This is a genomic window from Thiomonas sp. UBA7699 (assembly GCF_002482605.1).
Lineage (GTDB): Bacteria > Pseudomonadota > Gammaproteobacteria > Burkholderiales > Burkholderiaceae_C > Thiomonas > Thiomonas arsenitoxydans.
The window spans coordinates 57672-112042 of the sequence record NZ_DLGH01000025.1 but is presented as its reverse complement, the minus strand read 5'-3'; the positions used below and the strand labels follow the sequence as shown (position 1 = coordinate 112042).

Annotated in this window: 53 protein-coding genes, 1 tRNA gene and 1 riboswitch (1 of these 55 only partly in view); of the genes, 23 read left to right on the top strand and 31 right to left on the bottom strand. The window is 65.1% G+C overall.

The window, feature by feature from the left end; translation table 11 throughout:
- The coding region (locus B3H47_RS11640; RefSeq protein WP_286987084.1) for an AAA family ATPase at positions 1-357 on the bottom strand (357 nt) is incomplete at its 3' end.
- 157 nt (positions 358-514) lie between these two features.
- On the opposite strand from B3H47_RS11640, the gene B3H47_RS11635 reads away from it, so the two are divergent.
- Both B3H47_RS11635 and B3H47_RS11630 read left to right on the top strand, forming a co-directional pair.
- Entirely contained in the window at positions 515-1186 is a 672-nt protein-coding gene (locus B3H47_RS11635) for an ArsR/SmtB family transcription factor (RefSeq protein ID WP_276709279.1), read from the top strand.
- A 17-nt stretch (positions 1187-1203) separates the two neighbouring features.
- Positions 1204-2559: an MFS transporter gene (locus B3H47_RS11630; protein ID WP_276709281.1), complete on the top strand. Its 1356-nt coding sequence runs from the start codon at positions 1204-1206 to the stop codon at positions 2557-2559.
- Here the strand turns inward: B3H47_RS11630 and B3H47_RS11625 are convergent.
- Positions 2531-2845, bottom strand: a complete 315-nt coding sequence (locus B3H47_RS11625) for a cupredoxin domain-containing protein (protein WP_276709282.1) — start codon at positions 2843-2845, stop codon at positions 2531-2533. The genes B3H47_RS11630 and B3H47_RS11625 overlap by 29 nt on opposite strands.
- A 66-nt stretch (positions 2846-2911) precedes the next feature.
- Here B3H47_RS11625 and chrA point away from each other — a divergent pair, with 66 nt between their 5' ends.
- Positions 2912-4123, top strand: coding sequence for a chromate efflux transporter (gene chrA / locus B3H47_RS11620; protein ID WP_276709284.1), 1212 nt, complete (start codon positions 2912-2914; stop codon positions 4121-4123).
- Between the two features lie 113 nt (positions 4124-4236).
- Positions 4237-4863, top strand: coding sequence for an FMN-binding negative transcriptional regulator (locus B3H47_RS11615; RefSeq protein WP_276709287.1), 627 nt, complete (start codon positions 4237-4239; stop codon positions 4861-4863).
- Positions 4864-4878: 15 nt separating this feature from the next.
- Here the strand turns inward: B3H47_RS11615 and ftsY are convergent, their stop codons facing one another.
- On the bottom strand, positions 4879-5985 hold the full coding sequence (gene ftsY, locus B3H47_RS11610; protein ID WP_276709289.1) for a signal recognition particle-docking protein FtsY: 1107 nt from the start codon (positions 5983-5985) through the stop codon (positions 4879-4881).
- 64 nt (positions 5986-6049) lie between these two features.
- Here ftsY and rsmD point away from each other — a divergent pair, with 64 nt between their 5' ends.
- The 3 genes from rsmD to B3H47_RS11595 are packed head-to-tail and all read left to right on the top strand — an operon-like array spanning position 6050 to position 7502.
- Entirely contained in the window at positions 6050-6697 is a 648-nt protein-coding gene (gene rsmD, locus B3H47_RS11605; protein ID WP_286987083.1) for a 16S rRNA (guanine(966)-N(2))-methyltransferase RsmD, read from the top strand.
- A 35-nt stretch (positions 6698-6732) separates the two neighbouring features.
- Positions 6733-7230 carry a pantetheine-phosphate adenylyltransferase gene (gene coaD, locus B3H47_RS11600; protein ID WP_013105032.1) on the top strand — a complete coding sequence of 166 codons (498 nt, stop codon included), beginning with the start codon at positions 6733-6735 and terminating at the stop codon, positions 7228-7230.
- An 8-nt stretch (positions 7231-7238) separates the two neighbouring features.
- The gene (locus tag B3H47_RS11595; protein WP_156053292.1) at positions 7239-7502 is read left to right on the top strand and encodes a YfhL family 4Fe-4S dicluster ferredoxin; all 264 of its coding nucleotides are present in this window, start codon (positions 7239-7241) and stop codon (positions 7500-7502) included.
- A 16-nt stretch (positions 7503-7518) separates the two neighbouring features.
- Here the strand turns inward: B3H47_RS11595 and B3H47_RS11590 are convergent, their stop codons facing one another.
- The 6 genes from B3H47_RS11590 to B3H47_RS11565 form a co-directional block, all read right to left on the bottom strand.
- Positions 7519-7977 (bottom strand): hypothetical protein, encoded by a 459-nt coding sequence (locus B3H47_RS11590; RefSeq protein ID WP_276708138.1) that lies wholly within the window; start codon positions 7975-7977, stop codon positions 7519-7521.
- A 4-nt stretch (positions 7978-7981) separates the two neighbouring features.
- On the bottom strand, positions 7982-8602 hold the full coding sequence (pth, locus tag B3H47_RS11585) for an aminoacyl-tRNA hydrolase (protein ID WP_276708139.1): 621 nt from the start codon (positions 8600-8602) through the stop codon (positions 7982-7984).
- A gap of 27 nt (positions 8603-8629) precedes the next feature.
- Positions 8630-9673, bottom strand: coding sequence for an NAD(P)H-dependent glycerol-3-phosphate dehydrogenase (locus tag B3H47_RS11580; RefSeq protein ID WP_276708141.1), 1044 nt, complete (start codon positions 9671-9673; stop codon positions 8630-8632).
- Between the two features lie 25 nt (positions 9674-9698).
- The gene (gene secB / locus B3H47_RS11575; RefSeq protein ID WP_013105027.1) at positions 9699-10193 is read right to left on the bottom strand and encodes a protein-export chaperone SecB; all 495 of its coding nucleotides are present in this window, start codon (positions 10191-10193) and stop codon (positions 9699-9701) included.
- A 130-nt stretch (positions 10194-10323) separates the two neighbouring features.
- Positions 10324-10587 (bottom strand): glutaredoxin 3, encoded by a 264-nt coding sequence (gene grxC / locus B3H47_RS11570; RefSeq protein WP_276708143.1) that lies wholly within the window; start codon positions 10585-10587, stop codon positions 10324-10326.
- A gap of 7 nt (positions 10588-10594) precedes the next feature.
- On the bottom strand, positions 10595-11005 hold the full coding sequence (locus B3H47_RS11565) for a rhodanese-like domain-containing protein (protein WP_013105025.1): 411 nt from the start codon (positions 11003-11005) through the stop codon (positions 10595-10597).
- A gap of 189 nt (positions 11006-11194) precedes the next feature.
- Between B3H47_RS11565 and gpmA the strand changes: the two genes are divergently transcribed.
- From gpmA to B3H47_RS11550, 3 genes are all read left to right on the top strand, one after another.
- Positions 11195-11902, top strand: a complete 708-nt coding sequence (gpmA, locus tag B3H47_RS11560) for a 2,3-diphosphoglycerate-dependent phosphoglycerate mutase (protein ID WP_156053296.1) — start codon at positions 11195-11197, stop codon at positions 11900-11902.
- Positions 11903-12058: 156 nt separating this feature from the next.
- Positions 12059-13561: a S41 family peptidase gene (locus tag B3H47_RS11555; protein WP_286987082.1), complete on the top strand. Its 1503-nt coding sequence runs from the start codon at positions 12059-12061 to the stop codon at positions 13559-13561.
- Between the two features lie 25 nt (positions 13562-13586).
- Positions 13587-14378 (top strand): HesA/MoeB/ThiF family protein, encoded by a 792-nt coding sequence (locus B3H47_RS11550; RefSeq protein ID WP_276708147.1) that lies wholly within the window; start codon positions 13587-13589, stop codon positions 14376-14378.
- A 12-nt stretch (positions 14379-14390) separates the two neighbouring features.
- Here the strand turns inward: B3H47_RS11550 and B3H47_RS11545 are convergent, their stop codons facing one another.
- A complete protein-coding gene (locus B3H47_RS11545) occupies positions 14391-15332 on the bottom strand; it encodes a LysR family transcriptional regulator (protein WP_276708148.1) in 942 nt (313 codons plus the stop codon).
- A gap of 129 nt (positions 15333-15461) precedes the next feature.
- On the opposite strand from B3H47_RS11545, the gene B3H47_RS11540 reads away from it, so the two are divergent.
- Positions 15462-16982, top strand: a complete 1521-nt coding sequence (locus B3H47_RS11540; RefSeq protein ID WP_276708149.1) for a CoA-acylating methylmalonate-semialdehyde dehydrogenase — start codon at positions 15462-15464, stop codon at positions 16980-16982.
- 7 nt (positions 16983-16989) lie between these two features.
- Positions 16990-18675, top strand: a complete 1686-nt coding sequence (locus B3H47_RS11535; protein ID WP_276708150.1) for a GMC family oxidoreductase — start codon at positions 16990-16992, stop codon at positions 18673-18675.
- On the opposite strand, the gene B3H47_RS11530 is transcribed toward B3H47_RS11535, so the two are convergent.
- Together B3H47_RS11530 and B3H47_RS11525 are read right to left on the bottom strand one after the other, a co-directional pair.
- Positions 18676-19578, bottom strand: coding sequence for a D-hexose-6-phosphate mutarotase (locus tag B3H47_RS11530; protein ID WP_013105018.1), 903 nt, complete (start codon positions 19576-19578; stop codon positions 18676-18678).
- A 61-nt stretch (positions 19579-19639) separates the two neighbouring features.
- The gene (locus B3H47_RS11525) at positions 19640-21106 is read right to left on the bottom strand and encodes an MFS transporter (protein WP_286987081.1); all 1467 of its coding nucleotides are present in this window, start codon (positions 21104-21106) and stop codon (positions 19640-19642) included.
- Positions 21107-21462: 356 nt separating this feature from the next.
- Here B3H47_RS11525 and B3H47_RS11520 point away from each other — a divergent pair.
- Both B3H47_RS11520 and B3H47_RS11515 read left to right on the top strand, forming a co-directional pair.
- Positions 21463-21539 (top strand) — tRNA-Ile (locus B3H47_RS11520).
- 40 nt (positions 21540-21579) lie between these two features.
- On the top strand, positions 21580-22224 hold the full coding sequence (locus B3H47_RS11515; protein ID WP_286987080.1) for a LysE family translocator: 645 nt from the start codon (positions 21580-21582) through the stop codon (positions 22222-22224).
- Between the two features lie 7 nt (positions 22225-22231).
- On the opposite strand, the gene B3H47_RS11510 is transcribed toward B3H47_RS11515, so the two are convergent.
- Together B3H47_RS11510 and B3H47_RS11505 are read right to left on the bottom strand one after the other, a co-directional pair.
- Positions 22232-23653: an HDOD domain-containing protein gene (locus tag B3H47_RS11510; RefSeq protein WP_286729582.1), complete on the bottom strand. Its 1422-nt coding sequence runs from the start codon at positions 23651-23653 to the stop codon at positions 22232-22234.
- A 208-nt stretch (positions 23654-23861) separates the two neighbouring features.
- Positions 23862-24335: a cyclic nucleotide-binding domain-containing protein gene (locus tag B3H47_RS11505; protein WP_276708157.1), complete on the bottom strand. Its 474-nt coding sequence runs from the start codon at positions 24333-24335 to the stop codon at positions 23862-23864.
- A 157-nt stretch (positions 24336-24492) separates the two neighbouring features.
- Between B3H47_RS11505 and putA the strand changes: the two genes are divergently transcribed.
- A complete protein-coding gene (putA, locus tag B3H47_RS11500; protein WP_286987079.1) occupies positions 24493-28551 on the top strand; it encodes a trifunctional transcriptional regulator/proline dehydrogenase/L-glutamate gamma-semialdehyde dehydrogenase in 4059 nt (1352 codons plus the stop codon).
- Positions 28552-28561: 10 nt separating this feature from the next.
- Positions 28562-29317 (top strand): GNAT family N-acetyltransferase, encoded by a 756-nt coding sequence (locus B3H47_RS11495; RefSeq protein ID WP_276708160.1) that lies wholly within the window; start codon positions 28562-28564, stop codon positions 29315-29317.
- Here B3H47_RS11495 and glyA read toward each other — a convergent pair.
- Both glyA and B3H47_RS11485 read right to left on the bottom strand, forming a co-directional pair.
- A complete protein-coding gene (glyA, locus tag B3H47_RS11490) occupies positions 29305-30552 on the bottom strand; it encodes a serine hydroxymethyltransferase (protein WP_276708162.1) in 1248 nt (415 codons plus the stop codon). The genes B3H47_RS11495 and glyA overlap by 13 nt on opposite strands.
- A gap of 89 nt (positions 30553-30641) precedes the next feature.
- Positions 30642-30747: riboswitch (ZMP/ZTP riboswitch) on the bottom strand.
- 21 nt (positions 30748-30768) lie between these two features.
- Positions 30769-31632, bottom strand: coding sequence for a lytic transglycosylase domain-containing protein (locus B3H47_RS11485; protein WP_276708163.1), 864 nt, complete (start codon positions 31630-31632; stop codon positions 30769-30771).
- Positions 31633-31937: 305 nt separating this feature from the next.
- Between B3H47_RS11485 and ubiD the strand changes: the two genes are divergently transcribed.
- Positions 31938-33491: a 4-hydroxy-3-polyprenylbenzoate decarboxylase gene (ubiD, locus tag B3H47_RS11480; protein WP_276708165.1), complete on the top strand. Its 1554-nt coding sequence runs from the start codon at positions 31938-31940 to the stop codon at positions 33489-33491.
- Between the two features lie 292 nt (positions 33492-33783).
- On the opposite strand, the gene B3H47_RS11475 is transcribed toward ubiD, so the two are convergent.
- Positions 33784-34302: a copper chaperone PCu(A)C gene (locus B3H47_RS11475; RefSeq protein WP_276708169.1), complete on the bottom strand. Its 519-nt coding sequence runs from the start codon at positions 34300-34302 to the stop codon at positions 33784-33786.
- A 139-nt stretch (positions 34303-34441) separates the two neighbouring features.
- Between B3H47_RS11475 and msrA the strand changes: the two genes are divergently transcribed.
- The 3 genes from msrA to B3H47_RS11460 all read left to right on the top strand — a co-directional run bounded on the left by msrA (position 34442) and on the right by B3H47_RS11460 (position 38542).
- Entirely contained in the window at positions 34442-35005 is a 564-nt protein-coding gene (msrA, locus tag B3H47_RS11470) for a peptide-methionine (S)-S-oxide reductase MsrA (RefSeq protein WP_276708171.1), read from the top strand.
- On the top strand, positions 35002-36084 hold the full coding sequence (locus B3H47_RS11465) for an HPP family protein (protein WP_013104963.1): 1083 nt from the start codon (positions 35002-35004) through the stop codon (positions 36082-36084). The genes msrA and B3H47_RS11465 overlap by 4 nt, the downstream gene beginning before the upstream one ends.
- Before the next feature lie 409 nt (positions 36085-36493).
- Positions 36494-38542 carry a TonB-dependent receptor gene (locus B3H47_RS11460; protein WP_286987078.1) on the top strand — a complete coding sequence of 683 codons (2049 nt, stop codon included), beginning with the start codon at positions 36494-36496 and terminating at the stop codon, positions 38540-38542.
- Between the two features lie 8 nt (positions 38543-38550).
- Here the strand turns inward: B3H47_RS11460 and B3H47_RS11455 are convergent, their stop codons facing one another.
- Positions 38551-39141, bottom strand: a complete 591-nt coding sequence (locus B3H47_RS11455) for a thioredoxin fold domain-containing protein (RefSeq protein ID WP_286987077.1) — start codon at positions 39139-39141, stop codon at positions 38551-38553.
- 41 nt (positions 39142-39182) lie between these two features.
- Here B3H47_RS11455 and B3H47_RS11450 point away from each other — a divergent pair, with 41 nt between their 5' ends.
- Positions 39183-39566, top strand: a complete 384-nt coding sequence (locus tag B3H47_RS11450) for a hypothetical protein (RefSeq protein WP_286987076.1) — start codon at positions 39183-39185, stop codon at positions 39564-39566.
- A gap of 16 nt (positions 39567-39582) precedes the next feature.
- Here the strand turns inward: B3H47_RS11450 and pdxH are convergent, their stop codons facing one another.
- On the bottom strand, positions 39583-40221 hold the full coding sequence (pdxH, locus tag B3H47_RS11445; RefSeq protein WP_286987075.1) for a pyridoxamine 5'-phosphate oxidase: 639 nt from the start codon (positions 40219-40221) through the stop codon (positions 39583-39585).
- Between the two features lie 159 nt (positions 40222-40380).
- Here pdxH and B3H47_RS11440 point away from each other — a divergent pair, with 159 nt between their 5' ends.
- Together B3H47_RS11440 and B3H47_RS11435 are read left to right on the top strand one after the other, a co-directional pair.
- Positions 40381-41376, top strand: a complete 996-nt coding sequence (locus B3H47_RS11440; RefSeq protein WP_276710347.1) for an SLAC1 anion channel family protein — start codon at positions 40381-40383, stop codon at positions 41374-41376.
- 107 nt (positions 41377-41483) lie between these two features.
- Entirely contained in the window at positions 41484-42149 is a 666-nt protein-coding gene (locus B3H47_RS11435) for a thioredoxin fold domain-containing protein (RefSeq protein ID WP_286987074.1), read from the top strand.
- A gap of 14 nt (positions 42150-42163) precedes the next feature.
- On the opposite strand, the gene B3H47_RS11430 is transcribed toward B3H47_RS11435, so the two are convergent.
- The 12 genes from B3H47_RS11430 to B3H47_RS11375 all read right to left on the bottom strand — a co-directional run.
- Positions 42164-42757, bottom strand: a complete 594-nt coding sequence (locus B3H47_RS11430) for a thioredoxin fold domain-containing protein (RefSeq protein WP_286987073.1) — start codon at positions 42755-42757, stop codon at positions 42164-42166.
- A gap of 91 nt (positions 42758-42848) precedes the next feature.
- Complete coding sequence (locus tag B3H47_RS11425) at positions 42849-43553, bottom strand: PspA/IM30 family protein (protein ID WP_286987072.1); 705 nt, start codon at positions 43551-43553, stop codon at positions 42849-42851.
- Between the two features lie 28 nt (positions 43554-43581).
- The gene (locus B3H47_RS11420) at positions 43582-44445 is read right to left on the bottom strand and encodes a heavy metal-binding domain-containing protein (RefSeq protein WP_013104955.1); all 864 of its coding nucleotides are present in this window, start codon (positions 44443-44445) and stop codon (positions 43582-43584) included.
- 9 nt (positions 44446-44454) lie between these two features.
- Complete coding sequence (locus tag B3H47_RS11415) at positions 44455-45465, bottom strand: hypothetical protein (protein WP_276710332.1); 1011 nt, start codon at positions 45463-45465, stop codon at positions 44455-44457.
- A gap of 9 nt (positions 45466-45474) precedes the next feature.
- Positions 45475-45894, bottom strand: coding sequence for a hypothetical protein (locus B3H47_RS11410; RefSeq protein WP_156054518.1), 420 nt, complete (start codon positions 45892-45894; stop codon positions 45475-45477).
- Between the two features lie 7 nt (positions 45895-45901).
- Positions 45902-46096, bottom strand: a complete 195-nt coding sequence (locus tag B3H47_RS11405) for a hypothetical protein (protein ID WP_286987071.1) — start codon at positions 46094-46096, stop codon at positions 45902-45904.
- Between the two features lie 491 nt (positions 46097-46587).
- Positions 46588-47214 carry a thioredoxin fold domain-containing protein gene (locus B3H47_RS11400; protein ID WP_276710323.1) on the bottom strand — a complete coding sequence of 209 codons (627 nt, stop codon included), beginning with the start codon at positions 47212-47214 and terminating at the stop codon, positions 46588-46590.
- 35 nt (positions 47215-47249) lie between these two features.
- Positions 47250-49124 carry a 30S ribosomal protein S12 methylthiotransferase accessory factor YcaO gene (ycaO, locus tag B3H47_RS11395; protein WP_286987070.1) on the bottom strand — a complete coding sequence of 625 codons (1875 nt, stop codon included), beginning with the start codon at positions 49122-49124 and terminating at the stop codon, positions 47250-47252.
- A gap of 67 nt (positions 49125-49191) precedes the next feature.
- Complete coding sequence (locus B3H47_RS11390) at positions 49192-49380, bottom strand: hypothetical protein (RefSeq protein WP_013122443.1); 189 nt, start codon at positions 49378-49380, stop codon at positions 49192-49194.
- A gap of 108 nt (positions 49381-49488) precedes the next feature.
- Positions 49489-50121 (bottom strand): gamma-glutamylcyclotransferase, encoded by a 633-nt coding sequence (locus B3H47_RS11385; protein WP_041608352.1) that lies wholly within the window; start codon positions 50119-50121, stop codon positions 49489-49491.
- An 81-nt stretch (positions 50122-50202) separates the two neighbouring features.
- Positions 50203-51690, bottom strand: coding sequence for a glutamate synthase subunit beta (locus B3H47_RS11380; protein WP_276710460.1), 1488 nt, complete (start codon positions 51688-51690; stop codon positions 50203-50205).
- A gap of 40 nt (positions 51691-51730) precedes the next feature.
- Positions 51731-54371, bottom strand: the 3' portion of a protein-coding gene (locus tag B3H47_RS11375) for a glutamate synthase-related protein (protein WP_276710457.1). Its footprint extends 2111 nt past the window's final position; the window shows 2641 of its 4752 coding nt (coding positions 2112-4752); the start codon falls outside the window, past its right edge; it ends in the stop codon at positions 51731-51733.

The following is a 54371-nucleotide window of genomic DNA, read 5'->3' as shown; positions in this document are numbered from 1 at the left end:
CGCCGACTGCACCTTGGCCGGTGCGCGGTTGATTTCGTCGGCCAGCACGATGTCGTGAAACAGCGGCCCGCGCACGAATCGCACCGTGCCCTCGGCGGGGTTGAACACCTCGGTGCCGGTCAGGTCGCCCGGCAGCAGATCGGGGGTGAACTGCACCCGCTGGAAGCTGGCGTGCACCCGGCTAGCGAGCGCCTTGACCGCAGTGGTCTTGGCCAGCCCGGGCAGCCCTTCGAGCAGCAGGTGGCCGCCGGTGAGCAGGCCGATAACCAGACGGTCGAGCAGCGCCGTCTGGCCGACGATGTCGGTGCTGAGTTGCTCGCGCAGGGCGGCGACTTCGGTCTGGTGCGGGTAGGTCATCGTGTTTGTGAAATTCAACGCATTGAGCGCATGCGCATGGGCTGATCATAAAAGTCTCGCCAAGCGCGACGTAGCGGAGGAACCCGAAGCCCGGCACGAGGGCCCTCATGGAAACTCTTGATAGACAAACATTCGCGTGTTCGTTAGATTTTTTTCCATGAACTCACGCGAACTCAAAAACCATCTGTACGAACAAGTCGCCCGCATCGGCGCGGCCGTGTCCAGCCCCAAGCGGCTGGAGCTGCTGGAAATATTGGCGCAGGGCGAAAAGCCGGTGGAGGCGCTGGCGCGCGAAGCCGCTATCGACATCAAGCTCGCCAGCGCGCATTTGCGCGTGCTCAAGGGCGCGCAGCTGGTGCAGGTGCGCCAAGACGGCAAGAGCCGCATCTATCGCGTCAGTGGCGCCGACGTGGCCGCGCTGTGGGTGGCGCTGCGCAGCGTGGCCGAAGCGCATGTGGCCGATCTGCAAGTGGTGATGCAGCGCTTGTTCTCCGGCCCCGAGCGGCTCACGCTGGAGAGCAGTCAGACCCTGCTGTACAAGGTGCGCAAGGGCGATGCGGTACTGATCGACGTGCGCCCGGAGGCCGAATACCGCACCGCGCATCTGCCCGAGGCACGCTCGCTGCCGCTGCCCGAACTGGAGGCGCGTTTGCGCGAACTGCCGCGCAGCAAGGAGATCGTGGCCTATTGCCGCGGGCCGTTCTGCGTGATGTCCGACACGGCGGTGAAGCTGCTGGTCGAACGCGGTTTTCGCGCTCGCAAGATCGCCGAGGGCGTGCCGGAATGGCAGGCTGCCGGGCTGCCGCTGGAGCAGGACACAGCGCCCTGACGGCGATGCGCCGCGCAATGTTCCCTCCGCCTGCAAGCCGCTCGGGGGCTGCCGATCTCAACGCGTCCGCCCCGGCCGAGCCCTATCTGCAAGGCATCCGCATCAACCTGCAGCAGTTCATCTGGCAGGCGGCGCAGGTGGGCTTTGTCGGCCTGGTCATCGGCATGGAACGCACTGTGCTGCCGGTGGTGGCGCAGCAAGACTTTGGCGTGCCCAAATCGTCCTTTCTCTACCTGATGAGCTTCGTCATCTCCTTCGGGCTAGTGAAGGGCATGCTCAATTTCGTCGCTGGGCGGCTGTCCGAGCGCATTGGGCGTAAGCCGGTGCTGGTGATGGGCTGGGTGGCGGCCATCCCCATCCCGCTGCTGATCTACTTTGCACCCAACTGGTGGTGGGTGGTGGTGGCGAATCTGTTTCTCGGCATCAACCAGGGTTTCGCCTGGAGCATGACGGTGACCAGCAAGGTGGACATCACCCGCGCCGAGCAACGGGGACTTGCCACCGGCATCAACGAGTTCGCGGGCTATGCCGCGGTGGGGCTGGCGGGCATCGTCACCGGCTATCTGGCGCAGCTCTACGGCCCGCGCCCCGCCCTGCTGGGATTCGCTCTGCTGGTGATTGCCGCAGGGCTTACAACCGCGCTGCTGTTCGTGCGCGAGACCCTGCCCTGGGCGCGCGCCGAGAGCCAGCGTCATGCCGACGGCAAGCATCAGGGCGTCAGGCCAAGGTTCGCCGAAGGGCTGCCCGCGCATCCGTCCTCATTGCAGGTGTTCGCCTTCGTGTCGTTTCGCCACGCCACGTTTTCGGCGCTATGTCAGGCCGGGGTGGCCAACAAGGTGGCCGACACCCTGCTGTGGGTGCTGTTTCCGCTGTATCTGCACGGCCACGGCCTGAGCGTGGTGGACATCGGTTGGGTCACGGGGGTCTATGGCCTGACATGGGGCGCCTCGCAGTTGTGGACCGGGCCGCTGTCGGACCGCATCGGCCGCAAGCCGACCATCGTTTGCGGGCTGTGGCTGCTGGCGGCGGGCGTGGCTGCCGTCACGCTGGTCGCGGGCACAGTCGCCTGGCTGGCTGCCGCCGTGGTGATGGGCGTGGGCATGGCGTTGCTCTATCCCAACCTCATCGCCGCGGTGGCCGACATCTCGCACCCGAACTGGCGCAGTTCCTCGCTGGGCGCCTACCGCTACTGGCGCGACACCGGCTACGCCCTGGGCGCGCTGGTGCTGGGCGCCATTGCGCAGGTTGCCGGGCTGATCGCCCCGGCGTTCTGGTTCACCGCGGCGCTGCTGGCCGCATCAGGGTTTTGGGTGCTGCTGCGCGCGCAGGAAACTCACCCGCGACTTACTTCACCGTCACCGTCCCGGTCATGAAGGTATGCACCGCGCAGTGGTAGGGAAAACTGCCGGGCTTGTCGAAGGTGTGGCTGAACGATTTGCCTGGCTGGAGCAGGCCCGAGTCCCAAAGTTTGGTATCGCTGGTCGTAGTGTGGGCAAAGCTGTCGTCATTGGTCCAGGTCACCGTGGTTCCGGGCGCGACCGTCACCGTGTCGGGATGAAAATTCATGCCCCTGATTTGAATCTGCACCGTGGCCGCCAACGCGCAACATGGCCAGACGAGCAAGGCGAGAATCGCGGTTCTGATGAACGGTCTGCGCATGGCAAGCTCCTGTAGAGCCGTTCAAATTAGACGCACCGCCGCAACGTCGCAACAAGGACATTCCCCATGCCCGATCATCAACGCCCTCGTACACCACCGCCGGAGGCGGCGGCGACGATCTTCCTCGCCTTTCTGCGGCTGGGGCTCACGGCGTTCGGCGGGCCGATTGCGCATCTGGAATATTTCCGCCGCGAGTTCGTCGAGCGACGCGGCTGGCTGTCGGCGCAGGCGTATGGCGATCTGGTGGCGCTGTGCCAGTTCCTGCCCGGTCCGGCGAGTTCGCAAACCGGCATCGGGCTGGGGCTGATGCGCGGCGGTTTGCGCGGCGCGCTGGCCGCCTGGCTGGGCTTCACCCTGCCTTCGGCACTGGCGATGACCGCCTTCGCTCTGCTGCTCACGCATGTCGGCGCGCTAGCCCACGGCACCTGGCTGCACGGGCTCAAACTGGTCGCCGTCGCCGTGGTGGCGCAGGCGCTGTGGGGCATGGGCCGCAGCCTGTGCCCGGATCGGGAGCGCGCCAGTCTGGCGGTGGCGGCTGCGGTGCTGGCCGCGCTGATGCCCGGCGTCAGCGGCCAACTCGCCGTCATTCTTCTCGGCGCGGTGGTCGGGCGCTGGCTGCTGCGCCCCCCGGTGGACGCAGTGCATGCGCCGCTGCATGTGCCGCTGCGTCATCGCAGCGCCGTGGTGCTGCTCGCGGCGTTCGGCGCGCTGCTGGTCGGCTTGCCGCTGCTCGCGGCCAGCTTGCATCAATCCGCGCTGGCGCTGTTTTCCAGCTTCTATCAATCCGGCGCGCTGGTGTTTGGCGGCGGCCATGTGGTGCTGCCGCTGCTGCAGGCCCAGGTCGTTCCGGCAGGCATGGACAACTCCACCTTCCTCGCAGGCTACGGCGCGGCGCAAGCCGTGCCGGGGCCGCTGTTCACCTTCGCCGCGTTTCTGGGCGCTGCTTCGGCGCAGGGGCCGGGTGGCTGGCTGGGCGCGGGCGTGGCGTTGCTGGGTATTTTCCTGCCCAGCTTTCTGCTCGTGGCCGGGGCCTTGCCGCTGTGGAACGGCCTGCGCCATCACCCCGCCATGCGCAGCGCCCTGATGGGCATCAACGCCGCCGTCGTCGGCTTGTTGCTGGCCGCGTTCTACGACCCGGTCTGGACGGCCGCCATCCACACCCCGCGCGACTTCGCCCTGGCGCTGGCCGCGCTGTTGCTGCTGCAAGTCTGGAAGGTTGCGCCGTGGGCGGTGGTGGTCGGCGGTGCAGCGCTCACTGCAATACTGGGCTGGGGGTGATTCCCCGCGCCGCATTGCACCGCCGCCGATGTGCACTTTTTTGAAGCCGGGCGCCGATTGCGCAAGTTTTGAGCGATAGTCGCGTTTCCCGCCCACTGCTGCCACTTGCCGCCATGTACGTCCCTTCCCACTTCGCCATCACTCAGCCGGGCGAATTGCACCGCATCCTTCGCGCACATCCTCTGGGCATTCTGGTCACGCAAACCGGCGGCGGGCTCGATGCCAACCACCTTCCCTTCGAGTTCGATCCGGCGCAGGGTTTGCTGGGCACGCTCATCGGTCACGTGGCCCGCGCCAATCCCGTGTGGCAGCAGTGCAGGAACGGCGCCGAGGTGATGGTCATCTTCCGCGGCGCCGAGGGCTATATCTCGCCGAGCTGGTACCCGAGCAAACATGAGACCCACCGCCAGGTTCCCACCTGGAACTATGAAGTCGTTCATGCCCACGGTCATCTGACCGTCCACGACGATGAAAAATTCGTTCGTGGCGTGGTCGCGCGCCTCACCCGCACACACGAAGCGCAGGAGCCGAAGCCCTGGAAAATGAGCGACTCCGCGCCCGACTATATCGACGCCATGGTGCAAGCCATCGTCGGCATCGAAATCACGGTGTCGCGGCTGGAGGGCAAAGCCAAACTCAGCCAAAACCGGGAATTGCGCGATCGCGAAGGCGCTATCGATGCCTTGCACCAGCGCGGGGATGGCGAATTGGCAGATGCGATGAAAAAGTCCAGTTCGTAACCCGCCGAACTCCGCTCACTCCCCCACCAGCGCCCGTGCGAACGCCTTCGCGTCGAAGGTCTGCAGATCGTCCAGGCTTTCTCCCACGCCGATGAAATACACCGGCACCGGCCGCTCGCGGGCGATGGCCGCGATCACTCCGCCCTTGGCGCTGCCGTCGAGCTTGGTGATGACCAGGCCGGTGAGGCCCAGCGCATCGTCGAAGGCGCGAACCTGCGCCAGGGCGTTCTGGCCGTTGTTGGCGTCGATCACCAGCAGGATTTCGTGCGGCGCGCCGTCCATGGCCTTGGCCGTCACGCGTTTGACTTTTTTCAGCTCCTCCATGAGGTGAAGCTGGGTGGGCAGGCGCCCGGCGGTATCGACGATCACCACGTCCATCTCGCGCGCCTTGCCTGCGCTCACGGCGTCGAAGGCAACGGCGGCCGGGTCGCCGCCGTCTTGCGAGATGACTTGCACCTGATTGCGCTGCCCCCAGGCGACGAGTTGCTCGCGCGCCGCCGCGCGGAAGGTGTCGCCCGCAGCCAGGAGCACTTTTTCATCGGCGCGTAGCAGGTGCTGGGTGAGCTTGCCGATGGTGGTGGTTTTGCCCGCGCCGTTCACGCCCACCATCATCAGCACGGTGGGGTTCTGGCGACCGATGTCGAGCGGCTTTTGCAGGGGACTGAGCAAATCGGCCAGCGCGTCGGCGAGCAGGCCGCGAACTTGGGCGGGGGTTTCGGCGCGGGCCGATTTCACGCGCCGACGCAGATCAGCCAGCAGCGCGGTGGTGGCGGGCATGCCGGCGTCGGCCATGATGAGGGCCGATTCGAGTTCTTCGTACAGCGCTTCGTCGATCTTGCTGCCGCCGAACAGGCCGCTGATGCCCGAGCCGGTCTTTCGCAGGCCAGAGCGCAGGCGGCTGAACCAGCCGGAAGTCGGCTGCTCTTCGGCGACGAGCACGACAGCCTGCGATGTCTCGGGCTCAGACCTCGTCGCAACGGCGGGGTCCACGGCCTGTGCGGCTTCAGCGGGCGCGTCCAGTTGCAGTGCGGCAAGCGCGGTGATCGCCTCAGGCGCAACCTCGGCCGTCGCCTCGGGCACGGCGGTTTCGGGAGCGGATTTGCGTTTGAAAAAGCGGAACATGGACAACCGATCGAAGAAAAGAGGACAAGATGATGCACGACAGACTCCTACAATTTACCTGCCCATGAATACCCAGTCTCCAGGCCATCGCGCCCCAAACCCTTCCGTCCGCCCCCGCCGCGCGCACAGCGGCGAAGTCCGCATCATTGGCGGGCTGTGGAAACGCAGCAAGCTCGCCGTGCCCGATCTGCCGGGACTGCGCCCCACGCCAGACCGGGTGCGCGAGACCGTGTTCAACTGGCTCGGCCAGACGCTGGCCGGTCTGCGCGTGCTCGATCTCTACGCCGGCAGCGGCGCCCTCGGGCTGGAAGCGGCCTCGCGCGGCGCGGCCTCGGTGTTGCTGATCGAACAGCATCCTCGCTGCGTGGTCGCGATTGCCGCCGCCGCGCAGCGTCTCGGCGCGACACAGGTGCAGGTGCGAGGCGCCGATGCGCTCTCCTGCGCGCACAGCCTGGCGCGTGCCGGCGAACGCTTCGACATCGTGTTCATCGACCCGCCCTATGTCAGTGCGCAACAACTCGCCGCGCTGCAGGCGGTGCAGCCGCTGGTCGCATCACAAGGTCTGGTTTATGTGGAGACCGATAGGGCCGAGCTCTTCGATACGCTGGAAACCGAGGGCTGGGCTGTCTGGCGACGGGGTCGGGCCGGTCAGGTGCACTTTGCTTTGCTGCGGCGCAACACTGTCGACGCGCTGGCGCCGCAAAACCCCTAAACTGCACGTCCTTTCCACGCTTACAACCCGTTGCCATGCTGCTCGCCATCTACCCCGGCACCTTCGACCCGCTCACGCGCGGCCATGAAGACCTGGTGCGTCGCGCCAGCAAGTTGTGCGACAGGTTGTTGGTCGCCATCGCCGCCGGTCACCACAAGAACGCCATGTTCACCCTGGAAGAGCGGCTGGACATCGCACGCGAGGTGCTCTCGCCCTATCCCAACGTCGAAGTCAGCGGCTTCACCGGACTGTTGCGCGATTTCGTCGTGGCGCGCGGCGCCCAGGTGGTGGTGCGCGGGCTGCGTGCGGTCAGCGACTTCGAGTACGAATTCCAGATGGCCGGCATGAACCGCCAACTCATGCCCGACGTCGAAACCCTGTTTCTCACCCCGGCCGATCAGTACCAGTTCATTTCCGGGACGTTCGTGCGGGAAATCGCCATGCTCGGAGGCGACGTGAGCAAATTCGTGGTTCCCTTGGTGATGGAGCGGCTGCAGGCCAAGGTGGCCCAGCGGCGCACCGCCCCGACCTGAAGATCATCATGGCCCTGTGGATCACCGACGACTGCATCAACTGCGATGTGTGCGAGCCCGAATGCCCGAACGAGGCGATTTTCATGGGCCCGGAAATTTATGAAATCAACCCCGACCGCTGCACCGAGTGCGTAGGGCATTTCGACACGCCGCAATGCGTGCAGATCTGCCCGGTGAACTGCATTCCGGTGCGCCCCGATCGGGTGGAAAGCAAAGATCAGTTGATGGAAAAGTATCGTCGGCTGACCGCGGCGAAAGCGCCCGTTTCCTGAAAGAGCCGTTGCTGCGTCAGGGCGCGGCGTCGGAGCTCGGCGGAATGACTACGCGGCGTTCCCGAGTTTGTTGAAGGCGGTGTTTGTAGCGCGCTGCGTGCGCTTTCTCAGCCGCCCTTTTCGCTTTTTTTGCCTCGCGCTGCTGCAAGGCCAGTAGGCGTTTTTGCTCGCGATAGACCGCTGCCGCTCTCTGCTGCTCTTGCGCCGCCTGCGCCGCGCGTTCCTGGTCGCGGGCATCGAGCAGCGCATTCAGCCGCTGCTGTTGCACTTGGGCTTGTTCGCGTTGTTCGGGGGTGCGGGCGTCCTGAGTAGGCACGGTCTGGCCCGATGCGCAAGGCTGGTGCGAGTAGGTGTTGCCGCAACGCCAGACGGGTGCGGTGGGGCTTTCGGCTGAAGGTTCGGCGGTTTGGGCCCCGACGGATACGGCGCCCACCGCCATCAACATGCCCACGCCGAACCGCACCAGATTGCACATGGCTTCAGCCCTTCCCCGGCTGGGCCGCGGCGGCCGGCTTGCCGCCGTCGCTGCGGTTGCTGCGATGAAGCTGCATCATCGCCGCTTCGAACTCGCCTTTGAGCAGTTGCGGCAGAACCGCCCGCGATTGCTCCATGGCCTGCTCGATCAGCTTCAGATCGGATTGCGGCGGCTTGCCCAGCACGAAGCCGATCACCGCGCCGCGGTCGCCCGGATGGCCGATGCCCAGGCGCAGACGCCAGAAGTTGGGCGTGCCCAGATGAGCGATGAGATCGCGCAGGCCGTTGTGCCCGGCGTGACCGCCGCCCAGTTTGAGCTTGGCCTGACCCGGCGGCAGATCGAGTTCGTCATGCGCCACCAGAATGTTCTCCGGCGCGATTTTGTAGAAGCGGGCGAACGCGCCGACGGACTGGCCGGATCGGTTCATATAGGTGCTGGGCTCGAGCAGCCAAAGCTCATGCCCCTGCAGACGCACCCGGGCGACATCGCCGAAAAAACCGCGCTCGGGCTTGAGGCTGGCGCCCGCGGCGGTGGCGATCTGATCGACCAGCCAGAAGCCGGCGTTGTGGCGATCGAGGGCGTGTTCAGGCCCGGGATTGCCCAGGCCGACGAGAAGCTGAATCATGCGAAATCCACAGGGATGAAGAGAGACTCATTCTCCGCGCGGCTGACGCTGGAGCAGACCACTGAGCGCGGCCTGCGGCGTGAGTTTGCCGTCGAGCAAACGGCTCACCGCTTCGGTGATCGGCATGGACACGCGGTGCGCGCGGGCGAGTTGCAAGGCCGTCTGCGCGGTATGCACGCCCTCGGCCACATGACCCAGCGTGGCCACAATATGGTCGAGCCGCTGCCCCTGCGCCAGCGCCAGGCCGACGCGGCGGTTGCGCGACAGATCGCCGGTGGCGGTGAGCACCAGATCGCCCAGACCGCTCAGGCCCATGAAAGTATCGACCTGCCCGCCCAGCGCCACGCCCAGCCGCGAAAGCTCGGCCAGCCCACGGGTGATGAGCGCCGCGCGCGCGTTGTTGCCCAGGCCCATGCCGTCACTCACCCCGGTAGCGATGGCCAGCACATTCTTCACCGCGCCGCCCACCTCCACGCCCACGACATCGGGCGTGGCGTAGATGCGCATCGCTCCGTGATGCAGGGCCGCCACGGCCGACTGACGCAGAGCGGCGTCGGTGCTAGCCAGAGTGAGCGCCACGGGCAGACCGCGAGCGACCTCCAGCGCAAAACTCGGGCCGGAGAGCGCACCGGTCGCCGGAGGCCCATCCATGCCAGCGAACACGGCGTCGATCACCGCATGCGGCAGCAGCCCGCTGCCCTGCTCGAAGCCCTTGCACAGCCAGACCAGTTGCTGCACGCGCGCGCCCTGCGGCTTGTCGGCGTTGAAAATCCGCACCGCCTGCGCGGCAGCCCGCAGGCCGGAGACCGGCACCGCCAGCAACAGCAGACCATGGGGGCCGGCCGCGTGGCGCAGCGCCGCGTCGAGGTCGGCCGTAACGGTCAAAGTCGGCGGCAAGGGCACATCCGGCAGATAGGCGGCATTGACCCGCTCCGCCTGCAAGCGCTGCATCTGCGCCGTGTCGCGGCCCCAGAGCAAGACGGCCTGATGCGCCGCGATCTGACAGGCGATGCCCGTGCCCCAGGCACCGGCGCCGAGCACAGTCAGCGAGCGAGGCGGTTGTGACGACATCAGCCGTTAAAACGATCAGAACAAATCAGTTCAGGCGGTCGGGGGTGATGATGGAAGGTGCGTCATTGGCGGCCTGCTGTTGCGCCTGTTGCTGCTCGTACATGGCCTGGAAGTTGATTTCGGCCAGATGCACCGGCGGAAAGCCCGCGCGGGTGATGGCGTCGGCCAGATTGGCGCGCAGATACGGATAGACGGTCTGCGGACAGGCAATGCCCAGCAGCATGTCGGCATGTTCCTGCGGAATGTTGCGTAGTTCGAAAATACCGGCCTGCTTGCCTTCCACCAGAAACAGCACGCGGTCTTGCATGCGGGCTGTAATGGTCGCCGCCACGGTAATTTCGAACAGCCCCTCGACCACGGGCTGCGCTTCCACGCTCATTTGCACGTCCACATTGGGCTGCTGCTGCTCCAGCAGGATTTGCGGCGAATTGGGCTGCTCCAGCGACAGGTCTTTCAGATAGCAACGCTGAAGCATGAAAACCGGATCGGCAGACTGCGTGTTCTCGGGGGTGGCGCTCATCAAAAATTCTCCATGGAAAAAAGCCCGCAGAATGCGGGCGTCGATTGCTTGTGGCTGATTCTAGGCCTGCCTCATGACAGCCCCGCCAGACCCATTGGCAAGCCGGGCTGCTGGATGAGCCGAGCGGGCTTCAGGCGGCGTCGCGCAGCAGGGGCATCAGGCCGCCCCGGGCGTCGAGGGCGTAGAGATCGTCGCAGCCGCCCACATGGATGTCGCCTATGAAAACCTGCGGCACGGTGCGGCGTCCGGTGGACGCCATCATGTGCTGGCGCTGACCCGGATCGAGATCGATGCGGATTTCTTCAATGTCCACCACGCCGCGTTTTTGCAACAGCGCCTTGGCGCGAATGCAATAGGGACAGACGGCAGAGGTGTACATGCGAACCTTGTTCATACGAAAGTCATCCTTTTTCAACCGGCAGCCCGGCTTCGCGCCAAGAGCGCATCCCGCCCGACACCGCCGCAGCGTTCACAAAACCCTGCTTGCGAAGTTGGGCCGCGGCGCGCTTGGCCCGCATGCCCGATGCGCACATGATCAGCACCGGCGTGTTTTTGTCTTTGGGGAGATCACTCAAGCGCTTGTCGAGCTGGCCCAGCGGAATGCTCTTGCTGCCCACGGCATGGCCGGCCTGAAATTCATTGGGCTCGCAGACGTCAATGATCACGCCCTTTTCGCGGTTGACCTTGAGCACGGCCTGAGCCGCACTGACGCCATCCGACCCGGACGCGCCGCCGTAGGAACTCCACAGCAGCATGCCGCCGGAAGTCAGGGCAATGAGCACGAGCGCCCAGTTTTCGATGAGGAACTGCACTTCAGTTTTCTCCTTGAGAAGGTGAAATTCTAAAAAATCAAATCTGCTTGCGCTGATGTATGGTTTTGTTCCATCTGCCGCATGGCGTGCGTAGGGCACCGATTGCTGCAGTGCAGCGACATTCTGCAGCTGGACTACTATTGTCCTGTGCTCCGCATTGTTTCACTCCTTCGCACTTCGAGACCTCCCATGTACAAACTCGTCATGCTGCGCCACGGTGAATCCACCTGGAATCAGCAAAACCGCTTTACCGGCTGGACCGATGTCGATCTGACCGAGCAAGGCATCCGCGAAGCCCGCGCCGCCGGGCGCCTGCTCAAGGAACTGGGTTACAGCTTCGACCTGACCTATACCTCGGTGCTCAAGCGCGCCGTGCGCACCCTGTGGCTCACGCTCGACGAGCTCGACGCCATGTGGCTGCCCGTGGTGCACACTTGGCGGCTCAACGAGCGCCACTACGGCGCGCTGCAAGGTTTGAACAAGGCGGAAACCGCCGCCAAGTACGGCGACGAACAGGTGCACATCTGGCGCCGCAGCTACGACACCCCGCCCCCGCCGCTCGACGAAACCCATCGTCTGGAACTGGCCGCCGATCCGCGCTATGCCCGCCTCAAACCCGAAGAGCTGCCGCTGACCGAGTGCCTGAAAGACACCATCGCGCGGGTTCTGCCGTTCTGGCACGAGTCGCTGGCTCCGGCCATCAAGGCGGGCAAGCGCACGCTGGTGGTGTCGCACGGCAACTCCATGCGCGCCATCATGAAGTACCTGGAAAACATCTCGGACGAAGACATCACCGGGCTGAACATCCCCAACGGCATTCCGCTGGTGTACGAGCTCGACGCCGATCTCAAGCCGCTGCAGCGCTATTACCTCAACGCTGCGGGCGGCAAGGTCTGAGGCAAGGTCTGAGATAGGCCCGCGTGCCTTGTGTCTAATCAGTATCTGTTGACGTTATTCCGCAGACGCCCTGCGGGATGTGCAGTGCTCGCGTCACAAAAATAGCGCTACCCCTATACTGCCCGCTCCTTTAGCAGACACTCCGTTTGATCCACCATGGCCAGTAAATTTCGAGTCGCAGCCTGGGTTGTCGTTGGTGCCATCACCGGCATCATGGCGACCCTGCAAGTCCAGGCGCTGGCGCGCAACACCGTTTCGCCGCTACCGCTGGAAGAACTGCAGCAGTTCGCCGCGGTGTACGGACTGATCAAGGCCGACTTCTTTGAGCCGGTCGATGGCAAGAAACTGATCGAAAACGCCATCAACGGCATGGTGAACAACCTCGATCCGCACTCGGAATATCTGGACAAGAAGAACTTCAAGGACTTCAAGGAAAGCACCAGCGGCAAATTCGTCGGCGTGGGCATCGAAATCGCCGCCGAAGATGGATTGGTGAAAGTGGTTTCGCCCATCGAGGGCTCGCCTGCTGCCCGGGCTGGCATTCATGCGGGCGACCTGATTACCCGCATCGACAATACCGCCGTCAAGGGTCTGAGCCTGAGCGACGCGGTCAAGCTCATGCGCGGCAAGCCGGGCACCAAGGTCACCCTCACCGTGCTGCGCAAGTCGGAAAACCGCACCCTCACCTTCACCGTGACCCGCGAGCTGATACAGGTGCAGAGCGTCAAGGGCAAGATGATCGCCCCGGGCTATGGCTGGATTCGTATCACCCAGTTCCAGGCGGACACGCTGAGCAGCTTCGTCAAAAAAATCGACGCGCTGTACAAGGAAGACCCGAACATGAAGGGCCTGATCCTCGATCTGCGCAACGATCCGGGCGGTCTGCTCGAAAGCGCCGTGGGCGTGGCTTCGGTGTTCCTGCCGAACGACGCCGTGATCGTCAGCACCAAGGGGCAGATGCCTGAGGCCAACTCCACCTACCGCAACACCCCGAGTGACTACATGAGCCGCCCGGGCGACAACCCGCTCGACACCCTGCCCGCGGGCGTGAAAACGGTGAAGCTGGTAGTGCTCATCAACGGCGGATCGGCATCGGCCTCCGAAATCGTGACCGGCGCCTTGCAAGACTACAAGCGTGCGGTGGTCATGGGCACGCTGTCCTTCGGCAAAGGCTCGGTGCAGACCGTGCTGCCGCTCGGGCCCGATACAGCGCTCAAGCTCACCACGGCGCGCTACTACACCCCCAACGGCCAGTCGATCCAGGGCAAGGGCATCACCCCGAATTACGAGGTTGACCCGTTGGAGAGCGGCGACCCCTACGCCGCGCTGCGCATGCGCGAGATCGACTACAAGAACCAGATCGGCACCGGCAACGAGTCGGCCGACTCCAAGCGGGTCGAAGAAGATGTGCGCAAGCAGGAAGAAGCCCGGCGCCTGCTCGAAGCCGAACTCCAGAAAGACCCGAACAAGTTGCCGAAATTGCCCGAGTACGGCAGCAAGGAAGACTGGCAGGTGACGCAGGCGATGAATTATCTGGAAGGCAAGCCGGTCATCACGGCCAAGCAGCCGGCCAGCACGGCCAAGGCGAAAACCCCAGCCACGTCGGCTGCAGCCAGCGGCCCGAAGGCGGACGCCAGCGGCGCCACCAAGAGCAAGTAAGAACGAGCCATCGTCCGAGAGGGCGATGGCACCCGGCATGTCTCTCGACGATCGCCAACTGCTGCGTTATTCACGGCACATCCTGCTTGACGAAATCGGCATCGAAGGCCAGGAGCGCATCTGCGCGGGCCGCGCCCTCATTCTCGGCGCCGGCGGTCTGGGTTCGCCCGCAGCGCTCTACCTGGCCAGTGCGGGGGTCGGCCGCATCACCCTGGTGGACGACGATACGGTCGACCTGACCAACCTGCAACGGCAGATCGCCCATACCGAGGCGCGAATCGGACAGCGCAAGGTCGATTCCGCGCGCGAGGCGATGCGACAGATCAACCCGCCTATCGAGGTCGATGTAATCGCCCGCCGCGCCGACGCAGCCCTGCTCGACGACCTCGTCTCGGCCGCAGACGTTGCCCTGGATTGCAGCGACAACTTCGCCACCCGTCAGGCGCTGAACCGCGCCTGCGTCGCGCGCAGCGTGCCTCTGGTCAGCGGTGCGGCTATCCGCTTTGCGGGCCAGGTCAGCGTGTTCGACACCCGCCGCGATGCGCAGGGTGGGCGCGGGCCCTGTTATGCCTGCCTGTTTCCGCCAGATGCGCCGGTGGAAGAAGTGCAGTGCGCCACCATGGGCGTGCTCGCCCCTTTGGTCGGTCTGGTCGGCAGTCTGCAGGCCGTTGAAGCGCTGAAAATCCTCAGTCAAACCGGCAAAACCTTGCGCGGCAAGCTGTTGTTGATCGATGCACTGGACACTGATTTCCAGACCATCAACCTGCCGCGCAACCCGCACTGTCCGGTCTGCGGCGACCTGCACCCCCACGGCTGAGAACCCCGACAGTCAAAACCCCGTTGCCAACGCCTGCCGCAAGTGCTCGACCAGCAGTTGAATGGCGCGGGGCGTATTGGGACTCCAGGGGCGGATCGCGTAGATCGCCTGCCCGAAAAACCCCACGGCCCGCCATTGAGGCAATACCGCACGCAGCGTGGATGAGCGCCCGCCCAAGTCGAGGCTGAAGTCGGGCGCCAGGGCGATGCCCAGGCCGGCGCGTGCCGCCTCGCGCAGCACTTCGCTGGTGTTGGCGCGCAGCGGCCCCTGTACGGTGACGCGCACACGCTGGGGCTCCGCGTCCTTGGCGTCTGGCTGCTCGAACATCCACACCGCCGCTCCGGGCCGCAAATAGGTCAGACAGGCGTGCTGCGCGAGTTCTGCAGGATGTTGCGGCTGGCCATGCCGACGCAGATACGCGGCACTGGCCACCAGCAGCGAGCGCGTGTCGCACAGTTTCCAGGCCACATGGTTTTCGGGCGGCGCGGCTACATGGCGCACGGCCAGATCGAAGCCTTCCTGCGGCAGATTGCTCAGCCGGTCTGACAACTCCAGCTCCACCTGAATATCGGAATACTTGCGCAGAAAGCTCAACAAGTGCGGCGCCACATGCTGGCGTCCCAAGGCAACGGGTGCGGTCACGCGCACCAGACCTCGCGGCGTTTCCGCCAGATCGTGCACCGCCCCCACGCTGCGCACGATGTGGGCGAATGCGGGCGCCGTCTCGTCCACCAGTCGCTGCCCGGCCTCAGTCAGCCGCAGGGTGCGCGTGGTTCGGCGCACCAGCGGCACGCCGATACGGCGCTCCAGTGCGGCAAGCTGCTGACTCACCGCCGCCTTGGAGACCCCGAGTCGCTGTGCGGCAGCCGTCAGGCTGCCCTGAGCGGCAATGGCGCCCAGCCAGTGCACTTGCTGCCAGAGCAAGTCGTCACGCGGGGGCGAAATGGTGGACATGGCGATCTCCTCCGGTCTATTTGTTCGTTTTTCTAAACAATGTTGTCAGTTTAGATCGCTATGCAAACGCGCAGGCGGCTCATAGACTTGTCGCCATTCCACATTCTTCCGTTCACAGGAGACTCGCTCATGGGCGCACCTCACCCGTTCACTGGCGCCGCCGATGCGGCGCATTTCATCGCTGGCCGCATCGTCTCGGTCGAAGGCGCGCGCAAGCAGGCCATATTCAACCCGGCCACGGGTGCGGTATCGCGCCAGGTTGAGCTGGCCGATGCGGCGCAGGTGGATGCCGCCGTCGCCGCCGCACACGCCGCGTTTCCGAAATGGGCCGATATGCCGCCTGTGCGCCGCGCCCGGGTGATGTTCAAGTTTCTCGATCTGCTCAACCAGCACCGCGACACCCTGGCCGCCATGATCACTGCCGAGCACGGCAAGGTGTTCACCGACGCGCAGGGAGAGGTCACGCGCGGTATCGAAATCGTGGAGTTCGCCTGCGGCATTCCGCAACTGCTCAAGGGCGACTACACCGAGCAGGTGTCCACCGGCATCGACAACTGGACGATGCGCCAGCCGCTGGGCGTGGTGGCCGGCGTCACCCCGTTCAACTTCCCCTGCATGGTGCCGATGTGGATGTTCCCGGTGGCCATCGCGGCGGGCAATTCCTTCGTGCTCAAGCCCAGCCCGCTCGATCCGTCTCCCAGCCTGCTCATGGCCGAATTGCTCAAACTAGCCGGCCTGCCCGACGGCGTGTTCAACGTCGTGCAGGGCGACAAGGTGGCGGTCGACGCCCTGCTGGCGAACCCGGACGTCAAGGCCATCAGCTTTGTCGGCTCGACCCCGGTGGCGCATCACATTGCGCAAGAGGCCGCACGCCAGGGCAAGCGCGTGCAGGCGCTGGGCGGTGCCAAGAACCACATGGTGGTGATGCCCGACGCCGACCTCGATCAAGTCGTGGACGCGCTCATCGGCAGCGCCTTCGGCTCGGCGGGCGAACGCTGCATGGCCATCTCGGTAGGCGTGCTGGTGGGCGATGTGGCCGAAAAAATTCTGCCCCGGCTGGTCGAGCGCACGCAGGCGCTGAAGGTGAAGAACGGCATGGAGCTCGATGCCGAAATGGGCCCCATCGTCACCGAGGCGGCGCGCGAGCGCATCACCGGCCTGATCGACTCCGGCGTGCAGCAAGGCGCGAAGCTGCTGGTGGACGGTCGCGGTCTTGCAGTGCCCGGACATGAAAAAGGTTTCTGGATCGGCGGCACGATGTTCGATCAGGTCACCCCCGACATGCGCATCTATCAGGAAGAAATCTTCGGCCCGGTGCTCTCCTGCGTGCGCGTGCCCGACTTCGCCTCGGCGCTCGAGCTCGTGAACGCGCATGCCTACGGCAACGGCGTGGCCTGCTTCACCCGCGACGGCCATGTGGCGCGCGAATTCGGCCGCCGGGTGCAGGCCGGCATGGTGGGTATTAACGTGCCCATTCCCGTACCGATGGCCTGGCATGGCTTCGGCGGCTGGAAAGCCAGCCTGTTTGGCGACATGCATGCCTATGGCGAAGAAGGCGTGCGCTTCTACACCAAGCAGAAGAGCATCATGCAGCGCTGGCCGGAAAGCACGCCCAAGGGCGCCGAGTTCGTCATGCCCACGTCCAAGTAAGCGCAGCGTGGCCGACACCCCCTTCGACTACATCATCATCGGCGCGGGCACCGCGGGCAGCCTGCTGGCCAACCGCCTGAGCGCCGATGCCGACAAGCGCGTGCTGCTGATCGAGGCCGGGCGCAAGGACGACTACCCCTGGATTCACATTCCGGTGGGCTATCTGTACTGCATCGGCAACCCGCGCACCGACTGGCTCTACCACACCGAAGCCGATCCCGGGCTCAACGGCCGCACCCTGCGCTACCCGCGCGGCAAAGTGCTGGGCGGGTGCAGCAGCATCAACGGCATGATCTATATGCGCGGCCAGGCCCGCGACTACGACGCCTGGGCCGCCCTGACCGGCGACGAGGCCTGGCGCTGGGAAGCCTGCCTGCCCGACTTCATCGCCCACGAAAACCACTGGCGCCGCGATGCCGGCGCCGACCGCGCGAACGACCCGTCCTTCGCCGCGCTGCACGGCCACGGCGGCGAATGGCGGGTGGAAAAGCAACGTCTGCGCTGGGACATCCTCGATGCCTTTGCGCAGGCGGCGCAACAGGCCGGCATTCCCGCCACCGACGACTTCAACCGCGGCAGCAACGAAGGCGTGAGCTATTTCGAGGTCAACCAGAAGGGCGGCTGGCGCTGGAACACGGCCAAGGCCTTTTTGCGCCCGACCTGCTATGGCCGCCCGAACTTCGAACTCTGGAATGGCGCCCACGTCACTCGCCTGCTGTTCGACACCGCGCCTGACGGCAGCCAACGCTGCACTGGCGTCGAGGTGTGGACGGGCCAGGAAAAAATCACGGCGCACGCCACCCGCGAGGTGCTGGTCAGCGCGGGCGCCATCGGTTCGCCGCAAATCCTGCAGCTCTCGGGCGTGGGGCCTGCGGCGCTGCTGCAGCAACACGGCATCACCCCGCTGATCGATCTGCCGGGCGTGGGCGCCAATCTGCAGGATCATCTGCAGATCCGCGCCGTGTTCAAGGTTAAGGGCACGCGCACGCTCAACACGCGGGCGGCGTCAAACTGGGGCAAGGCGATGATCGGCCTGGAATACGCCCTCAGGCGTACCGGACCGATGAGCATGGCGCCCAGCCAGCTCGGCGTGTTCACCCGCAGCAGCGCGCAATACGACCACCCCAACATTCAGTACCACGTGCAGCCGCTCAGCCTGGACGCTTTCGGCGAACCGCTGCACAGCTTCGACGCCTTCACCGCCAGCGTCTGCAATCTCAACCCCGGCAGCCGTGGAACGGTGCAGATCAAAAGCCCGCGCTTTACCGATGCACCAGCCATTGCGCCCCACTATCTCAGCACCGACGAGGATCGTCAGGTGGCGGCTGACAGTCTGCGCCTGACCCGCCGCATCGTGGCGCAACCGGCGCTGGCGCGCTACGCGCCGGAAGAGTTCAAGCCGGGTCCGCAGTTTCAGACCGATGCCGAACTCGCCCGCCTGGCTGGAGACATCGCCACCACCATTTTCCACCCGGCAGGAACGACGGCCATGGGCCGGGCCGACGACGCAGGTGCGGTGGTGGATACGCGGCTGCGCCTTCGCGATGGCCGCGGCGGCGTGGTGGCCGGGCTGCGCGTGGTCGACGCCGGGGTGATGCCCCGGATTCCCAGCGGCAACATCAACAGCCCGACGCTGATGATCGCCGAGAAAGCCGCACGCTGGATCCGCGCCGATGCGCAAACCCCGAGCTGATCACAGCGCTTCGGCGCTGTAGCGCACGCTCAGGGTGTGGGTTTCGCCGGGCTGCAAGGTAAGCGCGTTGTCTGCCGCGTTGGCCGACTCCACGCACAGCATGTTGCGCCAGCCCTGCGCGGTGAAGTCGCCCATGGCGGCGGCTTTCTGCTCCCACGGCGTCCAGACCACGGTGGACGCCGATCCCTGCTTGGCAATGCGAATGCGCCGCTGCAGCAGCGGATCGACGATGACGCACTCCGCTGATGTGTCCACATACACCCGGTCGGTTTCGGCGGCGAAGCGCACCGCGCCCTGTTGCTGCTTGCGGGCGAAGGCCTCGGTCTTGTCGAGGTAGCTGCAGCCATCGAGCCCCAGCAATTGCACCTCGGCAATATCGCCGACCTGGAAATAAGTGTGCAGCGCCTCGCTGAGCGGCAGCGGTTGCGCGGTGGCGTTGTGCGTGATCAGGTCCATCTCCAACACCTCCGACACGCGGATGCGCAGGGAAACCGGCGTGTCATGCGGCCATTGCGCGCGGGTGGCGTCTGAGGGCTGCAGTTGCAGCGTGAGGTGCGTCGCGCCTTGCGATGCCCCGCTGTCCACCACCGCCCAGGGCACGGTGCGGGCAAAGCCGTGCGCCGGAAAACTGCTCTCGCTGGCGTGCGGCCCGAACCAGGGCCAGCACACCGGCACGCCGCCACGAATGGACTTGCCCGGCAGATAGCGCGCCGCTTCAGACACCCACACCACCGGCTCCGGCTGCGACTTGGGGCGAAAGCTGGTGAGGTGAGCGCCCTGCAGACAGAGGCTGGCCACGCCTGCGGCATGGTCGATTTCAGCGAAAATCAGCCCGGTTGGATGGGCATGGAACCGAAGTTGACCGGGGATGGAAAAACGGCTGAGCGAGTCGAGGCTGTGCATGGCGGTGGAGCTTGCGAGTGGGAAGGGAAATGACATTTTCCACCGACCCGGGCGCGCGCCGTCAAATCGTCACGCGCGGCACCCGGGTGGAGGTCCAGGCGGCGAGCAGCGTCAGCCCGCCAGCGCAGAAAAACGCCAGATGGAAAGCGCGAATCACCGACTGAGCCGCGGCGGGGTCTGCCGTGTGCAAAGCGGCCTGCAAGTCGGCGCTCGACGTCAGGCCGAACACTAGCGAACCAAACACCGCGGTGCCCACCGCCGCCCCGGTGGAGCGCGCCAGAGACACCGTGGCCGCCGCGGCGCCCAAGCGGCTGCGACCCGCCACCGTCTGCACCACCAGTTGCGCCGTCGGCATCACCGTGCCGAATCCCAGCCCCGCCGCAACCNNCCCCGCCGCACCCCCCAGCGCACCGATGACCCACGGCGCCGCAGGCGCCACGCCCAGCAAGCCCAGCGCCATCGCCGCAACGCTCAACCCCCAGCGGGCCGGCACATCGGGACGGCCCGTGCGCGCCACCACGCGGCCTGTGGCGTTGGAGCCGAGCACCAGCCCGGCGGTGAGCGGCAACAGCAGCAGGCCCGCGTGCGCCGCGCCGGTGGCGTGCCCCACCTGCAGATAAACCGGCAGAAAGAACACCAGAGCGAACAAGCCCGCCGCAAACAGCACCATGGTGGCAGCCGTCCATCCGATGGCGGGCAGATGAAGCAACTCAAGGGGAAGAAACGGGTGGGGATGCCGCCGCTCGCGCCAGAACAGCACTATGCCCAGCACCAATGCCGTCCCCGCCATGAGCGCGCTGGGCAGCGAAGCCCAGGCGAAGCGGTGCCCCGCCAGGGTGAGCCACAACAGCAGGGTGGAAGCCGAGGCGGCGAACAACAACACGCCCAGGGCATCGTGCGACTGCCCCGGTTGCGCATAGCGCGCGCTAGCCGGCAGGCGCGACACCCGCCACACCGCCAGCGCAGCCAACGGCAGATTGCCGATGAACAGCCAGCGCCAGCTAAAGTGACTGACGACCAAGCCGCCCAAAACCGGCCCCGTCACGCTGGCCAGCACGAACACCACGCCGAAATACGCCTGAAAGCGCGGCCTTTGGCGCGGCGGCACCACTTCGCCGATGAGTGCCTGACTCATCACCATCAAACCGCCACCGCCCAGACCCTGCAGCAGCCGCGCGCCAATCAACCACCACATGCCCTGCGCTGCAGCACAGGCCAGCGAACCCAGCGCAAACAGGCCCAGCGCCGCCATGAGCGCATCGCGGCGGCCATAGCGATCTCCGAGACGTCCATACAGCGGCGCCATGATGGTGGAGGCCAGCAAATAGCCCACTGCGATCCAGGCGCTATCGGCAAAGTCGCCCAGATCACGCGCGATAGCCGGTGTGGCGGCCGCCAGCAAGGTCTGATCGACGGCGGCCAAAAAAATCGGCAGCATGACCGCAGCGAACAAGCGCACAAATGCGGCCCGGCTGACGACAGCATCATCCGACTCTGTGGCGGGAGAAGAAACAGCAGTTTGCGACATGCAGAGCATCCCTCAAAACAACGCGCGGCCCAGTCGGGCCGCAATGCAAGCTTAGCCCGTGAACGCTAATTGGCGCCGATCTTGCAGGCCGCACACGGTCTGCAGATCGTTCTGCAAACCCATGTTCTGGCACAAACCCTTCAGCGCCTTGTTCAGATATTGAATGGCCCTGGCATTGACCTTTCATGCTGCATTTCCAGAGGGTTTTATGGGCTGCGGAAAGTACCAAAACGCAAGCGTAGCCGCGCGGCTCTTTCCAGATGTGATGGAGGGTGTCTCGCTTACCCACATCACCCACCTTCGCCCGCTAAGATGTCGCCTTTTGCGCGAGACGTTCTCGCGCAATCCAACAAGTTGGGCCGTTAGCTCAGTTGGTTAGAGCAGAGGACTCATAATCCTTTGGTCGCTGGTTCGAGCCCAGCACGGCCTACCAATCTTCACTCGCACGCAGCCGATTACGCTCCACCCTCGCGATGCCAAGCTGGACGACCTACCTGCTGTTCATCAGCTTTGCGCTGGCCGCCTCGTTCACACCGGGGCCTGCGGTCATGCTGTCCATCCATAACGCTATGCACCACGGTTGGAGGCACGCCATTTTGTCTTCGCTGGGCAATATCACCGGGTTGCTGGTATTGGCGACGCTCAGCGCCTTGGGGCTCAACGCCATACTCCAGACCTCCGAACTGGCTTTCACCGTGGTGAAGTTCGCAGGCGCCGCCTATCTGATCTGGCTGGGCGTGCAGCAGTGGCGTCATGCGGCTCGGCGCCCCGATGGGGCGCAAGCGAAGACGGTTCAGACTGCTGACGTTGTGCACAAACCGCATAAGTTGTACGTCAAGGGTTTGATGGTGGCGTTGAGCAACCCGAAAGCGATCGTGTTCATCGCGGCCCTGTTTCCCCAGTTTCTCACCGCTTCGCGCCCGCTCGGCCCACAATATCTGGCGCTCACGCTGACGTTCATGGCGATTTCGCTGTTGGCGCTGAGCACCTATGCGGGGCTGGCCGTACTGGCGCGCAAACGGTTGAGCATCTGGTTCGCATCGGGTTGGCCGCAGCGGGTGTCGGGCTCGGTGTTCTGTGCGTTCGGTCTGAGTCTGCTGCGTCTGCAGAGAGTTTGAGCGCGCTTCAGCGCGGCAAACCGCGCACGATGAGCTCCGTCTGGGTGACAAATCGCCTGAAGCCGTCGAAGATTTCAGCCGTCAAAGGCCGCTGCGTCGTTTGTTGATCGGCATAAAACAGGCCGATGATTTTTTGATCCACGGTCAGCGTGGCCATCAAACAGTCGTGCACAGCCGTGGCCTGGAGCAAAAAATCGGGCGGCGGCTGCTCGGCCGAGAATCTGCGCACGCTTCCCGCCTGAAGCTGGGTTTCCAGCGTGGCCGACCAGGGCAGTTGGAGGCGCGCGCGCAAATCGGCCACACCGGAGCCAGCCCCCAGACGCGCGAGCAAACGGTCTCTGGTGGGCGTCATCAGACAAAGCACACAACGGTCGAGGCCGACAGCGCGATGCAGCCCTTCAAGACAGGCCTCGAACAGCATGGGCAATTCTTTGCGGCTGACGGCAACGGCGTTCATCTCGGTCAGCATGCGCAGTTGCAGGGCCATGTCGGCCGTCGGTTCGGCGGGCCGCATCTCGAGCGGCTCCGTCGGTTGGGCTGCGGACTCTTCGTCGGTTGATGCCGGAGTTGCCGGAATCCACCTCGTAGCGGCTCCTGCGCCGAGAACTACCGCCAGCTGACTGGCTTGTTCGGCATTGCTTTGCAGTCGTTTCAGCGTCTGGGCCTCGGATTGCCGGAACAGGGCCGCGACATGCAGGACGGCTTGACGCGCCTCGGGGTTCGCCCAGCCCAGCTGCGCGGCTCGACCCAGTTGCACGGCAACGGCGACTTCCGCACTGTCTCTGATCACCGCATCGAGATTCCAGGCGCGCAGCAGATCATGGCTGAACTGCAGCAGCGACATGCCCAATATCGATTGCTCAGCCAGCTCCGGACTCACTCCGGATTTAAGCAATTCATCCACGCGTTCCGCGAATTCGCCGCCATAGCACCAAAACGCCAGCTCTCCGATGCGCCCCATCAGCGCCTCAAGAAACAGCCGCTCGGCCTCGTCGCGCCGTAACCCCTTGCGCAAACCGAGGTCTTTGGCCTGCACCGCCGCATGCAAGGCCGTGCCCAAAGCGGCCAGAAGGCGAGCGCGAAACGGGCCGTTCTCCGGCATGCTCTCGACTGCGAGGGCCGAAATACAGAGCGAGCGAATGGCGTTGTGGCCCATGACGACCACGGCTCGACTGACGGTGAGCACCTTGTTTTGACCGGCGTAGCCCATGCCCGCAGAATTCGCGACGCGCAACAGGCTGGAGGTCAAGGCTGGGTCGCGCAGAATGATTTCTGCGATCTGCTGACCCGAAAGGCTGTCGTTCTCAGTGGCGGCGAAAACCTCCTGCATGGTCTGGCCGAAGGCCGGCAGGTTTTGCTGGGCAATGGCCTGGCCAAACCCTCGAAACGTAATGGAAGACGCGGTGAAATCAGATTGAGACAGGGGCATGAAATCGAGGGGTCAATGCAAATGGAAGGGTGCTGTCGAGCAGGCTCGCCACATACTGGAACTTGTTTGATTGTTTACCGTCTAGGCTTTTTCGCCTGCCGAATAGTTCACAATTTAACGGCTTTGCTTGGCGAGGGGCCAAAGCCGGTGCCGCAATTCCAGATTTTTTGTGTTTTCAAGGCGGGCGCACCAGCCGACCTGACCCTCATCAAGCCCAGCCAGGCGGCGCCCAGCTTTCCATCATCCGCAGCCGGGCGGCGCGCAGGCGCTCGGACATGAGTCCGGCGAAAATTTTCATCAGGGCATAACCGAGGGCGGGGTCGCTCTCGCATTCCTGCAGAATAGCCTTGCCATCGAAGCGCAGCAGCGTGACCGGCGTGAGCGCCTTGGCTTCAAACGCCCAGCGATAAGGGGGGATGAGCCAGGACCAGCCGATCACATCCCATTCGCCTAGCGCCTGTACCTCGACGCCCGGGCCGTTGATGGCCGGCACCTGAATCTGCACCTTGCCCTCGCGCACGATGTAGAAGGCGTCGGCCTCTTTGTCTTGCAGAAAGATCACACCCTCTGCCGCGATGTGCTCTTCGGTGGCATGGGAGAGCAGTCGTTCCAGTTGTTCGGGCTGCAGGGCCGACAAAATGGTGCGGGTCTGTAGATCGCGCAGGGTAGAGGCGGATGGCATCGCAGGACTCCTAAGGTTGCGTCAACTTGACCATTGCATGCCTTCCTCAAGAAGGCGTGTTGACTCACCTCAAGGTATCGAAATAAGCGTTATCCCTGATACGTTGGTTGCACCGGCGATCAATAATTGCAACCCCATCACGATGAGGGAACCAAAAATGGGCGCAACCACCACCGGTATCAAAATGGACGAAGCCATGCGCCAACGGGTGCGGCTCGCCGCAGATCGGCTGGGGCGTACACCGCACTGGCTGATCAAGCAGGCCACGCTGAACATGGTGGAACGCATCGAGCGTGGCGAGTTTTCTCTTGACACGTTGAGTTCGACCGAAAAGCCGTCGCAACCCGGCACCCCGCACGACGAGCCGGAAGGTGCAACCTTTTTCACCCCCTTTTCCACCCCCTTTCCCACTCCCTTTCTCGACTGGGCGCAGAACGTGCTGCCGCAGACCGATCTGCGCGCAGCCATCACCGCAGCCTGGCATCGGCCAGAGCCGGAATGTCTGCCCATGCTGATCGAACTGGCGCAGATTCCAGACGCCACCCAGCGCACGGCCGTCCGGCAAGTGGCCGAGCGGCTGGTCGAAGGCGTGCGGGCGAGGCGCGAAATGGGCGGCGTGGAGGCCTTGGTGCAGGAGTTTTCGCTCTCCAGCCAGGAAGGCGTGGCGCTGATGTGTCTGGCCGAGGCGCTGCTGCGCATCCCCGACAACGCCACCCGCGATGCCTTGATACGCGACAAGATCAGTCGGGGCGACTGGCAGGCGCATCTCGGTCACTCGCCGTCGGTATTCGTCAACGCGGCCGTTTGGGGGCTGATGTTGACCGGCAGACTGACGGCAACCGCCAGTGAAAGAGGGCTGGCCAGCGCACTGTCGCGGCTCATCGGCAAGGGGGGCGAACCGCTGATCCGCCAAGGCGTGCAGCGCGCCATGCGGTTGATGGGCGAGCAGTTCGTCACCGGGCAGACCATCGCGGAAGCGCTGGCCAACAGCCGTCCGCAGGAGAAAAAGGGCTTTCGCTACTCCTACGACATGCTGGGCGAGGCGGCGATCACCGAGGCCGACGCGCAGCGTTACTTCACCGCTTATGAACAGGCGCTGCATGCCATCGGCAAGGCCTCGCACGGCCGCGGCATCTTCGAGGGGCCAGGGCTTTCGGTCAAGCTCTCCGCGCTGCATCCCCGCTACACCCGGGCTCAGTACGCGCGGGTGATGGATGAACTGCTGCCCCGCCTGACCGCCCTGGTCGAATTGGCGCGGCGCTACGACGTGGGCATCAATATCGACGCTGAAGAAGCCGACCGGCTGGAGCTCTCGCTCGACCTGCTCGAAGCCCTGTGCTTCAACCCGGCTCTCAAGGGCTGGAACGGTATCGGCTTCGTGGTGCAGGCTTACCAGAAGCGCTGTCCGTTCGTCATCGACTATCTCGTCGATCTCGCCCGGCGCAGTGGGCACCGGCTGATGGTGCGGCTGGTGAAGGGCGCGTATTGGGATAGCGAGATCAAGCGAGCGCAGATCGACGGGCTCGACGGCTATCCGGTCTACACCCGCAAGGTGCATACCGATGTGTCTTACCTGGCCTGCGCGCGCAAACTGCTGGCCGCGCCAGACGCGGTCTATCCGCAATTCGCCACGCATAACGCGCAGACGCTGGCGTCCATCATGCAGATGGCCGGGGAGAATTACTACGCGGGGCAATACGAGTTTCAGTGTCTGCACGGCATGGGCGAGCCGCTGTACGACCAGGTCGTCGGCCCGGTCAGCGCGGGCAAGCTGGCCCGCCCCTGCCGCATCTACGCCCCGGTGGGAACGCACGACACCCTGCTGGCCTATCTGGTGCGACGCCTGCTTGAAAACGGCGCCAACACCTCGTTCGTCAACCGCATCGGCGACGACGCCGTTCCCGTGTCCGAACTGGTGACCGACCCCGTGGACGAGGCCCGCGCGATTGCCGTCGAGACCGGCGTGCTCGGCGCGCCGCATCCGCGTATTCCCCTGCCGCGGCAACTGTTTTCCGGGCTGGGCGCGCAAGCGCGTCTGAATTCTGCCGGGCTGAATCTGGCGAACGAGCAACAGCTGGCCTCGCTCAGCGCCGCGCTGCTGCGCAGTGCGCAGCACAAGGCCTACGCGTCGCCTACCGTCGCAAATCAACCCCCGCCTGCCGATAACGCGCAGGCCGCAGCCGAAGGTTGGGTGCCCGTGCTCAACCCCGCCGATCCGCGCGATCAGGTGGGCTGGGTACGCCAAACGACCCGAACCGAAGTGGACGAAGCCGTGCGCCACGCCCAGAGCGCCGCACCGATCTGGCAAGTCACCCCGCCCGGCGAGCGCGCCGCCTGCTTGCAGCGCGCGGCTGACGCGCTCGAACAGCAGATGCAGAACTTGCTCGGGCTGATCGTGCGCGAAGCCGGAAAAACCCTGCCCAACGCCATCGGCGAGGTGCGCGAAGCGGTGGACTTCCTGCGCTACTACGCCGCGCAGACGGCGGCGCAGTTTGACAACGCGACCCATCGTCCGCTGGGCGTGGTGCTGTGCATCAGTCCCTGGAATTTTCCGCTGTCCATCTTCTGCGGTCAGGTGGCTGCCGCGCTGGCGGCAGGCAATGCGGTGCTGGCCAAGCCCGCCGAACAGACCGCCCTCATCGCCGCAGCCTTAGTGCACGCGCTGCACGCGGCCGGCGTGCCGACCGATGCGGTGCAACTCGTTCCCGGAGACGGCGGCACGGTGGGCGCGGCGCTGGTGGCGCATCCGGCGGTGGCCGGGGTGATGTTCACCGGCTCCACCGAAGTGGCGCAACTGATTTCGCGCACCGTGTCGAAGCGCCTCAGCCCGCAGGGCCGCAGCATTGTGCTGATCGCCGAGACCGGCGGGCAGAACGCGCTCATTGCCGACTCGTCCGCACTGGCCGAGCAGTTGGTCGCCGACGTGCTGACCTCGGCCTTCGATTCGGCCGGTCAGCGCTGCTCGGCCCTGCGCCTGCTGTGCATTCAGGAAGATGTGGCCGACCGGGTGATCGGCATGATCCGAGACGCGATGGACGACTGGAGCCTGGGCAACCCCGACCGCATGCACACCGACCTCGGCCCCGTCATCGATGCAGAGGCCCGCGACAACCTCGAAGCCCATATCGCCCGCATGCAGGCCGCTGGCCTTTGCGTCACCCGGCTGGGGCGCGATGAAAGCGGCGGGCTGGGCACCTTTGTTCGCCCCACGCTGATCGAGATCGACACCATCGACCGCCTGCAACGCGAGGTGTTCGGCCCGGTGCTGCATGTGCTGCGCTACCGGCGCGAGCAACTCGGCGCGGTGCTCGACGCCATCAACGCCACCGGCTACGGCCTGACCTTCGGCGTGCACAGTCGCATCGACGAAACCATTGCCTATCTGAGCGAGCGCATTCACGCCGGCAATGTGTACGTCAACCGCAATCTCATCGGCGCCGTGGTCGGCGTGCAACCCTTCGGCGGCATGAGCCGTTCGGGCACCGGCCCCAAGGCCGGCGGCCCGCTCTATCTGCACCGGCTAGTGCAGCCTCTGCCGCAGGCCAACAGCGCGCTGCCCGTCAACCTCGCGGCCGCAGCCGCCGAGTGCAGCAAGATCACCCCAGAACCTGCAAGCCTCGCCGCGCTGCGCGATCTGCTGGCCGCCCTGCAGAATCACACCATGAATCTGGATGACGAGGACACGACGCGCGAGCGGGCTGCGTGCGAACACTATCTCGCCCACAGCCCGATCAGCTCGGTTTACACCCTGCCTGGGCCGACGGGAGAATCCAACCGCTACCGGCTTCTGCCCCGCAGTGGCGGCGTGTGGTGCATACCGCAAACGGTGCTGGGCCTGGTGCATCACATCGCCGCCACGCTCGCCACGGGCAACCTCGCCCTCATCGAAGCGCCTAGCTCCGACAGCCCGCTCACCCCCTTTTTGGACGCGCTGCCACCCGCGGTGAAGGCATATGTGCGCTCCTGCCCTCCAACCCAGCGCGACACCCTGCCCGAACTGAGCGTGGTCTTGTTTGAGGGCGACGCCGACGCCCTGGCCCGCTTGCAAGACCAGCTGGCGCAGCGCGACGGCCTGATTCTGCGCATCGAAAGCCTGCGCCCAGCCCAGCTTGCAGACGGTGCGATGATGGATCTCACCGCCCTGGTGCATGAACAAAGCCTGAGCGTCAACACCGCTGCGGCGGGCGGCAACGCACAACTCATGACCCTGGGCTGACTCGTCTCACATGCCGCCAAAAGCCACCCTGCCAACCGACCCGCAATCCACCGCCGCGCTCGGCCAGCCCGTCCCCGGATTTATCGCCCCTCCTCCACCTGCGAGAACCGCGTTGATCGGCGCGACCTGCACGTTGGAACCCGCCGACCCGCAGCGCCACGCCGCCGACCTCTACGCCGCGCAAACCCTGGATGCCCGCGGCGACGGCTGGAACTATCTGCCCTACGGTCCGTTCGCCTCGGCATTCGACTACCAAGCCTGGATGCAGGCCACTTGCCTGGGCCAGGATCCGCTGTTCTTTGCCATCGTCGATTCAGGCACTGGCCGCGCCACCGGGCTAGCCAGCTATTTGCGCATCACCCCGGCGGCTGGCAGCATCGAGATCGGCCACCTCTACTTCTCGCCCTTGCTGCAACGTCAGCGCGCGGCGACCGAAGCCCTGTACCTGCTGATGGACCAGGCTTTTGCACTGGGCTATCGCCGACTGGAATGGAAATGCGATGCGCTCAACGCCGCCTCGCGTGAGGCGGCACGGCGGCTCGGATTCAGCTTCGAGGGGGTATTCCGCCAGGCCGCCGTGGTCAAAGGCCGCAACCGCGACACCGCCTGGTTCAGCATCATCGACGGGGAATGGCCCGCACTGCGCGCCGCTTTCACGCGCTGGCTGGCCGCGGAAAACTTCGATGAAAAAGGGCGACAGCGCGAGCGCCTCTCGGCACTCACCGCCGCCGCCCTGAGGGGCACAGCCGACGATCAGGCGGAATAAACCGGGAATGCGTCGGTCAGCTTCTTCACCTCGGCGCGCACCCGCTCCAGCGTGGCCGCGTCGTGCGGGTTGTCGAGCACGTCGGCAATGAGGTTGGCGGTCTTCTCGGCCTCGGCCTCCTTGAAGCCGCGCGTGGTCATGGCTGGCGAGCCCACGCGGATGCCCGAGGTGACAAAGGGCTTTTCGGGATCGTTGGGGATGGCGTTTTTGTTGACCGTGAGATGCGCCTCGCCCAGCACCTTCTCGGCTTCCTTGCCGGTAATGCTCTTGGAACGCAGATCCACCAGCATGACGTGCGATTCGGTGCGTCCACTGACGATGCGCAGGCCGCGCCGCGTCAGCGTTTCGGCCAGTACGCGGGCATTGGTCAACACCTGCTGCTGATAGACCTTGAAGTCAGGTGCGAGCGCCTCCTTGAACGCCACCGCCTTGCCCGCGATCACATGCATCAGCGGGCCGCCCTGAATGCCGGGGAAGATCGCGCTGTTGATGGCCTTGGCATGCTGCTCTTTCATCAGAATCACGCCGCCGCGCGGTCCGCGCAGGCTCTTGTGCGTGGTGGTGGTCACCACGTCGGCGTGGGGCACGGGGTTGGGATAGACGCCAGCGGCGATCAGCCCGGCGTAATGCGCCATGTCCACCATGAAGTAGGCGCCCACGGCCTTGGCCACCTTGGCGAAACGCTCGAAATCGATGCGCAGGCTGTAGGCGCTAGCCCCGGCGATGATCAGCTTGGGTTTGTGCTCGTGCGCCAGACGCTCCATGGCGTCGTAATCGATCTCTTCCTGCGCGTTCAGGCCGTAGCTCACGACCTTGAACCACTTGCCGCTCATGTTCAGCGGCATGCCGTGGGTCAGGTGCCCGCCTTCGGCCAGGCTCATGCCCATGATCGTGTCGCCAGGTTGCAGCAGGGCGAAGAACACGCCCTGATTAGCCTGCGAGCCTGAGTTGGGCTGCACATTGGCCGCCTCGGCCCCGAAGAGCTGCTTGACGCGGTCGATCGCCAGTTGCTCGGCAATATCGACGAACTCGCAACCGCCGTAATAACGCTTGCCGGGATAGCCCTCGGCGTACTTGTTGGTGAGTTGCGAGCCCTGCGCCTGCATGACGGCGGGCGAAGTGTAGTTTTCCGAGGCGATCAGCTCGATGTGGTCTTGCTGGCGCTGGTTCTCGGACTGGATGGCGGCCCAGAGCTCGGGGTCGGTCTGGGCGATGGTGATGCTGCGGTCGAACATGGCGAATTTCCGTCTGAACGGCCCGCGCCAGCTTCCTTCAAGATGTGGAAGTGCGCAAGCCTGGGCTGATGAAGATCATTGACAGCGATGGCGCTGGCCCAGGCGAACGGCTTAAAGTCCAGCACTCCCCGGTGGTTCGTCCCACCTCGAAACCGCGGATGCTGCCAGTTTCTATCGCCAGTCGTGCAGATGAAGATGTTAACGCGTCGCGTGGCGTCAGGTGATTGAGGCGTGTTTTTGCTCAGGCTCTGCGGCCACCGTCGATTTGGCCGTGGCAGGCGCCGCATGCGGCGCGACGATGTGGCCCGCCGTGCTGGCCGTCATCGGCGTTGCGACCGGCTTGGGCGCTACGCCAGCCACACGTTCGAGCTGCGCCTGTTCGGCCAGCACTTTGTCGGCATAACCGCCCTCGCTCGCGTCATTCGTGGCGCCGACGTAGTAGCGCAAGCCCGCGCGCACCGAACCGCCGCGCTGGATGGCATCCTTGAGCACCAGCGCGCCCACGCGCATATTGGCCAGCGGGTCGATACTGGCTTGCGGCCCGCCAAAGGGAGCGAACTTGTCGCGGTGCACATTGGCCATCACTTGCATGAGGCCGGTGGCGCCCACGCCGCTGGCTGCATAAGGATTGAACGAAGACTCGACCGCCATCACCGCCAGAATGAGCAGAGGATCGAGTTTTTGCTGGCGACCGACCGTCCAAGCGGCGCTGACGAGCTGCGCCATGGCATTGGGCGCAATGCTGTAGCGCCGCGCCAGCCAGTTGGAGACCGTGCGCTGTTGCGGCGTGAGCACCGGCAAGCCATTGCCCGGCGCGGGCTCAGCCTGCACCATGGGCAGCAGGGCATCGGCCGGCTTTTGCGCCAGCGCCTGAAGTTCGTCAGCCGCTGTCTTGCGCGCCATGACCCACTGCGTGAGGCCGCGGTCCAGGGTCGTCATCGCTTGAGGCTGGAAGTACAGATACGCACCTCCGGCCACCACAAACAAGCCCACCATCATCAAAGTTTGGTGGGTCAATTCCCAAAATCCACCTGCCAGCCGACGTGCGCGCGGCAGGGAAGATTGCATGGCGTTCAACATGGAACACTCCTGTGTCTGAATGGAATTGCCGCGGTGTCGCAAGACAGCCAGCGCCAGTTCCCAAGGGCACAGATCCGACAGCACAGGCTCACCAAGGGAGCCCGGCAGCCTAAGATGCGGCCTTCGAGAAAGGCCTGCATCGATTGCAGCGTTCGATCTTTGTGTCGTTCGCGGCAAGGCGTGCTTCGGGGCGAGTGTGTTGCCCGCCTGAATTCAGGCACTTAGGGCAAACACGGATCGAATTTTAGGAACCTCGTTATTCCCAGTCAACGCACAAGGTCTTATCTTTCACTTCTATTGGTTATATGAAATATCGGGATCTGCGCGACTTCCTCTCCCAACTGGAGACTCTTTCCCTGCTGCGGCGCACGGCCGAGCCCGTATCGCCGCATCTCGACATGACGGTGGTCTGCGACGCCCTGCTTCGCGGGGGTGGGCCAGCGGTGTTGTTTGAAAGGCCGACGGGCTACGCCATGCCGGTTCTGGGCAATCTGTTCGGCACGCCGCAGCGCGTGGCGCTGGGGATGGGGGCGCAAGAGGTGAGCGAGCTGCGCCGCATCGGCGAAGTGCTCGCCCGCCTGAAGGAGCCTGAACCGCCGAAAGGCTTGAAAGATGCGGGCGAGTTGATGCATCTGGTCAAAGCGGTGTGGGACATGCGCCCGAGTACCGTTTCGCGCCCCGCCTGCCAGCAGGTCGTGCTGGAGGGCGGCGACGTCGACCTGAACCGCCTGCCGATGCAGACCTGCTGGCCGGGCGACGTGGCGCCGCTGCTCACTTGGGGACTGGTGATCACGCGAGGCCCGCAAAACGTGCCGCAACCCCGCAAGCGGCAAAATCTGGGCATCTACCGCCAGCAGCGCATCGGCCGCCGCCAGCTCATCATGCGCTGGCTCGCCCACCGGGGCGGCGCCCTCGATTTCAGGGAATTCGCCCTGGCTAATCCTGGGCAACCCTTCCCTGTGGCCGTTGCGCTGGGCGCCGATCCGGCCACCACGCTGGGCGCGGTCACGCCCGTACCCGACACCTTGAGCGAATACCAGTTCGCAGGCCTGCTGCGCGGGGCGCGCACCGAAGTGGCTCGCTGCGTGGGGCTCGATCTACAGGTTCCCGCCTCGGCGGAAATCGTGCTCGAAGGCCATCTGCCGCCCGCTCCAGCCGGGTGGAAGGGTGAGAGCGAAACCGGCGTGCCGCTGATGGAGAAAAACGGCTATCTCCACGCGCTCGAAGGCCCGTTCGGCGATCACACCGGCTATTACAACGAACAAGACTGGTTTCCGGTGTTCGAGGTCGAGCGCATCACCCATCGCGAGCAGCCGATCTACCACTCCACCTACACCGGCAAGCCGCCGGACGAGCCCGCCGTGCTGGGCGTGGCGCTCAACGAGGTGTTCGTGCCCATCCTGCAGAAACAATACCCTGAGATCGTGGACTTCTATCTGCCGCCCGAGGGCTGCAGCTACCGGCTCGCCGTGGTGTCCATCCGCAAGGCCTACGCCGGTCACGCCAAGCGGGTGATGTTCGGCATCTGGGGCTTTCTGCGGCAGTTTCTCTACACCAAATTCATCATCGTCACCGACGACGATGTGAACATCCGCGACTGGAACGACGTGATCTGGGCCATCACCACCCGCATGGACCCGGTGCGCGACACGCTGCTGGTGGACAACACGCCGATCGACTATCTGGACTTCGCCTCGCCGCAGTCGGGCCTGGGCGGAAAAATGGGGCTGGACGCCACCCACAAGTGGCCGGGCGAGACTCAGCGCGAATGGGGCCGCGCCATCTTGCAGGATGCCCAGGCGCAGGCTCGCATGCAAGGCTTGATCGACGCCCTGCTGGCGTGCCCGATTGCGACATAAAACGCAATGAATTCAAGGCATTGCGCAGAGGCTGTTCGGGCGATTCAGCCATACCCCTTGCCCGCAGTCATGTTTCATCTTGACGCAGACAACGCAGGAGGCGTACCTTTGGTTCGTCGTTGCAGTGCAGCTGCTACGGCGAACAGATCGGGTGGAACCCGGACTGTTGTTAGACCCCCATCATGCATCCCTGCATGAGCTTGACAGGCGGCAGCAAACCCGACTGTCGGAACCCCGGGCCGCATACCTCCAGGTTTGCGGCCCGTCTCAATTTCAGGGGTCTGCGGGCTTCTCAGTGCATGCCGCCTTGCATGGCCTTGCCCGGCATGGGCGCATCGCCCGCAATCTTGTCGCGCGGCTCGACCTTGAGTTGCAGCTCCATCTGCCCGCCATGGGCGAATTTCACCGTCACCGGCACCCTCTCGCCTTCTTTCAGCGGGGCTTTCAAGTCCATGAACATCAGGTGATAGCCGCTACCCGGCTGCATGCGCAGGGTCTTGCCTGCGGGCACCGGAATGTCGCCGACCTCGCGCATACGCATGATGTTGTTTTCCATGCTCATGGTGTGCAGCTCGACATGGCCGCAGACGGGTGAGGCGGCGGACACGATCTTGTCGTCTTGCTTACCGTGGTTGACGAGAGTCAGAAATCCGCCGCCATTGCGCGCACCGGGAATCGACGGCAGCGCCTGCGCCCGTGTCACTTCGATATCCCCTGCGCGTTGCGCCAGTGCGGCCGGGGCGGCGGCCCACATCAGCAGGGCAGAAGTCATCACCAGTGTCTGGCGACGGCTCAAATTGAGACGCTTCATCAAGTCACTCCTCATATTTACGACCGCACAACGTCTCCGCGGATAGTCAGCGAAAATCGCCATAGAAAAGGCGTGCATTTTGTCAGCCTCCGACAATCCCCAGACCGCGGCAAATTGCCGCACTCACGACTCTCGCCCCATGTCCGACTTCAATTTGCCCGCATTGCCCCAGCGCATCACCCTCGCTGGCGGTTGTTTTTGGTGCCTCGACGCCGCCTACCGCCCGCTGCGCGGTGTGCTGCGCGTGGAGTGCGGCTACAGCAATGGCACGACGCTGCGCCCCAGTTACCGTGAGGTCTGCACGGGGCAGACCGGCCATGCCGAAGTGATCCGGCTGGATTTCGACCCCGACGTGCTGAGTCTGGACACGGTGCTCGAGGTATTTTTCGCCATGCACGACCCCACCACTTTGAACCGGCAGGGCAACGATGTCGGCACGCAATACCGCTCGGGCATCTACACCCATGACGCAGCCCAGCTCGCCGCCGTGCGCGCCTATGTGCAAGGCCTGCGCGATCAAGCGCTTTTCACCGATCCCATCGTGACCGAGATCGCACCGGAAGCGAACTACAGTCCCGCCGAGTCCGAACATCAAGACTATTTCACGCACCATCCCTATCAGGGCTACTGCGCCGCGGTGATTGCGCCGAAGGTCGATAAGCTGCGCCGCCAATACGCCGCCTTGCTGCGTAAGGATGCATGAGCGCGGTACAGGCCGCGGGCAGCCCGCGCGTAGGCATCGCCGAATGGTTTCGTGTTTCGCTGGGCGCAGTGCTGGGCGTGGCCGCCGTGGGCGCGATCAGCCAGTGGGTCGAAGGCGCAAGCGGCTGGACGCAGCTGGCGTGGTTGGTCGCCCCCATCGGCGCCAGCGCCGTCATTGTGTTTGCGCTGCCCAGCAGCCCGCTGGGACGGCCCTGGTCGGTGATTGGCGGCAACACCCTCGGTACGCTAGCGGGAATTACCTGCGCCCTCTGGATCGGCCCGCCTTGGCTGGCAGCCGGCATGGCCGTCGGCGGAGCGATTGCGCTGATGCTTCAGGCGCGATGCCTGCACCCGCCAGGCGGCGCGGCGGCCTTGCTGGCGGTGTTGACCCACACCACGGACTGGCGTTTTGCCTTCATGCCAGTTGCCTTGAACTCCGCGCTGCTCGTGCTCTGTGCCCTGTTGTGGCATGCGGCCACGCGCAGACCGCACCCCGCCCCGCAGCCCGCGGCTGACGCCGTGTTGCCCAATGCGGACGAACTCTCCAGCGCCATCGACGCCGCGGTGGCCCGCTACGGCGAAGTGCTCGACATCGACCGCGCCACCCTGCGTGGCCTGCTCGAAGACGCCCAGACGCAGGCCTACCAACAGCGGCTGGACAGCGTGCGCTGCAGCGACATCATGCAGCGTGACGTGCAGACCGCCCGCCCCGATGACAGCGTGGCCGACGCCCTGCATCGCCTGGAAGAGCATGGCATCAAGGCGCTTCCCGTGATCGACGCACAGAGGCAGGTCATCGGCATCGTCACCGCGGCCGATCTGCGCACCGACCCGGATGCAGCGCCCAGCGCCATGCGCGAGTCGGCCACACCCGTTGCCGCGCGCATGACGCGGCGGGTGCAGGTGGTGTCTGCAGCACGGCATCTGTCGGAGCTGATTCCGCTCTTCGCGGGCAGCGGCCACCATCACATTCCGGTGGTCGATGACGCCGCACGCTTGGTTGGCATGATCACGCAAAGCGACGTCATGCGCGCCCTGCACCGGCCCGCGCAGCAAGGACACCCGGACACGACAGGGTAAAACCGCCCCAGTCCGCCCCCCTTGACGTCAGACCGCAAGGGGATGAGGCCCGCGGCTCCAAGCTGCCCTGCGGCAGCTTGGACGGAGCCGAATCCGAGCGGCTTGCAAGCCGCGAGGTGGATGAGGCCCACGCTCCAATCCACTCTGCGACAGCCTGCGCGGAGCCGAATCCGAGCAGCTTGCAAGCTGCGAGGGGGATGAGGCCCACGCCCCAATCCACTCTGCGACAGCCTGCGCGGAGCCGAATCCGAGCGGCTTGCAAGCCGCGAGGTGGACAAGAAAACTTGGGGCAGACCTGGGGTTTCTCATAAGGCACGGACGCGACACAGGCCCTTCACATCGCAGTTAAGAGTTATAAGATAACGTAACACTCGAATCGTTCTCAGACGTTTCTTCTGCCCTGTCCTCCATGCCGAAAACCCTCAACCCCTTGCCGCAATTGCGGCCTCTGGCGCTGGCGTTATTGCTCGCGCAGACCATGCCCGCGCAGGCGCAGGCCGCTGGCGAGACCCCCTCCTTGCCTGCGATTGATGTCGTCGCTGCCCCTGTCATTGGCGCACCAGGCGCGCCGACGGTCGATCTGACCGGGCCGCAGCTCCTGCTGCGCCAGGGCGAGTCGAGCACCCTCGGCGCCGCGCTTTCCGGTCTGCCGGGACTGACCTCGACCTGGTACGGGCCGAACGCCGACCGACCCGTCGTGCGCGGGCTCGATGGCAACCGGGTGGACATCCTGTCCAACGGTTCACCGCTGCTCGACGCCTCCGCCGCGAGCTATGACCACAACGCCCCGCTCAGCCCGCTGGCGGCACGCGCCATCGAGCTGTTGCGCGGTCCGCAAGCCCTGCCCTACAGCGGCGGCGCGGTCGGCGGGGTGGTGGACGTGATCGACGACGCCATTCCCACCGCGCCCTTGCGCGGCGTCGAAGGTCTCGCTCAGCTCCGCGGCGACAGCGCGTTTCCTGGCGGATCGGCGGCGTTTTCGCTCGACGGCGGCAACGGCGCGCTCGGCCTGCACGCCGACGGCTATAAGCGTCGAGCCAGCGACTATGTCGCCCCAAACGGTGCGCAGGCAGAGTCGATCGTCGATGGCCGGGTGCGCAACTCCGCCGCCGACGGCTACGGCGGCGGTCTGGGCGGCGGGGTGACCGGCCGCTGGGGATTTGTCGGCCTTTCGGTGCGCAGCGATGCCAACCGCTATGGCACCATCGTCGATCCCAACGTGGAAATCGACATGCGCTCCGAACGCACCAGCTTGCGCGGGGAACTGCGGCATGTACTCGGCGCCGAGGCGCTCGCCCTGGCTTACACCCATACCCATTACCGCCATACCGAACTCGACTCCGGCCAGCCCGCGACCCGGTTCGTCAACCAGGGCGACACGCTGCGGCTGTCGCTGCGCCGCCGCTTGGCCGGCATCGACTTGCAACTGGGTTTGCAGGCGCTGCGATTGGACTTTTCCGCGCTGGGGGACGAGGCCTTCCTGCCGCAGACCCACACCCGCAATACCGCGGTTTTCGGCCTGGCCAGCGGTGCCAGCGGGCGCTGGGCCTGGTCGGCCGGGACGCGACTGGAAAGCGCGCGGGTGAGTTCAGACGGTGAAGGCGCCACGGGAATCGCCCGCTTTGGCGCCGCCAGCGCGCAGCGCTTCACGCCGATGAGCGTGGCGGTGCAGGCGCAATACGCGCTCACGCCGCAGGTGGCGCTCACCAGCACGCTTGCGCACAACGAGCGCGCGCCCAGCTACGACGAGCTCTACGCCAACGGCCCGCACGACGCCACCGGCGCCTACGAGCGGGGCAACCCCGCGCTGCGCAAGGAGCGCAGCAACAGCGTGGAACTGGGCGTGAAGGTGGAAAACGCCAGAGCGCGCTATTCCGCCACCGCCTTTCTCACCCGCTACAGCAATTACATCGGGCTGGTTCGCGGGGGCCAAACCGTTGATGGCGATGGAAATCCGGTGCCGCCGGACACGCCAGATTTGCTGCCGGAATTTCTCTACGTCGGCGTGCAGGCGCGCTTTTCCGGCATCGAAGCCAGCCTGTTGCAACCCCTGCTCGACCAGGGTGGGCAGCGCTTGGATCTCGCCGCACGGCTCGACTGGGTGCGCGCCGACGACCTGACCAACGGTCAGCCGCTGCCGCGCATCGCCCCGCTGCACTTCACTCCGGCGCTGAACTACACCCGCGGCAACTGGAGCGCGCGCGTCGAAGCACAGATGGCCGCACGGCAAAACCGCGTGCCCAGCAGCGATCTGCTCGGCCCGACTCCTGGGTCTGTGCGCGTCAACGCCAGCCTGACGCAGCGCTTCACGGCAAGTGGCCGCACCGGGCTGTGGTTCGTCAAACTGAACAACCTCCTCGACCAGACGGCTTACAGCGCCAGCGCGATCGACACCCTGCGCCAACTCGCGCCGCTGCCCGGACGCGGCATCGCCGCCGGGGTGCAGATTAGCCTGTGAGCGCTGCTTCAGCGCGCCTGCTTGAGCATGATCTGAATCTGCGCACCCGAGGGCACGCCGATCATCATGTCGGCGCGGCCATCGGCCTTGCGCCAGATCATCACCGGCACGCCAAACAGCTTTTCGCTGTTGTAAAGCGCGAGATTGGCCGCCAGCTCGGCGCGTACCTTGGGGGTGATGGACTCCGCCGGTTCGATGCCGCCGCCGGGTTGGCCGTTGGCGGCGAAGTCGTAGTCGTTCTCGTTTTTGTGAAAGGCCGTCAGCGGATCGGGCGACTGCAGAATGGCCGCCGCCTTGGGCAGGCTGCTGGGGGTGAGCATGCCCAGCGGAATCCAGCGGAACTGCACCCCGTCCTTGCCCACGAAGGCGCGCAGCTTCTTGAACAGCTCATGGCAAAACGGGCAGTTCGGATCGAAAAAAATGTAGAGCGCGCGCTGCCCCGTCCCCTCGGCGATGAACGTGGCCTTGCTGATATTCGCCAGAATGCCCTCGGCCTGCCGGGCGCTTTGCGCCCGGGCGGCGGGCCAAGCAGCCATCAACGGGGCGGCCGCCAAAACCCGCAACAAATGACGGCGATGAATGGATTGAGGCGAAGGCATGTGGGTCTCCCTGTTGTATGGATGGATCAACAGCGTCAATAATGCCGCAGAATTTCACCCTCAGCACACTGTCCACCATGATGCTCACCCTACCCGCCGCGCATAGCGCCTGGACCCAGCCCAATTTCGGCGCTGTATTGCTGGCCGAGTTGCAACAGACCGGGGCGCTGATCGGCCCGTTGCAGCAAGGCATACGCCGCGGCAGCCACGCCCTGATCGACGACGTCAGCCTGATGGTGCTGCAGCGCAGTGAAGGCGACGACGATCTGCGGGTGAAGGCGGGGCTGAGCTACTTCAGCATCATTCCGGGCTGCGCCTGCGAAGCCGACCCGACGCCGATGAGCGAGCTGCCCGAGTATGTGGAACTGCGCGTCGCCATCCGCCGCATCGACAGCGCGGCCACACTGGAACTGCTCGACGACTGACGCAACTGTTCAAGATTCAAGGCGCCAGGCGTTGGCGCTTCCAACGGCCATCGGCCTGTAGCGCATACGCCAGTCGGTCGTGCAGGCGGGAGGGCCGCCCCTGCCAGAACTCCCAGGCATCGGGAATCAGACGGTAGCCGCCCCAGTGCGGCGGACGCGGCGGGCTGATGCCGTAGCGCAGCCCGTATTCCGCGGCGCGTTTGAGCAGAGTGCCGCGTCCGTCGATGGGCTCGCTCTGCGGCGAGGCCCAGGCGCCGATGCGCGAGGTCAGCGGTCGGCTGGCGAAATAAGCGTCCGACTCTTCGGCGCTGACCTGCTCCACCCGCCCCTCGATGCGCACCACCCGCTCGAGCTCTACCCAGTGGAACTGCAGCGCGGCGAAGGCGTGCGCGGCCAGCTCACGGCCCTTGCGGCTGTGATAGTTGGTGTACCAGACAATGCCGCGCGCATCGACGTGTTTGATCAGCACCACGCGGGTGGAGGGGCGGCCGTTTTCGCCCACGGTGGCCAGGGTCATGGCATTGGGCTCGGGCACCTGTGCGTCCATGGCCTGCTGCAGCCAATGCTCGAACTGTTTGAGCGGATCGGCCTCGGCGTGAGCCTCGTCCAGTTCGGCCCGGCTGTAGTCTTTGCGCAAATCGGAAAGTGATTTCATGCAGGGAGTATAGAAATGGAGCCCGGCAGGCTCCTTGCGGAGGATGTGACTGAAGTCACAATCATGTATCAAAATTTTTCAATATTGCGTTCGATCAATATCAATCAGCGACCGCGCGCCCACAATTCCATACCATTTTTCTCAACTATTACCCACACCATGTCCACGACTTCCGCACCGCAATCCGCCGAACCGGCGCACGCCAGCAGTTGGCTGGCCCACTTTCCCATCACCCTGTTCGCCACCGTCATGGGCACGACCGGCCTGGCCATCGCCTGGCACAAGTCGGCGCAGGTGCTCGCCATGCCGCACGGCGTGGGCATCGGCCTGAGCTATGTCGCGCTGGCGTTGTTTGTCTTGCTGCTGCTGGGCTATGGCGCCAAGGCCCTGCGCTACCCCGGCGAACTCAGGGCCGAGTTCAACCACCCGGTGCGCATCAGCTTCTTCCCGGCCATTTCCATCAGCGCGCTGCTGCTGTCCATCGCCTTTTTGCATGTGCAGCCCGTCTGGTCGCAGGCCATGTGGTGGGGCGGCATTACGCTGCATCTGGTGTTCACCGTGGTCATCATGTCGTCGTGGATTCACCACACGCACTACCAAATCCAGCACTCCACACCGGCCTGGTTCATTCCGGTGGTGGGCAACATACTGGTGCCCATTGCCGGCATGACGCACGGCTCGCCCGAAATCTCTTGGTTCTTTTTCAGCGTCGGGCTGGTGTTCTGGATCGTGCTGCTCACAGTGATGATGAACCGCTTTTTCTTCCACCCGCCGGTGCCCGCCAAGCTGCTGCCCACGCTGTTCATCCTCATCGCACCTCCGGCGGTCGGCTTCCTGTCGTATCTGGCGCTGGACGGCGGCGTGATCGACAACTTCGCCCGCGTGCTGTTCTATGTGGGGCTGTTCACCACCCTGCTGCTGTTCTATCAAATTCCGCAGTTCCGCAAGGTGCCGTTCTTCATGTCGTGGTGGGCCTATTCCTTCCCGCTGGCCGCTATCACCATCGCTTCACTGACCATGGGCAGCAAGATTGGCAGCGGCTTTCTCATGGGCTTGGGCGGAGCGCTGCTGGCGCTGACCTCCGCGCTCATCGCCCTGCTCGTGGTGCTCACCCTCAAGGCCATCGGGGACGGCAAGGTGTTCATCCCGGAATGAGGGCGGACTTGCTGGGGCGCGACTCAGGGTAACTGTGCTTTACAGGCGGCGTGACGCTGCTTAATGTGAAGCCGTGACTTTGAAGCCGCCACCCCAAGGAGGCCGCCGTGTCTGAAAAGAGCGCCGTAGTTCCTCATGCGCCTTGCGCACGGCCGTCCTCGACGTCAAGGCGGCGTCTGTTGCGGCTGGCTCTAGTGTGGCCTGCCGCGACCCTGCCGCTGTTTTGGCAGTCCCCCGCGGCAGAGGCGGCGAATTCCAGCGCGGAATGGTCGGCCGACCCCGAGGCGGCCCGGGCGGCCAAGCTGTTCAAGGCGATCGGCTCGGCGTATTGGATTCAGGAGGGCGCCGGGCCGCGCATCGTTTACATCTTTTTCGATCCGAATTGCCCGTTTTCGCACAAGCTCTACCTGGCCACGCGGGCGGAGGTCGGCAAAGGCGGATTGCAGTTGCGGTGGATTCCGGTGGGGCAACTCGAAGCCAGCAGCCCGGGCAAGGCCGCGGCCATTCTCGCCGCACCCGATCCGCTCAAAGCTTTCCACAAAAACGAGGATGACTGGAACTTCGGCGACAGCCCGGCAGGCGGCATCCGCCCCCTGGCCCACCCCGGCGCCCGGGTGCTGCACCAGCTTCAGACCAACGCCGCGCTCATGCGTCAGGCCAATTTGCACACCTTTCCGGTCATGCTCTATCGCACCGCCAACGGCCGTGCCCACCTGATCGTCGGCCTGCTGCCGGAAGATGCCATCGCAACCGTGCTGCGCAGCGCCAGTTGACGCGCGGTCCTGAGCTACTTCACGCTCGCGAGGATGTCCTTGAGCTGCTGCGCATCAGGCGGGCCGACGACGAGCATGGCGTCGCCCTGTTTGTCGCGGTAAAGCAGGGTGGGCACGCCCGGCGATTTGGTGGCTTCGAGCAAGGCGTTGTTGGCGTTGAGGATGGCGCTTGTGGCGGGCAGTACTTTGCTGGCCGGGGCGATGCCGCCGCCCTGCCCTGTGGGCCCTTTGCCGTAGGTGTTCTCGTTTTCGTGAAACGCTTTGAGACGGTCTGGCGCCTGAAGAATGGCGGCGCCTTTGGTCACGCTGGTGGGGGTGAGCACGGCCACGGGCACCCAGCGAATCTCCAGTCCGTCCTTGCCCACTTTCGGGCGCAGGTTGGTGTAGAGCTCGTGGCAGTAGGGGCAGTTGGCGTCGAAAAAGATGTAGATCACGCGCGGCCCACGGCCTTCGGTGATGATCGTGGCCTTGCCCATCTCGCCGAGCACTTTGACGGCGTCGGGGTTCTGGGTCTGCTGGGCGCTGGCAAAAGGCGCCAGACCCATGACGCTGGCCGCGACGACGGCGGCAAAGGCGGTGCGCAACGCAGCACGGCGGTTGAGAGTCATGGGCAGTCTCCTCGTCTTGTGGGATGTTTGTCGGCGCAGTATGCCGCAAACACAGCGCGCGCGCAGAAGACCTGAGGCCGAGCTCCAACGCTTACTTGGCCGACGCCATCTGCGCTTTGAGCCGGGCCAGATCGGCGTCCACCCCGGTGGAGGTGCGCAGCTTATCGAGCGCTTTCTCGGTGCTGTCGCGCTGGTCCAGCGGATCGCTGAGGATGCCGGCCTCGGTCATGCCCTCCAGGGCTTCGGCCTTGGCCTGCATCTGTGAGGTCTTGTCCTGCGCGCGGCGCATGGCGTCGCCGGCATCGGCCAGTCCCGCGCCCAGACCGGTGAGCGACTCGGACACGCCGACCTCGGCGCTGGCGGCTGCCATCTGGGTTTTCATCACCTCTTTCTGAGTGCGGAACTGTTCGATGCGGTCCTGCAGCTTGCTCTCGTAGGCGGTGAGCTTCTCGGCCTGCGCGGCCACGCTGTCGTGCGCCTGTTGCAGCGAATCGATCTTTTGCTGCGCGGCCTGCTTTTCGCCCAGAGCGGCGCGCGCCAGGTCTTCGCGCTGCGCCTGCAGCGCCATGCGGGCGTCGGCTTCGGCCTTGTCGGCATCGTGCTTGGCGGCGGTCATCTGGTTTTCCAGCGAGATGCGTTCGGTGATCACATCGGCCAGGTGCCGCTTGGTGTCCTGCAGCGTGGTGACCATTTTTTCGTAAGACAGATCCAGCGTCTGCGCCGGGTCGTCGGCGTGGTTGAGAAAGGTGTTGACGCGGGCTTCGAGAATTTCGGCGGCGTGTTTGAACAGGGTCATGAGAGTTCTCCTTCAGGTCAAAGATGGTTCAGTCGTTCACTGGAATGACGAGTTGCGGGTTGAGCGCATCCACCAGCGCGTCGGCCTGCTCCATCGCCTTCACCGCGGTACCCACGGCGAAGAACTCGATGACATGCGGCTGCCAGTTGTGCGAGCCTTCGTGCAACTGCACGCCGGTGATGCCGTCGGCCTGCGCGGCGGCGGCTTCGTGCTGCATGCGCTCCATCGCCAGTTCTCGGGCGTCGTACATGGCCTGGGTGAACTGCGCCAGCTCCACGTTGTTGCCCAGATTGCCGAGCGAGCGCAGCGCACCCTGGTGGGCGACGTGATAGACGCACGAGCCCATGACCATTTCCATCGGCCGGTAGCCCGACTTGAGCAGCATCCAGAAGTCCTGCCCCGACAGGTCGGAGGTGAAGGGCTTGCCGCCCACGCCTTTGAAGCCGGGGTCGCCGGTGCGGTGCGCAATGGCGGTGCCGATGGCCATGAACTCCAGAATGTCCTTGTCCCATTCCATGCGCTTGACCTCCAGCCGCAGGCCGACCACGCCGTCGGCGCGCAACAGAATGGCCTCTTGCTCCATGCGGCTCATGGCGAGTTCGCGCGCCTGATACATGGCTTGCGACAACACGTCCATTTCCATGCTGGTGGACCACTGGCCGTACTGAATGCCGAGGTGGTAGACGCAGGAGCCGACCACCAGGCCCAGCGGCTCGAACCCGGCCTGGCGCACCATGACGAATTCATTCACCGACAGGTCGGAGGTGAAGATGCCCTCATGGCTACCCTGGGCGCGCAGGCCCTTGAGCCGCTCCACCGCGTGGGGCGCGAGTTGCTCGGCGGCGGAGGCCGCGGGAGTTTCGGTCTGAGGCAATGCGGTTCTATCGTTCATGATGGTTTCCTAGGGTTGGGAGCGAGGGGCTTCGAGCTGACGGTCCGCCAGGCTGAATGTGGGGCAGACGCGGGAGCGCAGCGGACGGTTGCGCTCGTAGGCCACGGCGGTGCCGATGGCGATATAGCGGCACTGAAAGCGCGGCGGCTCGCCGCCATCGCCCTCTTCGCGCGTGAGTTCGGTGTATTCGGTATGCGCCAGCACCGAGGCGTTCAGCCTTTGGCCGTCGCTGCGCAGATGTTCAATGGCGCTCAGACGCACATGCTGCTGAAAGGCCGAGAGCTCGCTCAGTTCAGCATTGCTCCACAGCGCACCGGCCTGATACGCCGTCTGCGCCGAAGCGCCGAAGGGCGAGCTGTTCATCATCCCGAACCCCGCGCCGTAGGCCGAGGCACGCGGCAGATACCAGTCGAAGTGCGCGCCGATGGCAATGCCCACGGGCACCGCCCCATCATCGAGCAGACGCACGAAGTGCAGCGCCGACACCGTGGCCACCGCCGGGTCGGTGGAGGGCGGCAGACCGCGAATGCGCACCGCGGTGCCGGTGAGCGCGAAATCCACATCGTTCGGCCCCTGCCCGGCATGCGCCTGCAAGGTCACGTCGACCACTGCGTTGGCGCCCAGCAGCGCGGCCTCCAGCCGCAGGCGGTCGAGGGCGTGATGCCAGCCGTCGTAGTGCCCGTCCGACCAGGAGTAGTCGAAGTGGTACCAGCAATTGCCGTTGACCATGCCGAGCGGCTCGATGCCGTGAATGCGCTGCGCCAGCATTTCCGCCGCGGTGGCGGTACTCACCCAAGGCAGCTCGCGCCGCGCCGTGGCGGCCAAGCGGGCCTTGACGAATTCGGGCAGGTCATTGCCGGGTAGCGCCTCGGCCCAAGCCTGCTGCCGCGCCAGTTCATCGGCGCTGAGTGCACGCGGTGCGGCCAGGGTGTGGGCGGACGCGGTGAGCCCGTCCACCGCATGGCGCGCGTCCTGCGCGACGCTCTCGGCGCGCTGCTTCAAAGTGTTCCAGAGTGACATGCCGTGCTCCTAGTGCATCAGAAAATCATGCAGCGACTGGCTGGCGCGCTGCAGTTCGCCGGACTGCGAAAACAGCGCTGCCAGCAGGCTCTGCATCCACCCGGCCAGACTCAGTTCGTCGCGCTTGAGGATGACCCCGCCCACCACCCGGGCGCGCTGGGTGTGCACCCCGGAAGGATGGCGTTCGAGCAGGTAATGAAACTCCTCGGTGCGCACGGTGATGCTCTGCACATGGCTGGTCTTGGCGAACAGGCCGTCGCGCTTGCGCACCACATCCACCTGGCCCGGCAGATCGCCTTCGAGGCGCGCAGCCAGACCCTCGACAAAGGCCTGGATGTCGGCGCTGGAGCGGCGGATCCAGGCGGCTTGCAGATCGATCTGGTTGGCGTCGTCCGCGCCGGGATCGGTGGGATTCAGAGTGTCGTTCATAGGTGGGTCATGGGTGGGGAGCGTGGTGAGGGAACATCGAGGCCAGCCGCGGCGCGCGGGTGCCGCGCAAAATCACCGGAACCACCGGCATGTCGGCCCGCACCGCCGCCTCGAACGGGCCGAGGTGAAAGCCGAGCAGGCCGGGGTCGCGGCGCAGCTTGCCGCTGGAGGTCTGGCGCACGGTGTGCAGCGGGGCCAGCACCCCCTGTCGGGCGCGCCGAACATCACCACACAGTCTTTGTGCACCCCGGCCAGCTCGCCCACGGAGAGTTCGACTTGGCGCGGATAAATATTGCGCCCGCCGCGAATGATGAGGTTTTTCACCCTGCTGGTGATGTAGGTCTCGCCCTCGACGCGGTAGGCCCGGTAGCCGCTGTCGAGCCAGCCGTCGCGCGGCAGCGTTTGCGTCGGTTCGAGCTCCACCGTTGCCGCGTGTGCCCCGGCGCTGCTCGGCGGCCCCTGGCCATTCTCACTGCTCGCAGATTCCATGTCCGGCTCCCGCCAAGCCGCGTTCGCCCTGCTGGCGCCGCGGGTTTTGCTTCACGCTCAATCATGGGCGATGGCTGTTGGATCGGCAGCGTCCAGAAAAGTGCGGTGCCTTAAGACTCGCCAAAGCGAAGCCAGGAATGTCGTCTGAGAGCGCCCCCAGACCTGCCGCGTTCGCGTCAGGCCCCCCGAGGGGGACGAGCAACCTCAGGGCCCGATCGACTGCAGCCACGCCCGCAGGGCAGCCTGATCGCGCGGGGCGCCCATCGCGAGTTGTGCTAGTCCGTTGCGGTCGCGATAGACCGCCAGCGGCACGCTTTCATACACCCCGGCCTGTTTGAGCACGCCGACATTGGCCGCGAGGATGCGGCCGGTGGCTGCCGTGATTTGCCCCTCACCCGGTAGCGCCGACGCAGGGCGGTTGGGGTCGAGCCCATGTTCTTCGGTCGCGCGAAACGCCTGCAGCCGGTCTTTGGCCTGCAGGATGGCGGCCGCCTTGGCCGCGCTGCTCGGCGCAAGAATGGCCACGGGCACCCAATCGACCTGCAAACCGTCTTTGCCAACGTAGGGGCGCAGCGTGCTGTAAAGCTGTCGGCAATAGGGGCAATTGGGGTCGAAGAACACGGTGAGCACGCGCGGGCCTTCACCTTCACGAATGCGCGTGGTCTTGTGCAACTGCGCGAGCACCTGCGCCGCGGCCCGGATGTCGGGCGCAACCCCGGTCTGCACCGCGGGCGAAGCCGCCTGCTGCTGGGCCTGAACGGGTAGAGCGCCCAGACAAAAGGCGGCACCGCCGAGGCAAAGAAGTCGAGAACAAAAACGTGATCGGACCATGGCATCGCCTTTCGCAACTCAGGAAGTCATCCTGATCAGCCACTCACTTTGCGATACGCGGCCAGCAAGGCGCTGTGGTTGACGCTGGCTTCGAAGTTGGGGCCTAGGGCGCCCAGTCCCCAGAGGCGCTGTTCCTGGTTGAGCAGCGCAAGGGCAAGGTCGAGGGTATAGCTGCCGTAGAGCAGGCGCAGCGCAGGGGCGTAGAGTGAGAGGGTGTGAACGAATCCGCCATGCCCGCTCGTCGCACCCAAATCGTCCCACTCGGCGTTGCAAATGCGCGCCGTGCCGACGGGCACGGCTGTGCTTTGCGCCTTGATTGGAACCCTTTGGGCGCGCTGCTCGGCCACGCCGGATTCATTCACACCCTCTGAGGCGTCCTGCAGCTTGAGCAGATCGGCGATGCAGCGAAACACCTTGAGCCGTTCCGGGCTACGCTGGCCATACTGGGCGATCCAGGCGCAGCCTTCGAGGATGGCGTCGTCGTCGCCGCTGGCCAGCGCCAGCAGCAACTTGAGTTCGCCGATCTTGAGCCCGGCCCAGGCGGTCTCGGGGTCGGGGGCGAGACCAATGAGCACGCTCACCGGGCGTTCGTCGGCCAGTTCCAGTTCGACGATTTGGTCGTAGAGCGCAACGCATTCGTCCCCGGACAATTCCGGTAAGCGGGCGATGTCGGCGCGCAGCGCAATGCCCACACTGTTGTTCTCGTATTCGAGTTCGTCCACCGTATAGATTTCGCTCACCCCGGGCACCAGGATGCGGCAGGCGTAAACGCCGAGCTGGGTGAAGTCGGCAACAAAGATCTGATGACCCTCGGCGTGCAGCGCGGCCACTGACCAGTGGTAATCCTGTTCGGTGGAGGCGCCGAAGTTCCAGTCGGCAAAAGCGAAATCGGGCGTGCTGCGCAAAAACTCCCACGACAGCACGCCACTGGAATCGACGAAATGGATTTCCAGGTTTTGCGGATCGGCGATCTCGTCACGATCGAAGCCGGCCGCGGGAAATCCGGCCAGCGCGTCGAGCGCGCGGCCCTGCAGCAATTCGGTGAGGGCGCGCTCCAGCGCGATCTCGAAGCGCGGGTGCGCGCCAAAGCTGGCGAAGCAGCCCTGATCGCCGGGGTGCAGCAGGGTGACGTTCATCACCGGGTAGCGCCCGCCGAGCGAAGCGTCTTTCACCACGATGCCGAAGCCCGCCTCGCGCAGGCCGCGGATGCCGGCGGCAATGTGCGGGTAGCGCGCGATCACGTCCTCGGGCACGTCCGGCAGACATAGCGCTTCGCGGATGATGCGGAACTTCACATGACGCTCGAAAATCTCTGACAACGCCTGGGTGCGCGCTTCCATCAGCGTGTTGCCAGCCGACATGCCGTTGCTCACATACAGATTGCCGATGAGGTTGACCGGAAAGTAGGCGGTCGCGCCGTCGGACAGGCGCTGATAGGGCAGCGCGCAAATGCCGCGCGCCTCGTTGCCAGAGTTGAGGTCGACGAGCTGCGCGGCAGGCACCGCTTCGTGCGGGTTGTAGAAGGCGCGCAGCTCGGGGTTGAGCAGCCCCTCGGGCCAGGCGTCGCCGTTCAGCGGGAACCAGCGCTCACCCGGCGCATGCACATGCGCACGGTGGGCTATTGCCTCGCCCAGGTAGAAATGCGTCCAGAAATAATGGGTGGACAAGCGCTCGACAAACTCGCCCAGCGCGCTGGCCCGCGCCGCCAGCTCGGAGGCGCCCTTGCCGTTGGAGAACAGCAGCGCGCAGTCGTGATCGCGCACATGCACCGACCATACGCCTTCCACCGGGTTGAGCCAGGAGCGCTCTTCGAGGTGAAAGCCCAGCGCGCTCAGCTTGCCGCGCAGCGTGGCGATGGACTGTTCGAGCGAAGCGTCCTTGCCGGGAATGAAATGTTCGGGGGAGGTCATGGGCGGGGCCGGTGGAGAAGGGCGCTCAGCATAGAGCCTGCGCCCGCCGCCCCGCTGTGCGCTGTGGTTAGCTCTCGGAGTTTGGCTTGGCGTTGCCGGAGGGAACGGAGTTCGGCGGCGCAGCGCTACCGTGATCTTCGCCCGGCGCATCGGTACTGTCGGGTTTATTGGCCTTGCGCTGCAGTTTTTCCTGCTTTTTGCGCTCTTTGGCGAGTTCTTTCTGACGCTTTTCGTAGGAGTAATTTGGCTTGACCAATGGGGTGTCCTGGTGAATGGTGAAAGAGGCCTTGCAGCCACTGAAGACTTTGGGGCGCGAAGCGGGAATATCACATGCTATCGAAGGTCGCGGCCCGGACTCGCCGCATCAAGCACTCTTCGCGTCGAGACGGTGCTGCGTGGCCAGTTCCATGATGCGCTCCAACTCGGCATCGCGAATGCCGATGTCGCGCAGCGCCTGCGCAGTGCGCGCGACGTAATCGAAAGTGGTGCCGTAGCGGCCACGGCAGGTGCGCAGAATGTCGAGCAACTGCGCGTCGTCTAGTTCACCGGTATAGCTCGGGCTGCTGGGCCGCAGGGTGAAGGCCAGCGCCTGCACCACGCCCTGCGGAGTGCGGCAGGCAATCCAGCGCGGGTCATAGACGGCGCGAGGCATTTCGCGCTTCCACAACTGGCGCAGTTCGCGCTCGGCCCGACTTTGGGGCACGCGCAGGGCAATGCCGCTGCAGGAACCGCCGGACATCAGTGCGAACACCAGGCCGGGCGCTTCTTCCGTGCCCCGGTTGATGCGCGACCACATGCGCAGCGTGCGCCGCCAGCCCCAGACTCGCGCAGGCCGCACTTCGTCATGCACGACTTCCGGGTTCCAGATCAGCGAGCCGTAGCCGAACACCCAGAGGTCGCCATCAGGGCGGCTGGCCAGCGTGGCCTCAAGCATGTCTTGCGGATCCCGCCCCGGAAACTGGGGCAGGCCGTGATCGTCATCGGCTTCGCGCATCATCCCGGCATTGTCCGAGAAACCCGGCTGCACCGACCCTATATAGATCAGAAAACGAACGATCCGTAAGGGTCGGACGCTGCATCAACGTGGCAACACGGTGCTGCCCATCAAAAACCGGTCGATCTCGCGCGCGGCCTGGCGGCCTTCGCGGATCGCCCACACCACCAGGCTCTGACCACGGCGCATATCGCCCGCGGCGAACACCTTGGGCACATTGGTGGCGTAGCCGGTTTCGTCTTCGGTACCCGCCTTGGCATTGCCGCGCGCGTCCTTGTCGATGCCGAAGGCGTCGAGCACACTGCCCACCGGATGCACGAAGCCCATGGCCAGCAGCACCAGATCGGCAGGCAGGGTGAACTCGCTGCCGGGCACTTCCTGCATGCGGCCGTCTTTCCATTCGACGCGGCAGGCCTTGAGCTGCTTGACCTTGTTCTTGTCCTTGCCGGTTCCGGGGATGAACTCCTTGGTGGCCACCGCCCAGTCGCGCGAGCAGCCTTCTTCGTGGCTGCTGGAGGTGCGCAGCTTGATCGGCCAGTACGGCCAGACCAGCGGCTTGTTCTCTGCCTCAGGCGGCTGCGGCATGACCTCGAACTGTGTAACGCTGGCCGCGCCGTGGCGGTTACTGGTGCCCACGCAGTCCGAGCCGGTGTCGCCGCCGCCGATCACCACCACATGCTTGCCCGTGGCCGTAATCTGGTTTTTCAACTTGTCTCCGGCGTTGACCTTGTTCTGCAGCGGCAGAAACTCCATGGCGAAGTGAATGCCATCGAGTTCGCGGCCCGGCACCGGCAGATCGCGGGGAAACTCGGCGCCGCCGGTCAGCAGCACCGCGTCGAAGTCGGCCTGCAACTGAGCGGGAGTGAGGGTCTCCTTGGCCCAGTTGGCCACGGTGGCGCCGGGGCCGTCCTTGGGCAGTTCGGCCACCAGCACGCCGGTGCGGAAAGTCACGCCCTCGGCCTGCATCTGCGCAATGCGACGGTCGATATGGCTCTTTTCCATTTTGAAATCGGGGATGCCGTAGCGCAGCAGACCGCCAGCGCGGTCGTTCTTCTCGAACACGGTGACGGCGTGTCCCGCACGGGCGAGTTGCTGTGCCGCCGCCAGCCCTGCCGGGCCGGAGCCGACCACGGCCACGGTCTTGCCGGTTTTGTGCGCTGGCAGTTGCGGCGTCACCCAGCCTTCGTTCCAGCCCCGGTCGATGATGGCGTGCTCGATGGACTTGATGCCCACCGGCGCTTCATTGATGCCCAGGGTGCAGGCCGCCTCGCACGGCGCGGGACAGATGCGCCCGGTGAACTCGGGGAAGTTGTTGGTCGAATGCAGCACGTCGAGCGCGCGCTTCCAATCGCCCTGCCACACGAGGTCGTTGAAGTCGGGAATGATGTTGTTGACCGGGCAACCGTTGTTGCAGAACGGAATGCCGCAGTCCATGCAGCGCCCAGCCTGCGTCTTGGCCTTGTCTTCCGGCAGTTCGTGGACGAATTCCTTCCAGTGCTTGAGCCGCGCGGCGGGGGCTTCGTACTGTTCTTCCTGCCGCTCGAATTCCATGAATCCGGTGATTTTTCCCATGGTCGATCCTTGTTCGTGGTGCTTGAACGATGCACTTCAGTTATTTGGCGGGCACGCTGGCGTGGCCGACGGGCGCTTTGGCTTTATCCGTGGCGGCCTGCGCCTCGCGCTTGGCAGCCATTTCACCCAGCGCCCGCTTGTACTCGTGCGGGAATACTTTGACAAAGCGGCCGCGCGCCTCTTCCCAGGTGTCGAGCAATTCACGCGCGCGCTGCGAGCCGGTCCAGCGCAGATGGTCTTGCAGCAGCTTCCGCAACTGGGCTTCGTCGGTCTGGCCGCGGTGCCATAGCGCTTCGGCCTGCTGCGCTTTCTGCTCGGCAGCCGCAAGCACCTTGTCGAGCGCCACCATGGAGGTATTGCAGCGCTTGGCGAACTGGCCGTCCACGTCGTAGACGTAAGCCATGCCGCCGCTCATGCCGGCAGCGAAGTTGCGGCCGGTTTCGCCCAGCACCAGCACCGTGCCGCCGGTCATGTATTCGCAGCCGTGGTCGCCCGTGCCTTCGACCACGGTGGTCGCGCCGGAATTGCGCACCGCGAAGCGCTCGCCCGCCACCCCGCGGAAAAAGGCTTCGCCTTCGATCGCGCCGTAGAGCACGGTGTTGCCGACGATGATGTTGCTCGGCGCGTCGCCACGGAAATCGAGGCTGGGGCGCACCACCACGCGGCCGCCCGACAGCCCCTTGCCGGTGTAGTCGTTGGCTTCACCGATGAGGTAGAGCGTGATGCCGCGGGCGAGGAAAGCGCCGAAGCTCTGGCCGCCCGTGCCTTCCATCTGGATGTGGATGGTGTCGTCGGGCAGGCCGTCATGGCCATAGCGCCGCGCGACTTCGCCGGAAAGCATGGCGCCCACGGTGCGGTTGACGTTGCGCGCGTTCTGGATGAACTGCACTTTCTCGCCGCGTTCGAGCGCGGGACGGGCGCGTTCAATCAGCACATGATCGAGCGCCTTGGCCAGGCCATGATCCTGCTCTTCGGTCTGACGGCGCGGCACGTCGGCCGGCACATCGGGCTGATGGAACACGCGGCTGAAATCGAGCCCGCGCGCCTTCCAGTGCTCGACGCCCTTGCGCGCGTCGAGCAGCTCGGTGCGTCCGACCAGATCGTCGAATTTGCGCACGCCGAGCTGGGCCATGATGGCGCGCACTTCCTCGGCGATGAAGAAGAAGAAATTCACCACATGCTCGGGTTTGCCGGAAAACTTTTTGCGCAACGCCGGGTCTTGCGTGGCCACGCCCACCGGGCAGGTGTTGAGGTGGCATTTGCGCATCATGATGCAGCCCTCGACCACCAGCGGCGCGGTGGCGAAGCCGAATTCGTCGGCGCCCAGCAGCGCGCCGATGACCACGTCGCGGCCGGTCTTGATCTGGCCGTCCACCTGCACGCGGATGCGGCTGCGCAAGCGGTTGAGCACCAGGGTCTGCTGGGTTTCGGCCAGGCCGATTTCCCACGAAGACCCGGCATGCTTGATGGAGGACAGCGGCGAGGCGCCCGTGCCGCCGTCATGCCCGGCGATGACCACATGATCGGCCTTGGCCTTGGCCACCCCGGCGGCCACCGTGCCCACGCCGCTTTCGGCCACCAGCTTGACGCTGATGGACGCGCGGGAATTGGCGTTTTTCAGATCGTGGATGAGCTGGGCCAGATCTTCGATGGAATAAATGTCGTGGTGCGGCGGCGGCGAAATAAGGCCCACGCCCGGCACCGAGTAGCGCAGCATGCCGATGTACTCGGACACCTTGCCGCCGGGCAACTGCCCGCCCTCGCCGGGCTTGGCACCCTGCGCCATCTTGATCTGAATCTGGTCGGCGCTGGCCAGGTATTCGGCGGTGACGCCGAAGCGCCCCGAGGCGACCTGCTTGATCTTGGAACGCAGCGAATCGCCTTTTTTCAGCGGAATATCGCTGACGACGCGCTCGGCGCCGAGCACGCTGCCGAGGGTGTCGCCGTCCCGGATGCCGCTTGAACCCGTGCGCATTTCAGGCCGGTAGCGCAGCGGGTCTTCGCCGCCCTCGCCGGTATTGCTCTTGCCGCCGATGCGGTTCATCGCCACCGCCAGGGTCGAGTGCGCTTCCGTGGAAATGGAGCCCAGCGACATGGCGCCGGTGGCAAAGCGCTTGACGATCTCAGCGGCCGGTTCCACCTCATCGATGGCAATGGCCTTGCTGGGGTCGATCTTGAACTCGAACAGGCCGCGCAGGGTGAGCATGCGACGCGACTGGTCGTTGATGATCTGCGCGTATTCCTTGTAGGTGTTGTAGTTGCCGGCGCGGGTGGAATGCTGCAGCTTGGCGATGGCGTCGGGCGTCCACATATGTTCTTCGCCGCGGGTGCGCCAGGCGTACTCGCCGCCAGCATCGAGCATATTGGCGAGCACGGGCGAATCGCCGAAGGCTTCGCGGTGCATGCGCAGCGCTTCTTCGCCCACCTCGAACACGCCGATGCCTTCGACCTGCGTGGAAGTGCCGGTGAAGTATTTGTCCACCAGCGCGCGCGACAGGCCCACGGCCTCGAAGATCTGCGCGCCGCAGTAGCTCATATAGGTGGAAATGCCCATTTTGGACATCACCTTCTGCAGGCCCTTGCCGATGGCCTTGACGTAGTTGGCGATGGCCTTCTCGGCGCTGAGATCGCCCGGCAGGTCTTTGGCCATTGCCGCAATGGTGTCGAGCGCCAGATATGGG

What these genes read in the sequence shown, in the direction of transcription:
- B3H47_RS11635 (WP_276709279.1), top strand. Translation starts at nt 515, where the DNA reads ATGAACTCACGCGAACTCAAAAACCATCTGTACGAACAAGTCGCCCGC.
- B3H47_RS11630 (WP_276709281.1), top strand. Translation starts at nt 1,204, where the DNA reads ATGTTCCCTCCGCCTGCAAGCCGCTCGGGGGCTGCCGATCTCAACGCG.
- B3H47_RS11625 (WP_276709282.1), bottom strand. Translation starts at nt 2,845, where the DNA reads ATGCGCAGACCGTTCATCAGAACCGCGATTCTCGCCTTGCTCGTCTGG.
- chrA (WP_276709284.1), top strand. Translation starts at nt 2,912, where the DNA reads ATGCCCGATCATCAACGCCCTCGTACACCACCGCCGGAGGCGGCGGCG.
- B3H47_RS11615 (WP_276709287.1), top strand. Translation starts at nt 4,237, where the DNA reads ATGTACGTCCCTTCCCACTTCGCCATCACTCAGCCGGGCGAATTGCAC.
- ftsY (WP_276709289.1), bottom strand. Translation starts at nt 5,985, where the DNA reads ATGTTCCGCTTTTTCAAACGCAAATCCGCTCCCGAAACCGCCGTGCCC.
- rsmD (WP_286987083.1), top strand. Translation starts at nt 6,050, where the DNA reads ATGAATACCCAGTCTCCAGGCCATCGCGCCCCAAACCCTTCCGTCCGC.
- coaD (WP_013105032.1), top strand. Translation starts at nt 6,733, where the DNA reads ATGCTGCTCGCCATCTACCCCGGCACCTTCGACCCGCTCACGCGCGGC.
- B3H47_RS11595 (WP_156053292.1), top strand. Translation starts at nt 7,239, where the DNA reads ATGGCCCTGTGGATCACCGACGACTGCATCAACTGCGATGTGTGCGAG.
- B3H47_RS11590 (WP_276708138.1), bottom strand. Translation starts at nt 7,977, where the DNA reads ATGTGCAATCTGGTGCGGTTCGGCGTGGGCATGTTGATGGCGGTGGGC.
- pth (WP_276708139.1), bottom strand. Translation starts at nt 8,602, where the DNA reads ATGATTCAGCTTCTCGTCGGCCTGGGCAATCCCGGGCCTGAACACGCC.
- B3H47_RS11580 (WP_276708141.1), bottom strand. Translation starts at nt 9,673, where the DNA reads ATGTCGTCACAACCGCCTCGCTCGCTGACTGTGCTCGGCGCCGGTGCC.
- secB (WP_013105027.1), bottom strand. Translation starts at nt 10,193, where the DNA reads ATGAGCGCCACCCCCGAGAACACGCAGTCTGCCGATCCGGTTTTCATG.
- grxC (WP_276708143.1), bottom strand. Translation starts at nt 10,587, where the DNA reads ATGAACAAGGTTCGCATGTACACCTCTGCCGTCTGTCCCTATTGCATT.
- gpmA (WP_156053296.1), top strand. Translation starts at nt 11,195, where the DNA reads ATGTACAAACTCGTCATGCTGCGCCACGGTGAATCCACCTGGAATCAG.
- B3H47_RS11555 (WP_286987082.1), top strand. Translation starts at nt 12,059, where the DNA reads ATGGCCAGTAAATTTCGAGTCGCAGCCTGGGTTGTCGTTGGTGCCATC.
- B3H47_RS11550 (WP_276708147.1), top strand. Translation starts at nt 13,587, where the DNA reads ATGGCACCCGGCATGTCTCTCGACGATCGCCAACTGCTGCGTTATTCA.
- B3H47_RS11545 (WP_276708148.1), bottom strand. Translation starts at nt 15,332, where the DNA reads ATGTCCACCATTTCGCCCCCGCGTGACGACTTGCTCTGGCAGCAAGTG.
- B3H47_RS11540 (WP_276708149.1), top strand. Translation starts at nt 15,462, where the DNA reads ATGGGCGCACCTCACCCGTTCACTGGCGCCGCCGATGCGGCGCATTTC.
- B3H47_RS11530 (WP_013105018.1), bottom strand. Translation starts at nt 19,578, where the DNA reads ATGCACAGCCTCGACTCGCTCAGCCGTTTTTCCATCCCCGGTCAACTT.
- B3H47_RS11515 (WP_286987080.1), top strand. Translation starts at nt 21,580, where the DNA reads ATGCCAAGCTGGACGACCTACCTGCTGTTCATCAGCTTTGCGCTGGCC.
- B3H47_RS11510 (WP_286729582.1), bottom strand. Translation starts at nt 23,653, where the DNA reads ATGCCCCTGTCTCAATCTGATTTCACCGCGTCTTCCATTACGTTTCGA.
- B3H47_RS11505 (WP_276708157.1), bottom strand. Translation starts at nt 24,335, where the DNA reads ATGCCATCCGCCTCTACCCTGCGCGATCTACAGACCCGCACCATTTTG.
- putA (WP_286987079.1), top strand. Translation starts at nt 24,493, where the DNA reads ATGGGCGCAACCACCACCGGTATCAAAATGGACGAAGCCATGCGCCAA.
- B3H47_RS11495 (WP_276708160.1), top strand. Translation starts at nt 28,562, where the DNA reads ATGCCGCCAAAAGCCACCCTGCCAACCGACCCGCAATCCACCGCCGCG.
- glyA (WP_276708162.1), bottom strand. Translation starts at nt 30,552, where the DNA reads ATGTTCGACCGCAGCATCACCATCGCCCAGACCGACCCCGAGCTCTGG.
- B3H47_RS11485 (WP_276708163.1), bottom strand. Translation starts at nt 31,632, where the DNA reads ATGTTGAACGCCATGCAATCTTCCCTGCCGCGCGCACGTCGGCTGGCA.
- ubiD (WP_276708165.1), top strand. Translation starts at nt 31,938, where the DNA reads ATGAAATATCGGGATCTGCGCGACTTCCTCTCCCAACTGGAGACTCTT.
- B3H47_RS11475 (WP_276708169.1), bottom strand. Translation starts at nt 34,302, where the DNA reads ATGAAGCGTCTCAATTTGAGCCGTCGCCAGACACTGGTGATGACTTCT.
- msrA (WP_276708171.1), top strand. Translation starts at nt 34,442, where the DNA reads ATGTCCGACTTCAATTTGCCCGCATTGCCCCAGCGCATCACCCTCGCT.
- B3H47_RS11465 (WP_013104963.1), top strand. Translation starts at nt 35,002, where the DNA reads ATGAGCGCGGTACAGGCCGCGGGCAGCCCGCGCGTAGGCATCGCCGAA.
- B3H47_RS11460 (WP_286987078.1), top strand. Translation starts at nt 36,494, where the DNA reads ATGCCGAAAACCCTCAACCCCTTGCCGCAATTGCGGCCTCTGGCGCTG.
- B3H47_RS11455 (WP_286987077.1), bottom strand. Translation starts at nt 39,141, where the DNA reads ATGCCTTCGCCTCAATCCATTCATCGCCGTCATTTGTTGCGGGTTTTG.
- B3H47_RS11450 (WP_286987076.1), top strand. Translation starts at nt 39,183, where the DNA reads ATGCCGCAGAATTTCACCCTCAGCACACTGTCCACCATGATGCTCACC.
- pdxH (WP_286987075.1), bottom strand. Translation starts at nt 40,221, where the DNA reads ATGAAATCACTTTCCGATTTGCGCAAAGACTACAGCCGGGCCGAACTG.
- B3H47_RS11440 (WP_276710347.1), top strand. Translation starts at nt 40,381, where the DNA reads ATGTCCACGACTTCCGCACCGCAATCCGCCGAACCGGCGCACGCCAGC.
- B3H47_RS11430 (WP_286987073.1), bottom strand. Translation starts at nt 42,757, where the DNA reads ATGACTCTCAACCGCCGTGCTGCGTTGCGCACCGCCTTTGCCGCCGTC.
- B3H47_RS11425 (WP_286987072.1), bottom strand. Translation starts at nt 43,553, where the DNA reads ATGACCCTGTTCAAACACGCCGCCGAAATTCTCGAAGCCCGCGTCAAC.
- B3H47_RS11420 (WP_013104955.1), bottom strand. Translation starts at nt 44,445, where the DNA reads ATGAACGATAGAACCGCATTGCCTCAGACCGAAACTCCCGCGGCCTCC.
- B3H47_RS11415 (WP_276710332.1), bottom strand. Translation starts at nt 45,465, where the DNA reads ATGTCACTCTGGAACACTTTGAAGCAGCGCGCCGAGAGCGTCGCGCAG.
- B3H47_RS11410 (WP_156054518.1), bottom strand. Translation starts at nt 45,894, where the DNA reads ATGAACGACACTCTGAATCCCACCGATCCCGGCGCGGACGACGCCAAC.
- B3H47_RS11400 (WP_276710323.1), bottom strand. Translation starts at nt 47,214, where the DNA reads ATGGTCCGATCACGTTTTTGTTCTCGACTTCTTTGCCTCGGCGGTGCC.
- ycaO (WP_286987070.1), bottom strand. Translation starts at nt 49,124, where the DNA reads ATGACCTCCCCCGAACATTTCATTCCCGGCAAGGACGCTTCGCTCGAA.
- B3H47_RS11385 (WP_041608352.1), bottom strand. Translation starts at nt 50,121, where the DNA reads ATGATGCGCGAAGCCGATGACGATCACGGCCTGCCCCAGTTTCCGGGG.
- B3H47_RS11380 (WP_276710460.1), bottom strand. Translation starts at nt 51,690, where the DNA reads ATGGGAAAAATCACCGGATTCATGGAATTCGAGCGGCAGGAAGAACAG.